The sequence below is a fragment of the Bacillus sanguinis genome, assembly GCF_018332475.1.
In the GTDB taxonomy this organism is placed as follows: Bacteria; Bacillota; Bacilli; order Bacillales; family Bacillaceae_G; genus Bacillus_A; species Bacillus_A sanguinis.
This window is the reverse complement of the sequence record NZ_BOQB01000019.1, coordinates 57,672-115,342: the sequence shown is the minus strand read 5'-3', so window position 1 is coordinate 115,342 and position 57,671 is coordinate 57,672. Positions and strand designations below refer to the sequence as shown.

At 36.8% G+C, this 57,671-nt stretch carries 55 protein-coding genes and 1 other annotated feature (2 of these 56 cut by a window edge); of the genes, 49 read left to right on the top strand and 6 right to left on the bottom strand.

What is annotated here, in order from left to right:
• The 32 genes from mraY to pyrE form a co-directional block, all read left to right on the top strand.
• On the top strand, window positions 1-833 hold the 3' portion of the coding sequence (gene mraY / locus KI369_RS03235; protein ID WP_212955028.1) for a phospho-N-acetylmuramoyl-pentapeptide-transferase. It extends 142 nt beyond the left edge of the window; the window shows 833 of its 975 coding nt (coding positions 143-975); its start codon lies beyond the left edge, outside the window; it ends in the stop codon at window positions 831-833.
• Window positions 834-2,186 (top strand): UDP-N-acetylmuramoyl-L-alanine--D-glutamate ligase, encoded by a 1,353-nt coding sequence (gene murD, locus KI369_RS03230; RefSeq protein WP_212955027.1) that lies wholly within the window; start codon window positions 834-836, stop codon window positions 2,184-2,186.
• Between the two features lie 90 nt (window positions 2,187-2,276).
• Window positions 2,277-3,368, top strand: coding sequence for a stage V sporulation protein E (spoVE, locus tag KI369_RS03225; RefSeq protein WP_144614609.1), 1,092 nt, complete (start codon window positions 2,277-2,279; stop codon window positions 3,366-3,368).
• Between the two features lie 104 nt (window positions 3,369-3,472).
• Window positions 3,473-4,567, top strand: coding sequence for an undecaprenyldiphospho-muramoylpentapeptide beta-N-acetylglucosaminyltransferase (gene murG, locus KI369_RS03220; RefSeq protein WP_212955026.1), 1,095 nt, complete (start codon window positions 3,473-3,475; stop codon window positions 4,565-4,567).
• Between the two features lie 61 nt (window positions 4,568-4,628).
• Entirely contained in the window at window positions 4,629-5,534 is a 906-nt protein-coding gene (gene murB, locus KI369_RS03215; protein WP_212955025.1) for a UDP-N-acetylmuramate dehydrogenase, read from the top strand.
• Between the two features lie 98 nt (window positions 5,535-5,632).
• Window positions 5,633-6,403: a cell division protein FtsQ/DivIB gene (divIB, locus tag KI369_RS03210; protein ID WP_212955024.1), complete on the top strand. Its 771-nt coding sequence runs from the start codon at window positions 5,633-5,635 to the stop codon at window positions 6,401-6,403.
• A gap of 400 nt (window positions 6,404-6,803) precedes the next feature.
• On the top strand, window positions 6,804-8,111 hold the full coding sequence (ftsA, locus tag KI369_RS03205) for a cell division protein FtsA (RefSeq protein ID WP_001087553.1): 1,308 nt from the start codon (window positions 6,804-6,806) through the stop codon (window positions 8,109-8,111).
• A gap of 39 nt (window positions 8,112-8,150) precedes the next feature.
• On the top strand, window positions 8,151-9,305 hold the full coding sequence (gene ftsZ, locus KI369_RS03200; RefSeq protein ID WP_000888984.1) for a cell division protein FtsZ: 1,155 nt from the start codon (window positions 8,151-8,153) through the stop codon (window positions 9,303-9,305).
• 313 nt (window positions 9,306-9,618) lie between these two features.
• Entirely contained in the window at window positions 9,619-10,536 is a 918-nt protein-coding gene (spoIIGA, locus tag KI369_RS03195; protein ID WP_212955023.1) for a sigma-E processing peptidase SpoIIGA, read from the top strand.
• A 19-nt stretch (window positions 10,537-10,555) separates the two neighbouring features.
• Window positions 10,556-11,275 carry an RNA polymerase sporulation sigma factor SigE gene (gene sigE / locus KI369_RS03190; RefSeq protein WP_000976948.1) on the top strand — a complete coding sequence of 240 codons (720 nt, stop codon included), beginning with the start codon at window positions 10,556-10,558 and terminating at the stop codon, window positions 11,273-11,275.
• Window positions 11,276-11,432: 157 nt separating this feature from the next.
• A complete protein-coding gene (gene sigG / locus KI369_RS03185; protein ID WP_000197753.1) occupies window positions 11,433-12,212 on the top strand; it encodes an RNA polymerase sporulation sigma factor SigG in 780 nt (259 codons plus the stop codon).
• Window positions 12,213-12,378: 166 nt separating this feature from the next.
• Window positions 12,379-12,663 (top strand): YlmC/YmxH family sporulation protein, encoded by a 285-nt coding sequence (locus KI369_RS03180; protein ID WP_212955022.1) that lies wholly within the window; start codon window positions 12,379-12,381, stop codon window positions 12,661-12,663.
• Window positions 12,664-12,784: 121 nt separating this feature from the next.
• The gene (gene pgeF, locus KI369_RS03175) at window positions 12,785-13,603 is read left to right on the top strand and encodes a peptidoglycan editing factor PgeF (protein WP_212955021.1); all 819 of its coding nucleotides are present in this window, start codon (window positions 12,785-12,787) and stop codon (window positions 13,601-13,603) included.
• Window positions 13,600-14,274 (top strand): YggS family pyridoxal phosphate-dependent enzyme, encoded by a 675-nt coding sequence (locus tag KI369_RS03170; RefSeq protein ID WP_212955020.1) that lies wholly within the window; start codon window positions 13,600-13,602, stop codon window positions 14,272-14,274. The genes pgeF and KI369_RS03170 overlap by 4 nt, the downstream gene beginning before the upstream one ends.
• A 19-nt stretch (window positions 14,275-14,293) precedes the next feature.
• On the top strand, window positions 14,294-14,764 hold the full coding sequence (locus KI369_RS03165; protein ID WP_000119136.1) for a cell division protein SepF: 471 nt from the start codon (window positions 14,294-14,296) through the stop codon (window positions 14,762-14,764).
• A gap of 6 nt (window positions 14,765-14,770) precedes the next feature.
• The gene (locus tag KI369_RS03160; protein WP_048530595.1) at window positions 14,771-15,034 is read left to right on the top strand and encodes a YggT family protein; all 264 of its coding nucleotides are present in this window, start codon (window positions 14,771-14,773) and stop codon (window positions 15,032-15,034) included.
• Between the two features lie 15 nt (window positions 15,035-15,049).
• On the top strand, window positions 15,050-15,817 hold the full coding sequence (locus KI369_RS03155; protein WP_212955019.1) for a YlmH family RNA-binding protein: 768 nt from the start codon (window positions 15,050-15,052) through the stop codon (window positions 15,815-15,817).
• 89 nt (window positions 15,818-15,906) lie between these two features.
• Window positions 15,907-16,413: a septum site-determining protein DivIVA gene (gene divIVA, locus KI369_RS03150; RefSeq protein WP_001131611.1), complete on the top strand. Its 507-nt coding sequence runs from the start codon at window positions 15,907-15,909 to the stop codon at window positions 16,411-16,413.
• A 51-nt stretch (window positions 16,414-16,464) separates the two neighbouring features.
• Window positions 16,465-16,689, top strand: a binding site (T-box leader).
• A 71-nt stretch (window positions 16,690-16,760) separates the two neighbouring features.
• Window positions 16,761-19,526 carry an isoleucine--tRNA ligase gene (gene ileS2, locus KI369_RS03145; RefSeq protein ID WP_212955018.1) on the top strand — a complete coding sequence of 922 codons (2,766 nt, stop codon included), beginning with the start codon at window positions 16,761-16,763 and terminating at the stop codon, window positions 19,524-19,526.
• Window positions 19,527-19,682: 156 nt separating this feature from the next.
• A complete protein-coding gene (locus KI369_RS03140) occupies window positions 19,683-20,012 on the top strand; it encodes a TraR/DksA family transcriptional regulator (RefSeq protein ID WP_212955017.1) in 330 nt (109 codons plus the stop codon).
• A 124-nt stretch (window positions 20,013-20,136) separates the two neighbouring features.
• Complete coding sequence (gene lspA / locus KI369_RS03135) at window positions 20,137-20,595, top strand: signal peptidase II (protein ID WP_212955016.1); 459 nt, start codon at window positions 20,137-20,139, stop codon at window positions 20,593-20,595.
• 4 nt (window positions 20,596-20,599) lie between these two features.
• A complete protein-coding gene (locus KI369_RS03130) occupies window positions 20,600-21,508 on the top strand; it encodes an RluA family pseudouridine synthase (RefSeq protein ID WP_212955015.1) in 909 nt (302 codons plus the stop codon).
• Between the two features lie 204 nt (window positions 21,509-21,712).
• Window positions 21,713-22,255: a bifunctional pyrimidine operon transcriptional regulator/uracil phosphoribosyltransferase gene (pyrR, locus tag KI369_RS03125; RefSeq protein ID WP_001156490.1), complete on the top strand. Its 543-nt coding sequence runs from the start codon at window positions 21,713-21,715 to the stop codon at window positions 22,253-22,255.
• 146 nt (window positions 22,256-22,401) lie between these two features.
• Window positions 22,402-23,685, top strand: coding sequence for a solute carrier family 23 protein (gene uraA, locus KI369_RS03120; protein WP_212955014.1), 1,284 nt, complete (start codon window positions 22,402-22,404; stop codon window positions 23,683-23,685).
• A gap of 148 nt (window positions 23,686-23,833) precedes the next feature.
• A complete protein-coding gene (pyrB, locus tag KI369_RS03115; RefSeq protein WP_212955013.1) occupies window positions 23,834-24,748 on the top strand; it encodes an aspartate carbamoyltransferase catalytic subunit in 915 nt (304 codons plus the stop codon).
• Window positions 24,732-26,018 (top strand): dihydroorotase, encoded by a 1,287-nt coding sequence (gene pyrC / locus KI369_RS03110; protein ID WP_212955012.1) that lies wholly within the window; start codon window positions 24,732-24,734, stop codon window positions 26,016-26,018. Before pyrB ends, pyrC begins: the two co-directional genes overlap by 17 nt.
• Complete coding sequence (locus KI369_RS03105) at window positions 26,015-27,112, top strand: carbamoyl phosphate synthase small subunit (RefSeq protein WP_000828668.1); 1,098 nt, start codon at window positions 26,015-26,017, stop codon at window positions 27,110-27,112. Before pyrC ends, KI369_RS03105 begins: the two co-directional genes overlap by 4 nt.
• Window positions 27,097-30,315: a carbamoyl-phosphate synthase large subunit gene (gene carB / locus KI369_RS03100; protein ID WP_212955011.1), complete on the top strand. Its 3,219-nt coding sequence runs from the start codon at window positions 27,097-27,099 to the stop codon at window positions 30,313-30,315. The genes KI369_RS03105 and carB overlap by 16 nt, the downstream gene beginning before the upstream one ends.
• Entirely contained in the window at window positions 30,312-31,091 is a 780-nt protein-coding gene (pyrK, locus tag KI369_RS03095; protein WP_212955010.1) for a dihydroorotate dehydrogenase electron transfer subunit, read from the top strand. The genes carB and pyrK overlap by 4 nt, the downstream gene beginning before the upstream one ends.
• A complete protein-coding gene (pyrD, locus tag KI369_RS03090) occupies window positions 31,088-32,017 on the top strand; it encodes a dihydroorotate oxidase B catalytic subunit (RefSeq protein WP_001081057.1) in 930 nt (309 codons plus the stop codon). The genes pyrK and pyrD overlap by 4 nt, the downstream gene beginning before the upstream one ends.
• Entirely contained in the window at window positions 32,002-32,718 is a 717-nt protein-coding gene (gene pyrF / locus KI369_RS03085; RefSeq protein WP_000083496.1) for an orotidine-5'-phosphate decarboxylase, read from the top strand. The genes pyrD and pyrF overlap by 16 nt, the downstream gene beginning before the upstream one ends.
• Entirely contained in the window at window positions 32,715-33,347 is a 633-nt protein-coding gene (pyrE, locus tag KI369_RS03080) for an orotate phosphoribosyltransferase (protein ID WP_000711449.1), read from the top strand. The genes pyrF and pyrE overlap by 4 nt, the downstream gene beginning before the upstream one ends.
• Before the next feature lie 38 nt (window positions 33,348-33,385).
• Here pyrE and KI369_RS03075 read toward each other — a convergent pair whose 3' ends face one another.
• The 3 genes from KI369_RS03075 to KI369_RS03065 form a co-directional block, all read right to left on the bottom strand.
• Entirely contained in the window at window positions 33,386-34,063 is a 678-nt protein-coding gene (locus KI369_RS03075; protein WP_000575799.1) for an HAD family hydrolase, read from the bottom strand.
• Between the two features lie 22 nt (window positions 34,064-34,085).
• Window positions 34,086-34,340, bottom strand: a complete 255-nt coding sequence (locus KI369_RS03070; RefSeq protein ID WP_212955009.1) for a YbeF family protein — start codon at window positions 34,338-34,340, stop codon at window positions 34,086-34,088.
• Window positions 34,341-34,507: 167 nt separating this feature from the next.
• Complete coding sequence (locus tag KI369_RS03065) at window positions 34,508-35,893, bottom strand: hypothetical protein (RefSeq protein ID WP_212955008.1); 1,386 nt, start codon at window positions 35,891-35,893, stop codon at window positions 34,508-34,510.
• Window positions 35,894-36,059: 166 nt separating this feature from the next.
• Between KI369_RS03065 and KI369_RS03060 the strand changes: the two genes are divergently transcribed.
• A complete protein-coding gene (locus KI369_RS03060; protein ID WP_212955007.1) occupies window positions 36,060-36,425 on the top strand; it encodes a YoqO family protein in 366 nt (121 codons plus the stop codon).
• A gap of 15 nt (window positions 36,426-36,440) precedes the next feature.
• Window positions 36,441-36,809 carry a YoqO family protein gene (locus tag KI369_RS03055; RefSeq protein ID WP_212955006.1) on the top strand — a complete coding sequence of 123 codons (369 nt, stop codon included), beginning with the start codon at window positions 36,441-36,443 and terminating at the stop codon, window positions 36,807-36,809.
• Window positions 36,810-36,845: 36 nt separating this feature from the next.
• Here the strand turns inward: KI369_RS03055 and KI369_RS03050 are convergent, their stop codons facing one another.
• Window positions 36,846-37,370, bottom strand: a complete 525-nt coding sequence (locus KI369_RS03050) for a DinB family protein (protein WP_212955005.1) — start codon at window positions 37,368-37,370, stop codon at window positions 36,846-36,848.
• Window positions 37,371-37,454: 84 nt separating this feature from the next.
• Window positions 37,455-38,525 (bottom strand): M24 family metallopeptidase, encoded by a 1,071-nt coding sequence (locus KI369_RS03045; protein ID WP_212955004.1) that lies wholly within the window; start codon window positions 38,523-38,525, stop codon window positions 37,455-37,457.
• A gap of 438 nt (window positions 38,526-38,963) precedes the next feature.
• Between KI369_RS03045 and KI369_RS03040 the strand changes: the two genes are divergently transcribed.
• Complete coding sequence (locus KI369_RS03040) at window positions 38,964-40,145, top strand: lysozyme inhibitor LprI family protein (protein WP_212955003.1); 1,182 nt, start codon at window positions 38,964-38,966, stop codon at window positions 40,143-40,145.
• A 51-nt stretch (window positions 40,146-40,196) separates the two neighbouring features.
• Here the strand turns inward: KI369_RS03040 and KI369_RS03035 are convergent, their stop codons facing one another.
• Window positions 40,197-41,906, bottom strand: coding sequence for an Rqc2 family fibronectin-binding protein (locus tag KI369_RS03035; RefSeq protein WP_212955002.1), 1,710 nt, complete (start codon window positions 41,904-41,906; stop codon window positions 40,197-40,199).
• Window positions 41,907-42,009: 103 nt separating this feature from the next.
• Here KI369_RS03035 and KI369_RS03030 point away from each other — a divergent pair, with 103 nt between their 5' ends.
• The 14 genes from KI369_RS03030 to rsgA all read left to right on the top strand — a co-directional run.
• A complete protein-coding gene (locus KI369_RS03030) occupies window positions 42,010-44,733 on the top strand; it encodes a calcium-translocating P-type ATPase, SERCA-type (protein ID WP_212955001.1) in 2,724 nt (907 codons plus the stop codon).
• Window positions 44,734-44,832: 99 nt separating this feature from the next.
• Entirely contained in the window at window positions 44,833-45,708 is an 876-nt protein-coding gene (locus tag KI369_RS03025; protein ID WP_212955000.1) for a YicC/YloC family endoribonuclease, read from the top strand.
• Between the two features lie 67 nt (window positions 45,709-45,775).
• Complete coding sequence (gene remA / locus KI369_RS03020; RefSeq protein ID WP_001251456.1) at window positions 45,776-46,039, top strand: extracellular matrix/biofilm regulator RemA; 264 nt, start codon at window positions 45,776-45,778, stop codon at window positions 46,037-46,039.
• Window positions 46,040-46,052: 13 nt separating this feature from the next.
• A complete protein-coding gene (gene gmk / locus KI369_RS03015; protein ID WP_001257740.1) occupies window positions 46,053-46,670 on the top strand; it encodes a guanylate kinase in 618 nt (205 codons plus the stop codon).
• A 2-nt stretch (window positions 46,671-46,672) separates the two neighbouring features.
• Window positions 46,673-46,885: a DNA-directed RNA polymerase subunit omega gene (gene rpoZ / locus KI369_RS03010; RefSeq protein WP_212954999.1), complete on the top strand. Its 213-nt coding sequence runs from the start codon at window positions 46,673-46,675 to the stop codon at window positions 46,883-46,885.
• Between the two features lie 172 nt (window positions 46,886-47,057).
• On the top strand, window positions 47,058-48,263 hold the full coding sequence (gene coaBC / locus KI369_RS03005) for a bifunctional phosphopantothenoylcysteine decarboxylase/phosphopantothenate--cysteine ligase CoaBC (protein WP_212954998.1): 1,206 nt from the start codon (window positions 47,058-47,060) through the stop codon (window positions 48,261-48,263).
• On the top strand, window positions 48,260-50,665 hold the full coding sequence (priA, locus tag KI369_RS03000; RefSeq protein ID WP_212954997.1) for a primosomal protein N': 2,406 nt from the start codon (window positions 48,260-48,262) through the stop codon (window positions 50,663-50,665). The genes coaBC and priA overlap by 4 nt, the downstream gene beginning before the upstream one ends.
• Window positions 50,666-50,676: 11 nt before the next feature.
• Window positions 50,677-51,147, top strand: a complete 471-nt coding sequence (def, locus tag KI369_RS02995; RefSeq protein ID WP_076539735.1) for a peptide deformylase — start codon at window positions 50,677-50,679, stop codon at window positions 51,145-51,147.
• Window positions 51,148-51,170: 23 nt separating this feature from the next.
• The gene (fmt, locus tag KI369_RS02990) at window positions 51,171-52,115 is read left to right on the top strand and encodes a methionyl-tRNA formyltransferase (protein ID WP_000598791.1); all 945 of its coding nucleotides are present in this window, start codon (window positions 51,171-51,173) and stop codon (window positions 52,113-52,115) included.
• Window positions 52,112-53,446 carry a 16S rRNA (cytosine(967)-C(5))-methyltransferase RsmB gene (rsmB, locus tag KI369_RS02985; protein ID WP_212954996.1) on the top strand — a complete coding sequence of 445 codons (1,335 nt, stop codon included), beginning with the start codon at window positions 52,112-52,114 and terminating at the stop codon, window positions 53,444-53,446. The genes fmt and rsmB overlap by 4 nt, the downstream gene beginning before the upstream one ends.
• 4 nt (window positions 53,447-53,450) lie before the next feature.
• Window positions 53,451-54,539: a dual-specificity RNA methyltransferase RlmN gene (rlmN, locus tag KI369_RS02980; protein ID WP_048530542.1), complete on the top strand. Its 1,089-nt coding sequence runs from the start codon at window positions 53,451-53,453 to the stop codon at window positions 54,537-54,539.
• 4 nt (window positions 54,540-54,543) lie between these two features.
• Window positions 54,544-55,296 (top strand): Stp1/IreP family PP2C-type Ser/Thr phosphatase, encoded by a 753-nt coding sequence (locus KI369_RS02975; protein WP_212954995.1) that lies wholly within the window; start codon window positions 54,544-54,546, stop codon window positions 55,294-55,296.
• 8 nt (window positions 55,297-55,304) lie between these two features.
• Window positions 55,305-57,278, top strand: coding sequence for a Stk1 family PASTA domain-containing Ser/Thr kinase (gene prkC, locus KI369_RS02970; RefSeq protein WP_212954994.1), 1,974 nt, complete (start codon window positions 55,305-55,307; stop codon window positions 57,276-57,278).
• Between the two features lie 268 nt (window positions 57,279-57,546).
• A protein-coding gene (gene rsgA / locus KI369_RS02965) for a ribosome small subunit-dependent GTPase A (RefSeq protein ID WP_212954993.1) crosses the window boundary here: on the top strand, window positions 57,547-57,671 show its 5' portion. 757 nt of this gene lie beyond the right edge of the window; only the first 125 of its 882 coding nucleotides appear in the window; its start codon is at window positions 57,547-57,549; the stop codon falls past the right edge of the window.

Sequence of the window (57,671 nt, the reverse complement as noted above, 5' to 3'; positions counted from 1 at the left end):
AATCAGGGACACCGACAATGGGTGGTATTGTCATATATGTATCTATGATGGTCACTTCACTTATTATGGCGATTAAGTTTAATCAGTTAGGTCCAGAGGTTTCGTTATTACTATTAGTAACGTTTGGTTACGGATTGATTGGATTTTTAGATGACTACATAAAGGTAGTTAAGAAGAGAAATCTTGGTTTAACATCAAAACAAAAATTAGTAGGTCAGCTTGTTATTGCTATTGCGTTCTTTTTAATTGGAAAAGGGCAAGCGTTCCACACATATATCATGATTCCGGGAACAGATGTTAAGTTTGAATTAGGTTGGGCGTATTTTGTACTTGTATTATTTATGCTTATTGGTGGATCAAATGCAGTTAACTTAACTGACGGTTTAGATGGTTTATTATCAGGAACAGCTGCTATTGCATTTGGAGCGTTTAGTATTATTGCAGTAGCGCAGGAGCAATTTGGAGTAGCGATATTCTGTATGGCAGTTGTAGGAGCTGTACTTGGATTTTTAGTATTTAATGCAAATCCAGCGAAAGTGTTTATGGGAGATACAGGTTCCTTAGCTTTAGGTGGAGCCATTGCAGCTGTAGCGATTTTATTAAAACAAGAATTGCTACTTGTAATCATTGGTGGAGTATTCGTAATGGAAACTTTATCTGTTATTATTCAGGTTATTTCGTTTAAAACAACAGGAAAACGCGTGTTTAAAATGAGTCCATTACATCATCATTATGAATTATGTGGTTGGTCAGAGTGGCGTGTTGTTGTGACGTTTTGGTCTGTAGGATTTTTATTAGCTGTGTTAGGAATTTATATCGGGGTGTGGATGTAATTGAAAACTGTAACTGAATTTCAAAATAAAAATATTCTTGTATTAGGCATTGCAAAAAGTGGTTATGCAGCAGCTACGTTGTTACAAAAATTAGGGGCAAATGTTATTGTAAATGACGGAAAACCTTTAGCAGATAATGTACTGGCTGCAGAATTACAAGCAAAAGGAATGGACGTTGTATGTGGTGGTCATCCTTTAGAATTGTTAGAGAGAAATATTTCTCTTGTAGTAAAAAATCCAGGAATCCCGTATTCTAATCCAATATTAGTTGCTGCGAAAGAAAAGCAAATTCCAATTGTTACGGAAGTTGAATTAGCATATCGTATTTCAGAAGCGCCATTTGTTGGGATTACGGGATCTAACGGTAAAACGACGACGACAATGCTTACATTTGAAATGCTAAAAGAAGGACAAAAGCATCCTGTAATTGCAGGGAACATAGGAACTGTAGCGTGTGAAGTAGCACAGGATGCAAAAGAAAATGAAGTTGTAGTTACAGAACTTTCATCGTTCCAACTGATGGGAGTAGAATTGTTCCAACCTAAAATTGCTGCGTTTTTAAATTTATTTGAGGCCCACTTAGATTATCACGGGACGAAGAAGGAATATGGTTTAGCAAAGGCAAATATTTTTAAAAACCAAACAGAAAATGATTATAGTGTAATAAATGCAGATGATGCAGATGTGATGGCTTTATCAGCTTATAGTAAAGGGCAAAAAGTACTATTCTCGACAACGAAAGAAATTGAAGATGGTGCGTGTATAAAAGATAATGCTCTTTATTTTAAAGGTGAAAAAGTTGTTGAAGTAGATGATATCGTTTTACCTGGTCAACATAATTTAGAAAATATTTTAGCAGCGATGAGTATCGCAAAATTATTGGGTGTTTCTAATGAAGCGATTACGGTGGTATTAAAACGTTTTACAGGTGTAAAACATCGTTTAGAATATGTAACAACTATTAATAATCGTAAGGTTTATAATGACTCAAAAGCAACGAATATGTTAGCGACTGAGAAAGCTTTATCTGCGTTTACACAACCGATTGTGTTATTAGCAGGTGGGCTTGATCGTGGAAATGAATTCGATGATTTAATTCCGTATTTCAAAAATGTAAAAGCAATTGTAACATTTGGACAAACAGCTCCAAAATTAGTAAGAGCTGCAGAAAAAGCGGGATTAGATACAATTGAAAGTGTCGACACTTTAGATGAAGCAGTAGTGAAAGCTTATGCTCATTCTACAGATGGCGATGTAATTCTTCTTTCTCCAGCATGTGCAAGCTGGGATCAATTTAAAACATTTGAAGAAAGAGGAGACATTTTTATACAAGCTGTGCATAAACTTATATAAAGTAAATCAAAACATCAGTAGGCTAACACCTACTGATGTTTTGTTACATAGGGCAAAAGTTTCTGCCTAAAGAGGTGGTGTTTATGGGTAATGAAGAAAACGCCTGATTTTATTCTCATCATCGTTACACTTGCGTTGTTAACAATCGGAATGATTATGGTGTATAGTGCGAGTGCGGTTTGGGCCTCTTATAAAATGGGGGATTCATTCTTTTTTGCGAAAAGGCAATTGCTATTTGCAAGTCTTGGTGTAGTGGCTATGTTTTTTATTATGAAAATTGATTATTGGGTGTGGCGTACGTATTCAAAAGTAATTTTGCTAGTTTGCTTCATTCTTCTCATTCTTGTTCTTATTCCTGGGGTAGGACTTGTTCGAGGAGGAGCGCGAAGTTGGATTGGAATTGGGGCATTTTCCATTCAACCGTCAGAATTTATGAAGTTTGCGATGATTATTTTCTTAGCAAAATTTTTAGCGGAACGACAAAAATTAATTACTTCTTTTAAACGTGGTTTATTACCAGCTCTTAGTTTTGTATTTCTTGCTTTTGGGATGATTATGTTACAGCCGGATCTTGGCACAGGAACGGTAATGGTTGGGACATGTATTATTATGATATTTATCTCAGGAGCAAGAGTCTTTCACTTTGCAATGTTTGGTTTGCTTGGTGTAGCAGGATTTGTAGGGTTAATTGCATCAGCGCCGTATCGAATGAAACGTATTACATCATATTTAGATCCGTGGTCAGATCCACTTGGAAGTGGATTTCAAATTATTCAATCGTTACTCGCAATTGGACCTGGTGGATTATTCGGGCTCGGACTTGGACAAAGTAGACAAAAGTTTCTTTATTTACCTGAACCACAAACAGACTTTATATTTGCAATCTTATCTGAGGAATTAGGTTTTATTGGTGGTTCATTTGTGTTATTATTATTTAGTCTGTTATTATGGCGTGGGATTCGTATAGCTTTAGGAGCGCCAGATTTATATGGTACGTTTTTAGCAGTAGGTATTGTGGCGATGATTGCGATTCAAGTAATGATTAATGTTGGTGTTGTAACAGGATTGATGCCTGTTACGGGTATTACTTTGCCGTTTTTAAGTTATGGTGGATCAAGTTTGACATTAATGTTAATGGCAGTAGGTGTATTATTAAATATAAGTCGCCATTCTCGCTACTAAACCCTGTTTTATAAGACAGGGTTTTTCGTATGTGCGCGAAGAAACATTATGTATATAGAAATAAATACGACTGAAATAAGAAAAGAGAAGCGGAGGAGTTAGTAGTGCGTGTATTAGTAAGTGGTGGGGGCACTGGAGGTCATATTTATCCGGCTCTTGCTTTAATAAGAGAAATAAAAAAATTAAATCCGGAAGCAAGGTTTTTATATATTGGTACGGAGAGTGGATTAGAGAGCACAATTGTTCCTAAAGCAGGTATACCGTTTCAATCTATTGTTATAAGTGGATTTAAGCGTAAAATATCGTTAGATAACGTGAAAACGGTGATGCGTTTCCTAAAGGGTGTACAAGATAGTAAACGATATATTCGTCGCTTTAATCCGGATATTGTGATTGGAACAGGTGGATATGTATGTGGACCAGTTGTATATGCTGCGGCAAAATTAGGTATTCCAACTATTGTACATGAACAAAATAGTGTACCTGGTGTAACGAATAAATTTTTAAGCCGCTATGTTGATAAAGTTGCAGTTTGTTTTGAAGCGGCTGCAGAACATTTTCCACAGTCAAAAGTGGTCATGACAGGAAATCCACGAGCATCAGAAGTAATGGATCAAAATGGAATGAAAGGAAAACGTTCCGTAGGTTTATCTCTACCTAAAAAATCCGTACTTATTTTTGGTGGAAGCCGTGGGGCTAGACCGATTAACGATGCTTTCGTAGAGGCAATTGAACAGTTTGGACATAAAAGTTACGAAATATTGTATGTAACAGGTGAAGTTCATTATGACAAAGTGATGGAAGCTGTGAAGCAAAAAGGGAATCCGAATAATGTTATTATTAAACCTTTTATTCATAATATGCCGGAGGTACTTACAGGTGTAGATCTTGTTGTTTCAAGAGCGGGGGCAACAACACTTGCAGAATTAACAGCATTAGGTAAGCCAAGTGTGTTAATTCCGAGTCCTTACGTAACGAATAACCATCAGGAAAAAAATGCACGTTCTGTTGTTGATAAAGGAGCAGCAAAAATGTTGCTTGAAAAAGATTTAACAGCAGAAACGCTTATTCGTGATATTGATGAGATTTTATTAGATGCACAAACATTACAAAATATGAAGCTTGCTGCTGGGCAATTAGGTATTCCAGATGCAGCAAATAAGCTATATGAAGTAATGAATAAGCTTGTAAAAAAATAACGTTAGGTGAACGCCCTGCATACTACTGTAATAAGGATACTTAGTATGGGGGAGATTGTTTATGGAGCAATTAGTAAATGAGCTTATAGAAGCAAATGTTGGTCGGGTATTAGTGAATGAACCATTAGCGCGTTATACCACTATGAAAATAGGTGGACCAGCTGATCTTTTAATTGTGCCAAAGCATGTTGCCGGTATTGAAAAGACATTGCAGTTAGTAAAAAAATATAAAACAAAGTGGACTGTAATTGGTCGGGGTTCGAACCTTCTTGTATCTGATCTAGGTATAGAAGGTGTCGTTATTCGTTTAGGAGAAGGATTAGACCAGTTAGAAGTCGAAAAACATAGAGTAAGAGTTGGTGGTGGGTATCCCCTTATTAAATTATCAACTTTACTTAGTCGTCAAGGGTTATCCGGCCTGGAATTTGCCAGTGGTATTCCAGGAAGTGTTGGTGGTGCAGTCTATATGAATGCAGGAGCACATAAATCGGATATATCAAACATATTATCAAAAGCTCTCATTTTGTTTGAAAACGGAACTCTTGATTGGCTAACGCATGAAGAAATGGAGTTTTCCTATCGTACTTCTGTATTGCAAACGAAACGTCCTGGTATTGTTTTGGAAGCTGAGTTTCAATTACAGGTAGGAGAGCGTGAAGAAATCGTAAGCGTCATGCAAAAGAATAAAGATTATCGCCGTGAAACGCAGCCGTGGAATCATCCTTGTGCAGGAAGTATATTTCGGAATCCAATTCCATACTTTGCAGGAGACTTAATAGAAAAGGCGGGGCTTCGTGGGTATCAAATAGGCGGAGCTCAAATTTCTGAAATGCATGGGAATTTTATTATTAATACTGGGGGAGCCAGTGCGCAAAATGTCTTATCTTTAATAGCATTAATAAAACAAACAATCAAGGATAAATTTGGCGTAGAAATGCATACAGAAGTAGAAATCATTGGAAGATAACGGTTATTCGTTCCGCTCATTATCATTTATGTTATAATAAGAAGATAAGAACGGCATGAAGAACATGCCGTTCTTTATGTTACGTAGGGGGATCGTACATGAAAAATAGTAAAGTGATTAAACTACAGGATCGTGTACCAAAGTTAAAAAATCAACAGAAGAAAAACAAGAAAAATGTTAATCATCGGTTGATTTTATACATATCAATTTTATTTTTATTAGTGCTCTTTTTAATTTACTTTCGGTCTCCGCTAAGCAATATCAAAAAGATAAGTGTGTTTGGAAATCATTATATGACAGATGAACAAGTTATGAAGGAATCAGGTGTGACGTATGATACAAGTTATTTCCGAGTGACAGCACATAAAGCAGAAGAAAACCTAACGAAAAGAAAAGAAATTAAAGCAGTAAATGTAAAAAAACGTTTTCCAAATAAAATTGATGTTCATATTGAAGAATATTTAACGATTGGTTATATAAACAAAGATGGGAAATTACAACCGTTATTAGAGAACGGGAAAACACTTGATGTACTCCCGAACGGAAAACTTCCTGTTGCAGCGCCAATTTTTGAGCCTTTTAAAGAGGAGAAAATGAAGGAGTTAATTGCTGAGCTTGAGAAATTAACACCAACTATTTTAAGGTCTATTTCTGAAATTCGTTATTCACCGACGAATGCGAATGAAGATCATCTTACTTTATATATGAACGAAGGATACGAAGTGAGCACTACGATTCAAAATTTTGCAAAGCGTATGGAAAATTATCCCCTTATCTTAAAAACAATTGAGCCGGGTAAAAAGGTATTAATTGACTTAGAAGTAGGGGCATATACGAAAGAATTAGGAGCGGAAGAGAAAAAAGAATAGAACGATAGTTTTCACTGCGTTATTGTAGAAAAAACGAAACGAACGTTCTGCTTGATGTATCTGAATTTACAAGAATGGTTCATTTGATGAAAAAGATGTAAAAATTCTTAGATTCATACTAGGATTGGTACAAGTTTCACTTTTCTATGAGTACATCTTAGTGTAGACTTATACTTGGCGGTAATCTTTACACTTGAAATAGAATTATTTCAAGATAAGCAGTTATTCATAGTTTACTGCGATATTCTTAAATGAATGTTAAATAAAAATAAGAAAAATATAGGGTTAAAAAAGGGAAACGTATAAAGACGTTGAATATTTTTCTTATAAATAGTAAAGTTGCGATTGTTGTTCCATATATTGAGTTGTATGGTATAAATAAAGAAGGAGGTGCCAAAGAATGAACAGCAATGAAATATATGTTAGTCTTGACATCGGTACATCCAATGTTAAAGTCATCATTGGTGAAATGGTTAATGACAGCTTAAACATTATTGGTGTTGGAAATGTAAAATCAAATGGTTTAAAGAAGGGATCGATAGTTGATATAGACGAGACTGTTCGATCAATTAAAAAAGCAATTGAACAAGCTGAGCGCATGGTGGGAATCCACATTGAGCAAGTTGTAGTAGGTGTCAATGCAAACCAGGTACAGCTACTTCCTTGTCATGGAGTAGTCGCTGTTTCAAATGAAGATCGTGAAATCGGGAATGAAGATGTCTTACGCGTTCTAGATGCAGCACAAGTTGTGTCAATTGCTCCAGAACGTGAGTTTATTGATGTGGTACCTCGACAGTTCATTGTAGACGGTCTTGACGAGATTAACGATCCACGCGGGATGATCGGTGTAAGATTAGAAATGGAAGGTACACTTATAACAGGCTCGAGAACTTTACTACATAACCTACTTCGTTGTGTAGAAAAAGCAGGTCTTGAAATTGTTGATATTTGTCTTCAACCTTTAGCGGCTGCAACAGTTGCTATATCTTCAGATGAAAAAAATAGAGGAGTAGCCCTTGTTGATATGGGGGGAGGATCTACAACTTTATCTATTTTTAAAGATGGAGAGTTACAAGCGACGAGCGTATTACCATTAGGTGGAGACCATATAACGAAGGATATTGCGATTGGGTTGAAAACTTCAACAGAAAATGCAGATCAAATTAAGTTGAAATATGGACATGCTTTTTATGATACAGCATCTGAAGAAGAGATGTTTACGGTTCCTATTATGGGAAGCGATCAAACAGAACAATATTCTCAGTTGGAATTATCGGATATAATCGAGGCTCGTGTAGAGGAAATTTTAATGTTTGTTCAAGATGAAGTACGTAAGTTAGGAGTAAAGCAAGTAGCTTCTGGATATGTACTAACTGGTGGAATTGCTTCTATGCCAGGTGTTCTTGATCTTGCATATGATATTTTACATGAAAATGTTCGTATAGCAACTCCTGATTATATTGGTGTGCGTGAGCCCCAATATACAAGTGGAGTGGGATTAATTAAACATTCTTATCAAAAAGCTAAATTACGTGGGAAAAATGTGCAGGAAAAGCAAGAGCATTTTGAACCAGTACCAGCACCAGCACCAACGCCGGTACAACAGCAACCTGCGAAACAAAAAACTCGTAATCAAAACAATAATAATCAAAATGATGACCGCATGATGTCAAAAGTAAAACGTGTATTCCGTTATTTATGGGATTAAAATTGGACACGAAAAATGAGGTTCTAGGGGGATTTCGACATGTTAGAGTTTGATACTACTCAAGATCAATTAGCGAATATAAAAGTTATCGGTGTCGGCGGTGGCGGAAACAATGCTGTAAACCGTATGATTGAACACGGTGTACAAGGTGTAGACTTTATCGCTGTGAATACTGATGCCCAAGCATTAAATCTATCAAAAGCTGAAACAAAAATGCAAATTGGTGGAAAATTAACACGTGGACTTGGTGCAGGTGCAAACCCTGAAGTAGGGAAAAAAGCTGCAGAAGAAAGTAAAGAACAGATCCAAGAAGCACTTCGTGGTGCAGATATGGTCTTCGTAACTGCTGGTATGGGCGGCGGAACTGGAACTGGTGCAGCTCCAGTTGTTGCTCAAGTTGCAAAAGAATTAGGTGCATTAACAGTTGGTGTTGTAACACGTCCATTTACATTTGAAGGACGCAAGCGTGCAACACAAGCAGCATCTGGTATTGCGGCATTTAAAGAAAATGTAGATACTCTTATTGTAATTCCAAACGATCGCTTATTAGAGATTGTTGATAAAAATACGCCGATGTTAGAAGCATTCCGTGAAGCAGATAACGTATTACGTCAAGGTGTTCAAGGTATTTCTGATTTAATTGCAACACCAGGTTTAATTAACTTAGACTTCGCAGACGTAAAGACAATTATGTCTAATAGAGGTTCTGCTTTAATGGGTATTGGTTCTGGTAATGGAGAAAATCGTGCTGCTGAAGCTGCGAAAAAAGCGATTTCTAGTCCATTATTAGAAACATCTATTGATGGAGCTCAAGGTGTTATCATGAACATTACTGGTGGAGCTAACTTAAGCTTATATGAAGTACAAGAAGCGGCAGACATTGTAGCTTCAGCTTCAGATCCAGAAGTAAATATGATCTTCGGTTCTGTTATTAATGAAGGATTAAAAGATGATATCGTTGTAACTGTAATTGCAACTGGTTTTGATGATAGTATTGCAACTCAACCACCAAAACCAATTATCCGTCCGAATGCAAATCACACGCAACAACAGCAACAGCCAGTAGCTCAACCTTCAAAACAACGTGAAGTAAAACGTGAAATGAAGCGTGAAGAGCCAGTTGTACACGAGCGTCATTCAGATTCAGATGATATCGATATTCCAGCGTTCTTACGTAATCGTCGTAGACGATAAAAGAAAAGGAGCTTTCATGCTCCTTTTTTGTTTTATACAGGGAAAAGATCTGCTAAGCAGGTCTTTTTTTATTTTATATATTTCAATTTATCTCGCTATTTGTTGGGTAGCCTGGTCGGTGCGGCGTGATTAAAGTTTCACTTTATGTGTAAGCAAAAAGATATAGTATTCTATGAAACATATACTTTTACTTTTTACCGACAGATTATGTCTAGAAAGCACAAAATAACAAAAAAACACCTCCGCAAATTGACACACTTTCCTATTGGATATGCATTATACTAGTCTCAACTTAAAAAAAGAGGTGAATTGTTTGGTTGTTTACGCCGACGTTGTTTGGTTGTTAAACGCCTGCATTGATTTTCTTTTACTTTTATTAACAGCTACCGTGTTAAAAAAGAAGATCAAAAGATGGAGGCTTGTGTTAGGGGCATTTATAGGTTCAACCATTGTTATTTTTGCCTTTACTCCTTTTGCTTCTATGATGACTCATCCAATTATGAAACTACTGTACTCGTTACTTATTGTGTATACAGCATTTGGATTTACAACGTTTAGAAATTATGCACAAACTGTTTTTACTTTTTACTTTGTAACTTTTATGGTTGGCGGAGGGTTAATTGGGACTCATTTCTTTTTGCAAACGAATGAAATGGTAAATGGATTGGTTCAATCTCAATCAATTTCTTACGGTGATCCAATTAGCTGGTTGTTTGTTATTTTTGGTTTTCCGGTAATTTATTATTTTTCTAAAAAGCGTATTGAAAGCGTAGAGGTTACAAAAATACACTATGATCAAATTGTGAAATTGAAAATTCAATTAGCTGAAGAGGAACTAGAACTCACAGGTTTAATTGATAGTGGGAACCAACTTTATGATCCGTTAACAAAAACACCCGTTATGATTATGCATATTTCATCATTAGAACATTGCTTGCCAGCTTGGTTAACAGAACAAATTTATTCCAAAACAGAGATTCCTCAAATACCAGAAAATGATTCTGGGTGGGCGACGAAATTACGCTTAATTCCTTTCCGAGCAGTAGGAGTAGAGAGTCAATTTTTATGGGCCGTTAAGCCAGACAGTGTACAAATTGATCATGAAGGTAGTTCGATTGTAGTCAGTAAAGTATTGATTGGATTAAATACACAACAGTTGTCAACCAATGGAGAGTATCAATGTATTGTGCATCCGAAAATGTTAATTTCGCAAAAAATGGTAATTGCTTAATAATGGGAGGCGGGATAATATGATGAAATTAAAATTTTATTTAGTATACCTTTGGTATAAAGTATTGCTGAAATTAGGAATTAAGACCGATGAAATTTATTACATTGGTGGAAGTGAAGCGTTGCCACCACCGTTAACGAAAGAAGAAGAGGAAGTTCTTTTGAATAAATTGCCAAAAGGAGATCAGGCAGCAAGATCGTTACTGATTGAACGCAACTTACGGCTAGTCGTATATATAGCAAGAAAGTTTGAAAATACAGGGATAAATATTGAAGATTTGATTAGCATTGGAACAATCGGCCTTATTAAAGCGGTGAATACATTTAATCCAGAAAAGAAAATAAAATTAGCAACATATGCCTCACGTTGTATCGAAAATGAAATTTTAATGCATTTGCGCCGGAATAATAAAAATCGTTCAGAAGTTTCTTTTGATGAACCACTTAACATCGATTGGGACGGGAATGAACTTTTATTATCAGATGTATTAGGGACAGATGATGATATTATTACAAAAGATCTAGAAGCCACTGTTGATCGTCATCTTCTAATGAAAGCATTACATCAATTAAATGATCGTGAAAAACAGATTATGGAACTTCGGTTTGGGCTTGCTGGAGGAGAGGAAAAGACGCAAAAAGATGTAGCGGATATGCTTGGGATTTCACAGTCATACATTTCGCGTTTAGAAAAAAGAATCATAAAAAGGTTACGAAAAGAATTTAATAAAATGGTGTAAAGAATAAGACCAGCCGTTATCTAGGCTGGTCTTATTCTCTTTCATTGTATGAGGAAAGACAACTTAAATGAAAAATGAAGAGAAAACCGCATGCATAAAATCCCCTTCAAAGGAAATACTTTACACTGTACAGCAACTCCCGATAGGAGGGAACACTTTGACGAGAAACAAAGTAGAAATTTGCGGTGTTGATACAGCTAAACTTCCCGTACTAAAAAATGATGAAATGCGTAAATTATTTCGTGAAATGCAAAGTGGAGAGATAAGCGCAAGAGAGAAATTAGTGAATGGAAACTTACGTCTTGTACTGAGCGTCATCCAAAGATTTAATAACAGAGGAGAATATGTTGACGATTTATTTCAAGTTGGTTGCATCGGACTTATGAAATCCATTGATAACTTTGATTTAGGCCAAAATGTAAAATTTTCAACGTATGCTGTGCCGATGATTATTGGGGAAATACGCAGATATTTGCGTGATAACAATCCGATTCGCGTATCTCGATCATTACGAGATATTGCGTATAAAGCGTTACAAGTAAGAGAGAAATTAATTGCAGAAAATTCGAAAGAACCAACAGCAATGGATATTGCAAAAGTGCTTGAAGTGACTCATGAAGAAATTGTTTTTGCATTAGATGCGATTCAAGATCCAGTTTCATTATTTGAACCGATTTATAACGATGGGGGAGATCCTATCTTTGTTATGGACCAGTTAAGTGATGAAAAACAAAAGGACGAGCAGTGGGTTGAAGAGTTAGCGCTAAAAGAAGGAATGAAGCGTTTAAATGATCGTGAGAAAATGATTATTCGAAAACGTTTCTTCCAAGGGAAAACACAAATGGAAGTTGCGGAAGAAATTGGGATTTCTCAAGCGCAAGTGTCACGTTTAGAGAAATCAGCTATTAAACAAATGAATAAGACGATTCAAGGATAAGGTTTCACCATTTATGGTGAGACCTTTTTATATGCAATATAGGTTGTCTTCGCTCATAGTAGCGCAGCTGTGTTCATATAATGAAAATCATATGGGGTTAGTCGAGGGTACTTCCTGTAAATTTGAGAAACAGTGTTTTTTCAATTCGTCATATATAAGGGAGAGGATGAAAGTGATACGAATTTCGGAGTTGCAGATGAAAGAGATAATAAATGTTTCAGATGGAAAAAGGCTTGGAAATATTGGAGATATTGAAATTGATATGAATACAGGGAAGATCGAGTCTATTATTATTTCCAAACAGGCACGTATGTTAGGGATCTTTGGGAAAGATGTAGAAATTGTAATTCCTTGGAAAGAAATTTTGAAAATTGGGGAAGATGTCATACTTGTTAGAGTAAATCCTGTTAATTCTGTAACAGAATCAATACAAACACCGACAATTTCATAAAGAATATTACAAATTCCTCTTTTTTTTCTGTTGGCATTATGAAAAAATAAAAGTATGGTAAAATAGACAGGAAGTACCATGCTTTTTTATGATATTTTAATTAAAAAGGGGTCGCTTTGTTATGAGAGAACCATTTAAATATGTGGACGGTATACTGTATTTACAAGCGTGGAAAGAAATTGGAAACATTACTGCTGGATTTACGACAAAAGATGGTGGGGTAAGTACGGGCTCCTTTCATGCGATGAATTTAGGATTACATGTGAATGATATCGTGGAGAACGTTCATGAAAATAGACGAATTTTAGCAAATAAGTTACAAAAACCATTAGAAAACTGGATTTGCTCTGAACAAGTTCATGATCATCATGTTGAAAAAGTAGGACAAGAGGAGAAAGGAAGTGGCGTCTATTCATATGAAGACGGCATTTCAAAAACAGATGGCATTTATACGACTAATAATGATGTTCTTCTAACGTCTTGTTACGCAGATTGTGTTCCACTCTATTTTTATGCGCCATCACATGGTATGATAGGACTTGCGCATGCTGGATGGAAAGGGACTGTAAAAGAGATTGCTAAGGAAATGATTCAAAAATGGAATGCAGAAGGCATTTCAAGTGATGAAATTCATGTTGCAATCGGACCAGCAATTGGATCTTGTTGTTACGTTGTTGATGATAGAGTGTTAACAGCAGCAGAGCAAGTAGTAAACGGTCCTGTCCCTTATAAAAAAATTTCTGATGGGCAGTACGCAATTAATTTAAAAGAAATTAATCGTATATTATGTGTACAAGTAGGCATAAAAGAAGAGAATATTGTCATGTCATCTCTTTGTACAAGCTGTGAAGAGCAACTATTTTTCTCTCATCGTCGTGATCAAGGTAAGACAGGGAGAATGTTGAGTTTCATAGGTTTTAAGGAGGAAGAAAGCAAGTGACAGTACAAAAAAATTTAACAACTGTAAACGAAACAATTAAACAATCTTGTGCACGAGCGGGACGTTCGGTGCAAGATATTAAACTCGTTGCGGTTACAAAAACGGTAGGAATTGAAAAAACAAACGAAGTAATTGAAGCTGGAATTATCGATTTAGGTGAAAATAGAAATGAAGGCTTCTTACAGAAGTACGAACATTTCGGTTCAAAAGTGAATTGGCACTATATTGGATCATTACAAACGAGAAAAGTAAAAGAAATCATTAATGAAATTGATTATTTACATTCGTTAGATCGTCTTTCACTTGCAAAAGAAATTCAAAAACGTGCTGATAAGAAAGTGAAATGTTTTATTCAAGTGAAAACATCATCTGAAGAATCAAAGCAAGGATTGGCAATAGAAGAAACTATTTCTTTTATTCAAAGTTTGCAAGAACTGGATAAGATTGAAGTGGTTGGACTAATGACAATGGCTCCATTTACAGAAGAAGAGGAAGAAATCAGACGCTGTTTTAAGGAGTTACGTAAGCTACAAACAGAGGTGCAGGAGCTAGACTTATTACATGCGCCATGTAAAGAGTTATCAATGGGAATGTCTAATGATTATACGATTGCAATTGAAGAAGGTGCTACATATATTCGTTTGGGGACGATTTTAGTAGGAAAAGCGTAAAAGGAAGGAGAATCTTATTATGAGTTGGTCAAAAGTAAAATACTTCTTTTTTGATACACCAGAAGAAAAAGAAGCAGCTCAATATAGTTATGAAAAGGAGCAAACAGACATGAAGAAGCAGCAAGATCCGCCAGAACAACAAGATGTTACGTTTCCAAAAGCACAACCGAAACAAAATGTTGTGAGCATTGAAACGGCAAAGCAATCTTCAAAAGTTGTTTTATTAGAACCACGCACATATTCGGAAGCGCAAGGAATTGCGGACCATTTAAAAGGTAGACGAGCTGTTGTAATTAATTTACAACGAATGTCTACTGATCAAGCTGTACGTATCGTTGACTTTTTAAGTGGTACTGTATACGCTATAGGCGGGGACATTCAAAAAATAGGACCGAAAACATTTATGTGTACGCCTGAAAATGTAGATATTGTTGGTGCAATTTCAGAGTTGTTCGGTGAAGAAGAAGACACAAATATAAAGAGGTGGTAATACGCCATGGAAACAGTTTTAAGGCTTTTAGTTTATGCTATCGAGATTTACTCGTGGGCACTTATTATTTACATTCTCCTATCATGGTTCCCAGGTGCAAAGGAATCAACTTTCGGAGATGTTCTTGCGCGTATTTGTGAACCGTATTTAGAACCATTTCGCAGATTTATTCCGCCGCTTGGTATGATTGATATCTCTCCACTCGTTGCGATTTTCACGTTAAAGCTTGCTACGAAGGGTTTAGTAAGTATATTCGCTTATTTCTTATAGTAAGAGGTTAAATACATGAGCATCTATGAACATTTCAGACCTGATGAAGAGGTCTTTGTGGATAAGGTGTTAGAGTGGAAGCGAGTAGCGGAGTACCATCAAGTGAAGTTAACAGACTTCCTTGATCCAAGACAACAACAAATTGTCACTATGGTAATAGGACAAGGGGATGTTGCTGTACAGTTTGATGGTGCAACGCCTCATGCAGAGCGTAAAAGAGCACTCATTTATCCGGACTATCTAGTAGTAAATGAAGAAGAATTTCAAGTAGAAGTATTGGAAATTGACTATCCTTCCAAGTTTTATACGCTAGAACATAGGCAAATATTAGGTACATTTATGTCTCTCGGTTTAACGAGAGAAAAGTGTGGTGATATTTTGCTTCAAGAAGATCGTGCCCAAATTGTAGTCGCAAAAGAAGTTGTTTCTTATATTGAGATGAACTTACAATCGATAGGGAAAGCGAAAGTTTCCTTATCGCCAGTGCAAGGAGAAAAAATTCTACAGATGCAAGAAACGTGGGGAGAGAAATCTGGAACGGTTTCTTCGCTTCGTTTAGATGTTATATTAGCAGAAATGTTACATATATCCAGACAAAAAGTACAACCTTTCATAAAAAATGGTTTAGTAAAAGTGAATTGGAAAACAGTGGAGCAAACCTCTTATGAATGTTATCCAGGAGATGTTTTTTCAGTGAGGGGATATGGACGAAGTAAATTGTTTTCTGTAGAAGGTAGAACAAAGCGCGACAAATGGAGAATTTTGTATGGTATACTAAAATGATTGGTTTTTTAGAAGGAAATCCTCCTATTTTGTCGAAGAAAAGATATAATTGAAAGAGGAAATTTAGATAACTACTTGGAGGTGGCGTTGTGCCGTTAACACCATTAGACATTCATAACAAAGAATTTGGTCGCGGATTCCGTGGCTATGATGAAGATCAAGTAAATGAGTTTCTTGATCAAATTATCAAAGATTATGAATTAGTCATTCGTGAGAAAAAAGCTTTAGAAGAAAAAGTTGCGCAATTAGAAGGGAAGTTAGATCATTTCTCTAATATTGAAGATACGTTAAACAAATCTATCGTCGTTGCACAAGAAGCAGCGGAAGAAGTAAAACGTAATGCGCAAAAAGAAGCAAAATTAATCGTACGTGAAGCTGAAAAGAATGCAGACCGTATTATTAACGAAGCGTTAGTAAAATCAAGAAAAGTTGCTTTTGATATTGAAGAGCTAAAGAAACAAGCGAAAGTATTCCGTACGCGTTTCCGTATGTTATTAGAAACGCAGCTTGAAATGTTAAACAACGATGATTGGGATAAACTAATTGAGTTAGAAGACGAAGTAGACGAGCTGTTGAAAAAAGAAGAAACAGTGTAAGCTTGACGTTTTTCTCATTATTACATATAATTTTAAACAACATATTTATTAAGAAAAACGAAGATAGGGATAAGTACCTTTTTCATACCTTATATAGCGAACTGAGGATGGTGTAAGCTCAGGATAAGGAGATAATGGGAATATCACCCTGGAGTTCCGCGCTGAACAAATAAAGTAAGCGTAGGCGTATATTCGCGTTAAGAATATAAAGAGGATTGTATACATACGTATAGGATCTACTAGGGTGGTACCGCGGGAGACTTTCTCGTCCCTTTTTGGGATGAGAAGGTCTCTTTTTTATTCCGTTTTTTAAGTGTTTCTTTTATACATGTAAGGAGGAATTGAGCATGGAGTACAAAAATACATTACTAATGCCAAAAACAGAGTTCCCAATGCGTGGGAATTTACCAAAACGTGAGCCTGCAATGCAAGAACAGTGGGCTGAAATGAATATTTATGAAAAGGTACAAGAACATACGAAAGGTCGTCCTTTATTTGTATTGCATGATGGACCTCCATATGCGAATGGTGACATTCATATGGGACATGCATTAAATAAAGTATTAAAAGACTTTATCGTGCGTTATAAATCAATGACTGGTTACTGTGCACCATATGTGCCAGGTTGGGATACGCACGGTTTACCAATTGAGCAAGCTTTAACAAATAAAGGTGTAAAGCGTAAAGAAATGACAGTTGCTGAGTTCCGTAAGTTATGTGCAGAGTATGCATATGAACAAGTAGAACGTCAACGTGAACAATTTAAGCGTTTAGGTGTACGTGCTGATTGGGATAACCCATACATTACTTTAGAGCCAGCTTATGAAGCACAACAAATTAAAGTGTTTGGTGATATGGCGAAAAAAGGTTATATCTATAAAGGACAAAAACCAGTTTACTGGTCTCCAACGAGTGAATCAGCTTTAGCAGAAGCTGAAATTGAATATCAAGATAAAAAATCAGCATCTATTTACGTAGCATTCCCTGTAAAAGACGGAAAGAACGTATTAGAAGGTGATGAGAAATTCATTATCTGGACAACAACACCTTGGACGTTACCTGCAAACTTAGGTATTTCTGTTCACCCAGAACTTGATTACGCTATTGTAAAAGTAAATGATGAAAAATATATTATCGCTTCTGAACTATTTGAGACAGTTGCAAAAACGTTAGAGTGGGAAAATGCTGAAGTTGTGAAAACAGTAAAAGGTAGCGAACTTGAGTATACAGTTGCAAAACACCCATTCTACGATCGTGATTCATTAGTTATGCTAGGAGATCACGTAACAACAGATGCAGGTACAGGTTGTGTTCATACAGCACCAGGACACGGGGAAGATGACTTCGTTGTTGGTAAAAAGTATGGATTAGAAGTACTTTGCCCAGTTGATGATAAAGGTGTATTAACAAATGAAGCACCTGGATTTGAAGGCCTATTCTATGATAAAGCTAACAAGCCAATTACAGAAAAATTAGAAGAAGTAGGCGCGTTACTGAAATTAACATTCATTACGCATTCATACCCACATGATTGGAGAACAAAAAAACCAATTATTTTCCGTGCGACAGCACAGTGGTTTGCATCTATTGAAGCGTTCCGTAAAGAATTATTAGAAGCTGTTGCGGAAACAAAATGGGTACCAGCATGGGGAGAGACTCGTCTTCATAATATGGTTCGTGACCGTGGTGACTGGTGTATTTCTCGTCAGCGTGCATGGGGTGTGCCAATCCCTGTATTCTATGCAGAGAATGGTGATCCAATTATTACAGATGAAACAATTAACCACGTAGCAGACTTATTCCGTGAGCACGGTTCTAACGTATGGTTCGAGCGTGAAGCGAAAGAGCTATTACCAGAAGGATTTACACATACAGGTAGCCCAAATGGTGAATTCCGTAAAGAAACAGACATCATGGATGTATGGTTCGATTCAGGTTCTTCTCACCAAGCGGTATTAGAAGAGCGCGATGATTTACAACGTCCAGCTGATTTATATTTAGAAGGATCTGACCAGTATCGTGGTTGGTTTAACTCTTCGTTATCAACAGCAGTTGCTGTAACAGGTAAAGCTCCATATAAAGGCGTACTAAGCCATGGTTTCGTATTAGATGGTGAAGGACGTAAAATGAGTAAGTCGATTGGAAACATCGTCGTACCTAAGAAAATTATGGATCAATTAGGCGGAGACATTTTACGCTTATGGGTATCTTCTGTTGACTATCAATCTGACGTACGTATTTCAGATGATATTTTAAAACAGGTAGCAGAAGTGTATCGTAAAATCCGTAACACATTCCGTTTCTTATTAGGAAACTTAGACGACTTTAAGCCAAGTGAAAATACAGTAGCTGTAGCTGAACTTCGTGAAGTAGATCGTTACATGTTAGTAAAATTAAATGACTTAATTACAAAAGTGAAAGAAGCATATGAGACATACGACTTCGCTGCTGTATATCATGCAATTCATAACTTCTGTACAATTGATTTAAGTTCATTCTACTTAGACTTTGCAAAAGACATTTTATACATTGAAGGTGCAAACCATGAAGATCGTCGTGCAATTCAAACTGTATTATATGATGTTCTTGTTGCATTGACGAAACTTGTAACACCAATCTTACCGCATACAGCTGATGAAGTATGGCCATACATTCCAGGTGTAACAGAAGAAAGTGTACAATTAACTGATATGCCAGAAGCTGTACAATTAGATGGTGCGGAAGAATTAAAAACAAAATGGGATGCATTTATGACATTACGTGATGACGTATTAAAAGCGTTAGAAGTAGCTCGTAATGAAAAAGTAATCGGTAAGTCATTAAATGCAAGCATTACGCTATATCCAACTTCAGAAATGAAAGCTATGTTAGAGTCTATTAACGAAGACTTAAAACAATTATTCATCGTTTCTGAGTACAAACTTGGTGGCATGATGGAAGAAGCGCCAGCAGAAGCACCGAAGTATGAACATACAGCGGTTGTTGTTGCTCAAGCAACTGGTGAAACATGTGAACGTTGTTGGGTAGTTTCAGAAACAATTGGTAAAGATGCTGAACATGAAACATTATGTGAGCGTTGTGCAACAGTTGTTAAAGAAAACTACGTAAAATAATAAAAAACTGACTGTGCGTAAGTGCAGTCAGTTTTTTTATTGACGATATATTAAAATAACTTTCACTCTCTTTCCTATGAAGGAAAAATGTGTGTGAGGTAAGCATAGAAATTTCGGACACACTAATCGTACATTGCAGCTGGGAGGAATGTACACGTGAATGAAATGTATATGGAAATCAAAGAAGAATTGCAATTGATGCGAAAGGAGTTACAAGAGAGGCTAGCTAAAGAGGTCATGCACAAATATGATACAGAGTTTAGCGAAGAGCTTGGATATGAAATTAAGGAAGAGATAAAGAAAAAACTTTTATTACATGATATAAAAGAGGACTTAAAAGATGTAGAACGTGCATTATTTAAAATGGAAATAGATATGTATGGTATTTGTGAAGAAACGGGGAGAGTAATTTCGGTAAAACAGATGAAGACGATGCCGACTGCACGTACCATTCATGAATTCTTCTATGAAAACGTAAATGTATGAATGCGCACAACGATATTATATTACCTTTTTTTAATTTATTTTATTCTTCTATAAAGGTTCATTGTGAAAAGGTTGCAGCTATGCTAAAATTTTGAGGTACACTGTCTTTGTGGGGGAAATGAAAATGATATATTATGTAATAGCGTTATTTGTCATTGCCATCGATCAAATATCGAAATGGCTAATTGTAAAGAACATGGAATTGGGTATGAGTATTCCGATTATCGATAATGTATTATACATAACATCACATCGAAATAGAGGAGCTGCCTGGGGGATTTTAGAAAATAAAATGTGGTTCTTCTACATTATTACAGTCGTTTTTGTAGTGTTTATCGTAATTTATATGCAAAAATATGCGAAAACAGACAAACTTCTAGGGATTTCATTAGGTCTAATATTAGGCGGAGCAATTGGTAATTTCATTGATCGTGTATTTAGACAAGAAGTAGTGGATTTCATTCACGTGTATATTTTCTCGTACAACTATCCAGTATTCAATATAGCTGATTCAGCATTATGTATTGGTGTTGTATTAATTATTATTCAAACATTATTAGAAGGCAAGAAAACGAAGGAGTAATTGAATGAGTGAAGTAGTACAAGTAACAGTTGCAGAAGAACAAAAAAGCGAGCGAATTGATAAATTCGTTGCAGAAATAAACAGTGAATGGTCACGTTCACAAGTACAGCAATGGATTAAAGATGATGTTGTAACAGTTAATGGGAAATCGGTAAAAGTAAATTATAAAGTTAAAGAAAATGATGAAATTACAGTAACGATTCCTGAGCCAGAAGCGTTAGATATTCAAGCAGAAGATATGAACTTAGAAATTTATTATGAAGATGCAGATGTGCTTGTTGTAAATAAGCCACGTGGTATGGTTGTACATCCAGCACCAGGTCATATAAGTGGTACACTTGTAAATGGTCTTATGCATCATTGTACAGATTTATCAGGCATTAACGGTGTAATGCGTCCTGGTATCGTGCATCGTATTGATAAGGATACATCTGGCCTATTAATGGTTGCTAAAAATGATATGGCACACGAATCACTTGTAAATCAACTTGTAGCAAAAACAGTAACAAGACGTTACAAAGCGATTGTACACGGTGTTATCCCGCATGATAAGGGAACGATTGATGCTCCGATTGGCCGCGATAAGAAAGAGCGTCAAAGTATGACAGTTGATGAAAACGGTAAGAACGCTGTTACTCACTTCCAAGTGTTAGAGCGTTTCAAAGATTTCACACTTGTAGAATGTCGCTTAGAAACAGGACGCACGCACCAAATTCGTGTTCATATGAAATATATTGGCTATCCACTTGCAGGAGATCCAAAGTATGGACCAAAGAAAACATTAGACATGAATGGACAAGCACTTCATGCAGGTATTTTAGGATTTGACCACCCTCGTACTGGTGAATATATTCAGTTTGAGGCACCGATTCCAGAAGTGTTTGAAGATGCATTAAATATTTTACGGAAATAGTATTGACAAATCATAAGAAAACTGAGATACTGACAACAGTTAAATAATGATCCTTTAACACAGCCCCGTGAGGTTGAGAAGGTAACGGTTTGAAATACTTAGGGTATGCTGTACCCTTTTTTCAAAAGTCCTCTCGCACACGCTGAGAGGACTTTTTTTATACCATTACTCTCACGCAAGAAAAAAAGCTTGGAGGTGTAGAGCATGCAAGAGAAAGCTGTCGTTTTAGATGACCAAATGATTCGCCGCGCTTTAACACGAATTAGTCATGAAATCGTGGAACGAAATAAAGGTGTCGATAATTGTGTTCTTGTCGGAATTAAAACTCGTGGAATTTTTATTGCACAACGTTTGGCAGAACGAATTGGTCAAATTGAAGGAAAAGAAATGGAAGTTGGAGAGTTAGATATTACGTTATACCGTGATGATCTAACGCTACAATCGAAAAATGAAGAACCACTTGTAAAAGGTTCTGATATCCCTGTAGATATTACGAAGAAAAAAGTTATCCTTGTGGATGATGTATTATATACAGGCAGAACAGTTCGAGCAGCAATGGATGCTCTTATGGATTTAGGTAGACCATCACAAATCCAACTAGCAGTTCTTGTTGATAGAGGTCATCGTGAACTACCAATTCGCGCTGATTATGTAGGAAAGAACATTCCAACATCAAGTGAAGAGCGTATCGAAGTTGATTTGCAAGAGACAGATCAACAAGATCGAGTAAGCATATACGATAAGTAAAGCCCTTTTAAATGTAGTCCTGTGAGGCTGCCAAAGGGTCTTGGCTTTCATATGTCAAATTTGGCATACGAAAGTGTAGGACTCTTTGTGCACAGGCACAAAGAGTTTTTTTATTGCAAAGAATTAAACTGAAGGAGGATGTAACAATGGAACAAAAGCCAGTGTTAGATGTTAATGAAGTACCGAAACCGGGAAAATGGTTATTTTTAAGTATACAACATTTGTTCGCGATGTTTGGATCAACAGTGCTTGTTCCGTTTTTAACAGGATTGAATCCGTCAGTAGCATTAATATCAAGTGGATTAGGAACGTTAGCGTTTCTTCTTATAACGAAAGGTCAAGTACCAGCCTACCTAGGATCATCATTCGCCTTTATCGCACCGATTATTACAGCGAAAACAGCAGGGGGACCTGGAGCAGCAATGCTCGGTGGTTTGCTAGCAGGACTTGTGTACATCTTAATCTCACTCGGAATTAAGAAATCAGGATCAGAGTGGATTATGAAATTACTTCCGCCAATCGTAGTTGGTCCAGTAGTAATGGTAATCGGTCTAGCTTTAGCACATACTGCAGTTAACATGGCGATGAACGGTGCGGATGGCAAATATAGCTTTACACACTTTTCAGTAGCGTTAGTAACGTTAGCAATTACAATTATCTGCTCTATATTCGGAAGAGGATTTTTCAGTATCATACCAGTGTTACTGGGCATTATCGGCGGATATATCTTCGCTTACTTCCAAGGGCTAGTAAACTTAAAGCCGGTAGTTGAGGCAAAATGGTTTGTTGTACCAGATTTCACAGTACCATTTGTAACATATACTCCGGAGTTTTCGTGGAAGATTGTACTCCTAATGGTACCAGTTGCACTAGTAACAATTTCAGAGCATATCGGACATCAAATTGTACTTGGAAATGTTATTAAAAGAGATTTAATTGAAAAACCAGGTTTACACCGTTCGATCTTCGGTGATGGAGTAGCAACATTAATCGCATCACTTATCGGTGGACCACCGAATACAACGTATGGTGAAAACATCGGTGTGCTAGCAATTACGAGAGCATACAGTGTATACTTATTCATCGGCTCAGCGGTGTTCGCAATCATGTTCGGATTTATCGGTAAGATTTCTGCACTGATTCATTCGATACCAACACCGGTTATGGGTGGTGTATCAATCTTACTATTCGGTGTAATTGCATCAAGCGGATTACGCATGATGGTAGATGATAAAACAGACCTAAGTGACAAACGAAACTTAATGATTGCATCAGTAATACTAGTAATCGGTATTGGTGGAGCGGTACTTCACGTAGGAGAATCGTTCCAAGTAGAAGGAATGGCACTAGCAGCAATTGTAGGTGTACTGTTAAATCTACTACTACCAGAAACGAAACAAATAAAACAGTCTAAGCAGATTGCTTCATAATAATAACCTTTTAATTCAGTCCTGTGAGACCGGAAAGGGTGGCTTCTTTCTTGCACCCTAGTCTCACATGACTAGGGTATTTTTATGCAAAGGTTGTTATAAAAATGCAAAAGTGGTAACATAAAAATCAGAAAGATGAGGGATGACGATGAGCCATTTGTTAACGATGAGTGAATTATCGGAAGTAGAAATTTCAGAAATCCTAAAAGACGCAGAAGATTTCGCGAATGGAAAAGAGAGCAAAACGACAGAGCAAACTTTTGTTGCGAACTTGTTCTTTGAGAATAGTACGAGAACGAGATTTAGCTTTGAAGTTGCTGAGAAGAGATTAGGACTTGAAGTTTTAAACTTTTCAGCTGATGCATCTAGCGTACAAAAAGGAGAAACTTTATACGATACGATAAGAACACTAGAATCAATCGGAACAAAAGCGGTAATCGTCCGCCATGAGCAAGATCGCTACTTCGATGAACTAAAAAATCAGGTAAATATCCCAATTTTAAACGCTGGAGATGGATGTGGAAACCACCCAACGCAGTGCCTACTCGATCTTCTTACAATTAAACAAGAGTTTGGAAGATTTGAAGGATTAAAGATTGCGATAGTAGGAGATGTTCGTCATAGCCGAGTAGCACGTTCTAATGCAGAAGCATTAACGAAACTAGGTGCAACAATTTACTTTGCAAGTCCAGAAGAGTGGAAAGATGAAGACAGCACATTTGGAACATACAAACCATTAGATGAACTTGTTCCAGAAGTGGATGTAATGATGTTACTTCGTGTACAACATGAGCGTCATGATCATTATGAAACAGACATTATGAAAGAGTATCATGAGAAACACGGATTAACAGTGGAAAGAGAAAAACGTATGAAAGAAGGAAGCATTATTATGCATCCAGCTCCTGTAAACAGAGATGTTGAAATTGCAAGTGAACTTGTTGAGTGTGAGCGTTCACGCATATTTAAACAAATGGAAAATGGAGTTTACGTAAGAATGGCTGTACTAAAACGCGCCTTACCAAATGTATTAGGAGGAATGAAACATGAATTATTTGTTTAAAAATGGTCGTTATATGAATGAAGAAGGAAAAATCGTAGCAACAGATCTTCTCGTACAAGACGGTAAAATCGCTAAGGTAGCAGAAAATATTACGGCAGATAATGCTGAAGTAATCGATGTGAACGGAAAGTTAATCGCACCTGGATTAGTAGATGTACACGTACATCTTCGTGAACCAGGTGGTGAACATAAAGAAACAATTGAAACAGGTACACTAGCAGCAGCAAAAGGTGGATTCACTACAATTTGTGCAATGCCGAATACACGCCCAGTACCAGATTGCAGAGAACATATGGAAGACTTGCAAAATCGTATTAAAGAGAAAGCACATGTCAATGTATTACCATACGGAGCAATTACAGTACGCCAAGCGGGTTCTGAAATGACAGATTTCGAAACATTAAAAGAACTTGGAGCATTTGCTTTCACTGATGACGGTGTAGGCGTACAAGATGCTAGCATGATGTTAGCAGCTATGAAGCGTGCAGCGAAATTAAATATGGCAGTAGTTGCACACTGTGAAGAGAATACTCTTATTAATAAAGGTTGTGTACATGAAGGGAAGTTTTCTGAGAAACACGGATTAAACGGCATCCCATCAGTATGTGAATCTGTACATATTGCAAGGGATATATTGCTTGCTGAAGCGGCAGATTGTCACTATCACGTATGTCACGTAAGTACGAAAGGCTCTGTACGCGTAATTCGTGATGCAAAGCGCGCTGGAATTAAAGTAACAGCAGAAGTAACACCTCATCACTTAGTGTTATGTGAAGATGATATCCCATCAGCTGATCCTAACTTTAAAATGAACCCACCGCTTCGTGGAAAAGAAGATCACGCAGCACTAATTGAAGGTTTACTTGATGGAACAATCGATATGATCGCAACTGATCATGCACCGCATACAGCGGAAGAGAAAGCAAAAGGAATTGAAAGAGCACCATTCGGAATTACTGGTTTTGAAACAGCATTCCCGCTTCTATACACAAACCTTGTGAAAAAAGGAATTATTACATTAGAACAATTAATTCAATTCTTAACAGAAAAGCCAGCTGATACATTCGGCTTAGAAGCAGGTCGCCTGAAAGAAGGTAGAACAGCTGATATTACAATCATTGATTTAGAACAAGAAGAAGAGATTGATCCAACAACATTCTTATCAAAAGGAAAAAATACACCATTCGCAGGTTGGAAATGCCAAGGATGGCCGGTAATGACAATCGTTGGTGGTAAGATCGCATGGCAAAAGGAGAGTGCATTAGTATGAAAAGACAACTTATCTTAGAAGATGGAACAGTATTAATTGGAAAAGGTTTCGGAGGAGAAATCGAAAAGTCAGGTGAGGTTGTATTTACAACAGGAATGACTGGATATCAAGAAACATTATCTGATCCATCATATTGCGGTCAAATCGTGACATTCACGTACCCATTAATCGGAAACTACGGCATCAACCGTGACGATTTTGAATCGATTCACCCTTCTGTAAATGGTTTAATCGTAAACGAAATTTGTGATCACCCATCAAACTTCCGTAATGAAATTTCGTTAAATGATTACTTAAAAGAAAGAAACATCCCAGGATTAGCAGGGATTGATACGAGAAAATTAACGAGAAAAATTCGTCAATACGGTACATTACGCGGACGCCTTTGTAACATGGATGCAGATGTAGAATACATCGTGAGCCAATTAAAAGCGACAGTATTTACAGATCATGTAAAACGCGTATCAACGAAAGATCCATATCCAAGCCCAGGCCGCGGACATCGCGTTGTACTTGTAGACTTCGGTATGAAACATGGTATTTTACGAGAATTAAATAAACGTGACTGTGATGTGATTGTAGTTCCTTACAACACAACAGCAGAAGAGATTTTACGACTTAGCCCAGATGGAATTATGTTAAGTAACGGACCAGGGGATCCAAAAGATGTACCAGAAGCAATAGAAATGTTAAAAGACATTATCGGTAAAGTTCCTTTATTCGGAATTTGCCTAGGACATCAATTGTTCGCGCTAGCATCTGGTGCGAATACAAGTAAATTGAAATTCGGTCACCGTGGTTTAAACCATCCAGTAAAACATCTTGCAACTGGAAAAGTAGCAATTACATCTCAAAACCATGGTTACGCAGTAGAAGAAGAGTCAGTTAAAAATACAGAACTTGAAATTACACATGTCGCTTTAAATGATGGAACAGTAGAAGGTCTTCGTCATACGAAGTTCCCAGCATTTACAGTACAATATCATCCAGAAGCTTCTGCAGGACCAGAAGATGCAAACGATTTATTCGAAGATTTCTTAGCAATGATTGAAAACTTCAAGAAAGAAGGGGAAGAGTTATGCCAAAACGCCTAGACATTAACACAATTTTAGTAATCGGATCAGGACCAATTGTAATTGGGCAAGCAGCGGAGTTTGACTACTCTGGTACACAAGCTTGTCAATCTCTTAGAGAAGAAGGTTACAAAGTAATCCTTGTTAACTCTAACCCAGCAACAATTATGACAGATACTGCAACAGCAGATAAAGTATATATAGAACCATTAACACTAGAATTCGTAAGCCGTATCATTCGTAAAGAACGTCCAGATGCAATCTTACCAACATTAGGTGGTCAAACAGGTTTAAACATGGCTGTTGAACTTGCGAAATCAGGCATACTTGAAGAGTGTGGAGTTGAAATTTTAGGAACAAAATTATCAGCAATTGAGCAAGCGGAAGATCGTGATTTATTCCGTACATTAATGCAGGAATTAAATGAACCAATTCCATCTAGTACAATTATTCATACGCTAGAAGAAGCGCATGAATTTGTAAAAGAAATTGGATATCCAGTTATTGTTCGCCCAGCATTTACAATGGGTGGAACAGGTGGCGGAATCTGTAGTAATGAAGAAGAACTAATTGAAATCGTATCAGGTGGATTAAAACATAGTCCAGTAACACAATGTTTATTAGAAAAGAGCATTGCTGGTTGTAAGGAAATTGAATATGAAGTAATGCGTGATTCAAATGATAACGCGATTGTAGTATGTAACATGGAAAATATCGATCCAGTTGGAGTTCACACAGGTGATTCTATCGTTGTAGCACCAAGCCAAACATTAAGTGACCGTGAATACCAAATGTTACGTAACACTTCATTACGAATTATTCGTGCATTAGGAATTGAAGGTGGATGTAACGTTCAGCTGGCACTTGATCCACATAGTTTCCAATACTATGTAATCGAAGTAAACCCGCGTGTAAGTCGTTCATCTGCACTAGCATCTAAAGCGACTGGATATCCGATTGCGAAGCTAGCGGCGAAAATTGCAGTTGGTTTAACGTTAGATGAAATTATAAATCCAGTAACACAAAAAACATACGCTTGTTTCGAACCAGCATTAGACTATGTTGTTTCAAAAATTCCACGCTGGCCATTTGATAAGTTTGAATCAGCAAACAGAACACTTGGTACGCAAATGAAGGCAACTGGTGAAGTTATGTCAATCGGACGTAACTTAGAGCAATCATTATTAAAAGCGGTTCGTTCTTTAGAACTTGGCATTTATCACTTAGAATTAGAGCATTTAAAAGAACTTGATAAAGAAACAATGAAAAAACGCATTATAAAAGCTGATGATGAGCGACTGTTTATTGTAGCAGAAGCAATTCGTCAAGGTGTAACGAAAGAAGAAATTAACGAATGGTGTGAAATGGACTTCTTCTTCTTACAAAAAGTTGAAAACATCGTAAATATGGAACGTGAAGTAAAAGCGAATGTAGGAAATATGGAAGTACTACAAACTGCGAAAGAGATGGGCTTCAGTGACCATTACATCGCTAATGCTTGGAACAAAACAGAGCGTGAAATTTACGATATGCGTAAAGAAAGCAATATAACTCCGGTTTATAAAATGGTAGATACTTGTGCGGCAGAGTTTGAATCTGCAACACCATACTACTACAGCACATATGGTGATGAGAATGAATCGGTTAGAACAGATCGTAAGAGTGTAGTAGTTCTAGGATCTGGTCCGATCCGTATCGGTCAAGGTGTTGAGTTTGACTATGCAACAGTTCACTCAGTATGGGCAATTAAAGAAGCTGGATATGAGGCAATCATTGTTAATAACAACCCAGAAACAGTTTCAACAGACTTCAGTATTTCTGACAAATTATACTTTGAACCATTAACGATTGAAGATGTAATGCACATTATCGATTTAGAAAAACCAGAAGGTGTTATCGTTCAGTTCGGTGGACAAACGGCAATTAACTTAGCTGCTAAATTAGAGGCTCACGGTGTGAAAATCTTAGGAACATCACTTGAAGATTTAGATCGTGCAGAAGATCGTGATAAGTTTGAAGCAGCGCTAACACAGCTTGGTATCCCGCAACCAGTTGGTAAAACAGCAACAACTGTAGAGCAAGCAGTAGCAATCGCTGACAAAATTGGTTACCCAGTATTAGTAAGACCATCTTACGTACTAGGTGGACGCGCGATGGAAATCGTATATCGTCAAGAAGAACTGTTGCACTACATGAAAAATGCAGTTAAAGTTCACGCTGATCACCCAGTATTAATCGACCGTTACATGGTTGGTAAAGAAATTGAAGTAGATGCAATTTCAGACGGTGAGAATGTGTTCATTCCAGGTATTATGGAACATATTGAACGTGCTGGAGTTCACTCTGGTGACTCAATTGGAGTATATCCACCACAAAGCTTATCTGACAAATTAAAAGAACAAATTATTGAACATACAATTGCACTTGGAAAAGGATTAAACATTGTTGGATTACTAAATATCCAGTTTGTAGTATTCGAAGATCAAGTGTACGTAATTGAAGTAAACCCACGTGCGAGCCGTACAGTACCATTCTTAAGTAAAATTACAGGTGTACCAATGGCGAACGTTGCAACGAAAGTTATTTTAGGGCAAGATCTAGTAGAGCAAGGATACGGAACTGGTTATCACCCAGAAGAGAAAGAAGTATATGTAAAAGCTCCGGTATTCTCATTCGCGAAACTACGCTCAGTTGATACAACATTAGGACCTGAAATGAAATCAACAGGGGAAGTAATGGGTAAAGACTTAACGCTTGAAAAAGCATTATACAAAGGATTAGTTGCTTCTGGAATTAACATCCCAACGCACGGATCAGTAATCATTACTGTAGCGGATAAAGATAAAGAAGAGGCAATGGAAATTGCAAAACGTTTCCACGAAATCGGTTATAACTTATTAGCAACAGCTGGAACAGCACAATCGTTAGCAGAGCAAAATATCCCAGTACAAGTTGTAAACAAAATTGATTCTGAAGACTACAACTTACTAGATATTATCCGTCAAGGAAAAGCACAGTTTGTAATCAATACGCTAACAAAAGGTAAACAACCAGCGCGTGATGGTTTCCGCATTCGCCGTGAATCAGTAGAAAATGGTGTAGCTTGCTTAACATCACTTGATACAACGAGAGCAATCTTACGAGTATTAGAATCTATGACATTCTCAGCTCATTCAATGAAAGAAATTACGCAAACAAAGCGTCACGAGGTGGTACATGCATGATGCAAAAGCAAAATATGATCGTCGTTAATCAAAAAGAAATCGCAAAAAACATTTACGAATTAGTGCTTCAAGGAACGTTAGTACAGCAAATGAACGAACCAGGGCAGTTTGTACACATTAAGGTAGCAGAGGGCATTGCGCCCCTTCTGCGCCGCCCGATTAGTATTTGTAATGTAGATCAAGAGAAGAACGAATTTACAATGCTATACCGTGCGGAAGGACAAGGGACAAAAACATTAGCAACTAGAAAACAAGGTGAAATGGTAGATGTACTAGGACCACTAGGACACGGTTTTCCTGTAGAAGAAGCAGAAGCTGGTCAAACAGCTTTACTAGTAGGTGGGGGGATTGGTGTACCACCACTTTATGAATTATCACAGCGCCTCGTTGCAAAAGGTGTACGTGTTATTCACATCCTAGGTTTTCAAACGAAAGATGTAGTTTTCTATGAAGAAAAATTTGCAGAACTTGGTGATACGTACGTTGCGACAGTAGACGGTACACACGGTACAAAAGGATTTGTCACAGATGTAATTGATAATTACGGAATTGACTTTGATATTCTTTATTCATGTGGTCCGTTAGCGATGCTTCGTGCATTAGAAGGACGTTACAGAGAGAAAAAAGCTTATATTTCTTTAGAAGAACGTATGGGCTGTGGTATTGGAGCTTGTTTCGCATGTGTATGCCACTTACAAGAAGATCCAAGTGGACATTCTTACAAGAAGGTGTGTAGCGACGGACCAGTATTTCCAATCGGGGAGGTTGTACTATGAACAGATTGCAAGTTGAATTACCGGGATTATCATTAAAAAATCCAATTATACCGGCATCTGGATGCTTTGGATTTGGTCGTGAATATGCACAGTTTTACGATTTAAGTGTACTAGGATCAATCATGATTAAAGCGACGACAGAACAACCACGTTATGGAAATCCGACGCCTCGTGTTGCTGAAACACCGGGCGGCATGTTAAATGCAATCGGACTTCAAAACCCAGGGTTAGAAAAAGTAATGAATTCTGAATTACCATGGTTAGAACAATTTGATCTTCCAATCATTGCGAACGTTGCAGGCTCACAAGCTGAGGATTACGTAGCGGTTGCAAAGGAAATTTCTAAAGCGCCTAATGTCCACGCACTAGAATTAAATATTTCTTGTCCGAACGTAAAAACAGGTGGTATCGCCTTTGGTACAAATCCTGAAATTGCTGCTGATTTAACGAAGCGAGTAAAAGAGGTTTCTGAAGTGCCTGTATACGTGAAGTTGTCACCGAACGTGGCAAACATTGTGGAAATTGCAAAAGCGATTGAAAATGCAGGTGCAGATGGTTTAACGATGATTAATACATTGCTTGGTATGCGTCTAGATTTAAAAACAGCTAAACCAATTTTAGCAAACCGTACAGGTGGATTATCAGGTCCTGCGATTAAGCCAGTAGCGATTCGTATGGTACATGAAGTAAGCCAAGCGGTTAACATTCCAATTATCGGAATGGGTGGTATTGAAACAGCGGAAGATGTAATTGAATTCTTCTATGCTGGCGCAAGCGCAGTTGCAGTAGGTACAGCGAACTTTATCGATCCGTTCGTATGTCCGACAATTATTGAAGAGTTACCAGCATTACTAGATGAATTAGGATTTGATCACATTTCGGAATGTCAAGGAAGGAGCTGGAAGCAAACATGTCACAGTCGTTAATCGTTGCATTAGATTTTCCAGGGAAACAAGATGTAGAACAATTCTTGCGCCACTTTGAAGGGGAAGAGTTATTTGTCAAAGTTGGTATGGAGTTATTTTACAAAGAAGGCCCTGCGATTATTACGTACTTAAAAGAAAAAGGACATAAGATTTTTCTAGATTTAAAACTTCATGATATTCCGAATACAGTAAAAAGCGCTATGCGTAGCCTAGCTAGTCTAGATGTTGATATGGTAAATGTTCATGCTGCTGGGGGAAGTAGTATGATGAAAGCTGCGATTGAGGGATTAGAGGAAGGTAAGCAAGAAGGAAAAGAGAGACCGATTTGTATTGCAGTTACACAACTAACAAGCACTTCGGAAGCTATGATGAAAAAAGAGATCGGCATTGAGAAAACGTTAGAAGAAGCGGTTGCTCATTATGCAAAACTAACGAAAGAAAGTGGACTTGATGGTGTTGTTTGCTCAACGCTTGAAGTTCCAAAACTACGTGAAGTATGCGGAAATGAATTTGTAACAGTAACACCGGGGATTCGTCTTGCAAGCGATGATGTAAATGACCAGGTGCGCGTAGCAACACCGAAACGTGCGAGGGAACTTGGCTCAAGCTATATCGTAGTTGGACGTAGTATTACAAAAGCAGAAAATCCGCTTGAAGCGTATAAAACAGTAAAACAACAGTGGGAAGGTGTAACAGTATGAAAAAAGAAATCGCATCGCATTTATTAGAAATTGGAGCAGTATTTTTACAACCGAATGATCCATTCACATGGTCTTCAGGTATGAAATCACCAATTTATTGTGATAACCGTTTAACTTTATCTTATCCAAAAGTACGTCAAGCAATTGCAGCTGGATTAGAAGAGTTAATTAAAGAGCACTTCCCAACTGTAGAAGTTATTGCAGGAACAGCAACAGCTGGTATTGCGCACGCTGCATGGGTAAGCGATCGTATGGATTTACCAATGTGCTACGTACGTAGTAAAGCAAAGGGTCACGGTAAAGGGAACCAAATCGAAGGAAAAGCTGAAAAAGGTCAAAAAGTAGTGGTAGTAGAAGACTTAATTTCAACTGGCGGTAGTGCAATTACATGTGTAGAAGCACTTCGCGAAGCTGGCTGTGAAGTATTAGGAATCGTATCAATCTTCACATATGAGTTAGAAGCAGGAAAAGAAAAACTAGAAGCAGCTAACGTAGCATCATACTCTTTAAGCGACTACAGTGCATTAACTGAAGTAGCAGCAGAAAAAGGTATGATCGGACAAGCTGAAACGAAAAAATTACAAGAGTGGCGTAAAAATCCAGCAAACGAAGCTTGGATCACAGCGTAACACGAAAAAAACGACCGCGGGGGAACGCGGTCGTTTTTTTATATCATTGTTATAATTTCATGTAACGAACAGATAGTAGGAACATCACATTTGAGTTGCGAGTTATCCCGATTTAACCATACCCCTTGCATTCCAGCTGCTGTACTACTAATTGCATCAGTCTCTAATCGATCGCCAATATAATAGCAATCTTTCATTTCAAGATTCAATTGTAATACGACCTTGTGAAACATTTCAGGGTCTGGTTTTGATACCCCAATTTCACTAGAAGTAAAAATATATTTGAAATACTGTAGAATGTTTAAGGCTGTTAATTTTTCGATTTGTTGTTCATATTCACCATTACTAATGATACCTAATGAGTGTCCTTTTTGCTGTAAACTTTGTAATGTATAGAGTACATCTTCAAACAGGGTCCAGCTTTTCTTATATAGTTCTATATATTGATTGAATCTATTCTGAGATTCTTCGGGTGATAGGTTTACTCCATATGTTTTAAATAAATGATACATTCGCATTACTTGTTGTTCTTGAAAAGATAATTCCCTGGATAAAAATTTGTTGAAATATTCTTCTGATAATTCATGCCAGACTTTCGTTGCCTCTAATTCATTGCCTGAAAAAATAGTATTATATATTTGAAAAAAATCTATAATACCATTTCTTTCAGCAGCCTCATAATCAAGTAAAGTTCCATCAATATCAAAGAAAATCATATGACAATCTCCTTGCTAACAACTATTTAGCGTTTTCCGCAACTTCATATCCTCTCACAAACAATAGTGTCATGTAAGAAACAATAAATGAGAAGATGCTATACATGCCAACCCAAAAGAAAAATTTTGGAGTAAGGGCGATAACACCTATTATTAAAAAACTAGCAAACGTTACAATCGGCATTACGTAATACGTTTTAGTCTTACGTGTTCCCATAACAGAAACGATAAAGATAAGTAATGGACAAATTAATAAGACGAAAATCAATTCATTCATAGGTATGTCCCCTTTTCTAATTGAAGTAATCTGTTTCTCGTAAACGTTTTGAAATAAATACTCTCCTAATATAATTTCGCTAAGTGATAACGAATCCCTTTTGAAAACGAGTAATTCATGATGAATTTTACAAGCAAAAAACGTAAGCAAGAGAACACTTGCTTACGTTATAGGATAAACATCGCAAAGATAGTGGTGACAATTAAACCGATAACAACCGGTAAAAAGTTTCGGCGTGCAAGTTCAAATGGATCTACCTTGCAAATCGCAGCAGCAGGAATAAGCGCCCAAGGGATTAACGTCCCGCCCCCGGTCCATATTGCTGCAATTTGCCCAAGTGCTGTTAATGTAGCTGTTCCATGCCCAAGTGCTGTTCCGAAAAGATTCGCAATGGAACCAGCAAGTGATATACCTGAAAAACCTGATCCATCTAAGCCGGTAATGACACCAACGATAGTTAAAGTTCCTGCCGATACATATTGATTTAAAGGAACAGTTTGAGATAAAGCGATTCCTAAGTCATTAATGATTCCGTGTGAACCTTTCGGTAAATAGTCCCCGATAATTTTCACAAAGCCGCTATCTCCTAAATAAAAGAGTGCGGCGATTGGAATAACTGGTCCGAAAATTTTAAATCCAAATTGAAGACCTTCTATAAAATAATCGGTCGTTTTATTCAGTCCCTTTCCTTTGTAGGCGATGAGAGAAATGATGATAATCATAATAATAGTCGTCCCGCCGATAAGTGCAGTGGCATCGCTTCCTTGTAGTTTAAATTGAATCATGCAAAGGATATCAATGATATATACGATAGGGATACATATGGCGAGCCATTTCTTTATGCGAGGAGATAATAAAATAGTAGTTTTAGATGATTCAGTTGATGAAGAGGTGTCTTGCAGTGATAATCCTGTATGAAATTCTTTTCGTAAGAAGAAAAAGGCGACGGAAGTTGTCACAATGCCCATAACGATAACGAGGGGAACACTGGCAGAAACAACGCTAGAAACAGGTAGACCGGCAGCGTCCGCTGTTAATTTCGGAGCGCCTTGAATAACGAAGTCACCTGATAAGGCGATGCCGTGCCCGAATAAGTTCATAGCAATGGCAACACCAATTGGCGGAAGACCGACGCGTACAGCTACCGGTAATAAAATAGCTCCCATTAAGGCGACAGCTGGAGAAGGCCAAAAGAAGAAAGAAATTGTCATCATCAAAAGACCGATCATCCAGTAGGCGAGGGTAGGGGTACGAATCATCTTTGTAAATGGTGAAATCATCGTATCATTTATGCCGGTATGAACGAGTAGATTGCTCATGGATACGATAATGGAGATGATTAATATAGTTGGTAATAGCTCAGTAATGGCGTAAATGAAACTTTGAAAAATACCGCTAATAGCAAGAGGGATAGAGCTTGTAGCGGTTAATGCTAATAAAAAGATAAAAACGATACAAATAATAGTCGTATCTTTTCGGAGAATAAAAAAGGTAATAATAGTGAGTAAACAAAGAATATAGAGAGCATGCAACAGCGTTAATTCAACTCCCATAACATTCACATCCTTTAGGCGTTCGTGTAGTTTATTGTATGAAAGCAGTGAAAGTATGTGAGTATAGGAAAAAGAAAAAAGTGAAATTTCATGTACTGTAATGGTAAGAACGATAAATGGATGTTACAATACAATTAATCCTAAAAATGGAATTTGAGGAGGACTTATGCGCAAAAAAATTGGGTTTTGGGGATTTATCATATCTTGTAGTCTATTAATCACTTTAAATTTGTTTACAAACAATGAATGGATCAGTATCATACCTGTTTTCGGATTTGTTTTTGTACTGCTATATAACTGGGATGATATGAAACAATATAGTAAGAAAAGTATCGGAATTATGATTGGTATTATTTTTGTTTGCTCATTTTTCGTAGGGTTTATTTTAATAGAAGGTCAGAAACAAATAGAGAAAATGTCTATTTTTCAAGAATGGATGTCTTCTGCGAAGGGTCTTTATCTTGTAATTGTCGTTGTTGTTTTTCTAGGAATTGTTATAAGCGTAGCAAGTTACATATTAAAGGAGAAGTAGAATGGGGGAGTACGAATGAGAGAGAAAATAGGTTATTATGGTGTGCTCGTTTGTTTACTATTATCAGTTATTTCAGGACGATTTCTTAAAAGTGAATGGATACCGATTATATTATGTATAGGAGTATTGATTTTTGCACCTATGTATCGTTGGAAAGAATGGAAAGCATATAGCCGAAAAAAGAAAATTGTTTTCAGCATTGAGTTTGTCATTATCATTAGCACAATTCCGTTTTTGTTATTGAAGGGGAATGAGATCATAGATGGAATTGCAATGTTTCAAGGGTGGTTGTTTATTGTGAAATTGCTATATTTAATATGCATTATAATATTGGTAGCGGGAGTCGCTAAAAAAGTAAACGAAAAGTTATTTGTTAATGAATAAAAGAAAATGCCACCGAATAAGGTGGCATTTTCTTACTTACTTTACTGAATGAGCTTTTTGCATCTTTTTAATTAAACGAATTTGTCCGCGATGGTTGATCTCATCTTCAAATACGTGAAACCATTTAAAATAGTTATTTGCTGGTTTGTCATACCAAAAGTCTGTCGTTTTAAATAACCATTCATCAGGTAACGATTGAAAAGTCTCGATTGTTTTGGAACGTACTTCTTGTAATGTATTTATGTAAAATTCTATAGCGTTTCCTTTTATTTTCTCACGTCCAAGATCTCCTAACTCAATAGCAGGTAACCATCTTTCTAATTCAGCTTCCGTTGGTTCACGGTCTTCAAAAGTATGAATCTGGTAGTAAAATTCAATAGCGGCCATATGGTACAAAAGCATGCCAATTGAATTTGCTTCCTCATCATATAAATAATCAAGATTTTCAATTGTTAAACCTTCCACTGCTTGCATCGTTGTGTAACGAGCGTAATTCATCATGGAAACAAGTTTTGAAAATTCAGGCTGTAAACTATCTATTTTATCAATTACAAAATTCAATTTAAATTCCCCCTCTTTAAACGATGACTCCAGAGAAAGAATTCTATGTGAAGAGAAAAACTCCTTTTAAAAAAGGTCATGATTTTAACAAGGAATAACAATTAGTTCTCGATTTGATTTTGTAATAACTTCATATCCGTCTTTTGTAATGACGATATCATCTTCAATTCTACAACCACCCCAGTTTGGTATGTAAATACCGGGTTCAACGGTAACAACCATACCTTCTTCTAATGTAGCTTTACTTTCTTGGGATAGGCGAAGAGGTTCATGTATTTCTAAGCCAAGACCGTGCCCTGTAGAGTGACCAAAATATTGACCATATCCACAATCTGTAATGTAGTTTCTTGTTACATCATCGATACTTTTTGCAGTTTCTCCAGGCTTAATTGCTTCAGTCCCGCGTTTTAATGCTTCGCGTACAACATTGTATATTTTTTTGAATTCTTCTGATGGTTCTCCAATTGCTACCGTACGAGTTATATCGGAACAATATCCATCGTAAAGTGCACCGAAATCTAATGTAACGATGTCGCCTCGTTCGATTATTTTATTTGATGCAACTCCATGAGGAAGTGAAGAACGAACGCCAGAAGCTACAATGATTTGGAATGAAGAGGACGTAGCCCCTTTTTTTCGCATGAAAAATTCTAACTCATCTCGTACATCATTTTCACTTATTCCTGGTTTTAGAAACGTAAGGATGTGGTGAAATGCTTCGTCAGCAATATTAGCTGCGATTTTCATTGTTTCTATTTCAGGCGTGTCTTTAATAATACGAATATTTTCAATGATTTCGCACACTTGAACCATTTCCGCATGTACGTATTTTTGTAAGTTTTTATATTGTTGCAATGTCATGTTGTTTTCTTCAATTCCGAGTTTTTGAATGTTTAATTTCGATACTTGATTTGCAATTTCTTTTTCTAAATTTCCTTTATGCATAATAATTTCAGCATCTTTTATTTGTGATTTTGCTTGATCTACATAGCGAAAATCAGTTATAAAAACAGCTTTATCCGCAGAGAGTAAGACGACGCCGGCACTACCTGTAAACCCAGTTGCATATTGACGATTTTCTTTTTTTGTAATCAGTAATCCGTCAATTTCATAATTTTGTAGTTGATTTTGGATTTTATTAATTTTTAAAGTCATGTTAATTCCCCCTATTCACAGTATTGAATAAAGCAAAGAGCGTGCCAAAAAAATATTTTTAGAGAAAAGATAGCAGAAATTGCATGTATTTTAGGTATGAAATTTAGCCCGCTATTTGTGGGTGGTGGGCTGCTCGTGAAATATAGATTATTTCAATTATCAGTGAAAGAATGAAAAAATATTGATACAAATTTCGCTTTCTTTACAAGGTGTAAAAAAATGTATACAAATTAGAAATAGCACTGTCAATTTTTTTGACAATATGGAAGAAAGGGATAAGAGATTTTTTAGTATATATATTTTGAAAGTATGTCCTTTGTTTTAATGTAAAATTAAATATATAAATATATAGCTGTTATTGATATAATAGGTAATTGTTGGATTTCTCTTGGGAATAGGGAAACGTAACGAATATGAAGGAATAAGGATTGTGAGTACATGAAGAAATTAAGTAAAGTAATGTCATTTTGCTTCGCTGCTAGTATGCTAGTTGTAACAGGGTGTGAAAAAGGTGAAAACAAAGTTCAAGTAAATGAAACGATTGAACAGCTTGATGAAGCGCCAGAAGTGACAGAAAAAGAAGCGAAAAAGATTGTAAGAAAGAGTGTAGATGCAATAGCAAATGCATTTAGTGAGATGGAAAAAGAAAATGGATGGAGCCGAAATAATCCTGGAGATTTAGGTACCGCTAAAAAAGGCGTTAAGGGATTAGTGTCAGATAGGTTTGTGGAGAATCAGCTTCCTAAGTCGCTTGAAACATTTAATAGATCTAGAGAGACAGATATGTTGCCATTCCCTATTGATATTGAACCAGAAATGAGATTAACGTATACACAGAAAGATAAAAATTTAACGATTGAAACGATTATACCTTCAAATGATATGGGAAATGAAGCAGAGATTTGGGAATTTATTTTCGTTTATAAAGATGGAAAATGGTTAATGGATAAATGGTCAGCGCATACACCGAGAGATTTAAAACTTACAAAGGAAGAAGCTAGCGAATTTCTTAAAATTCGTGGTTTTAAGAATGTATCTTTTGTTAAAGAGGAGAACAGTGGTGACAAAAAATATATTTTTAAAGAAAATGCTAGATTAATTGCTGTAGATGCAAAAACATCGGTTATTACATATGATTTAGATGAGCAAAAACAGGAAACGGTAGCAAGAGAAAATAATAGTCAAAATCAAGAAACGGTTAAGGAAAATAGTGCGGGTTCACAAGTTACATCTAAAGAAGAGAAGCAACCTAAAAAAGAAACTTCGTCAGCAGTAGGTAAAACTAAAGCTTTAAATGAGTTAGCAGCTCTAGAAAACCAAGAAAAACATACAAATGTTATGTCAACAAATGACATAGTAAATGAAATAGAAGGAAATTATCAACTGTGGGATAATAAACTAAATGAAATTTACAGTACATTAAAAAATACGATGTCAGCTGATGCGTTTCAGTCGTTGAAAACGAAACAAATTGCATGGGTTAAAGAAAAGGAAAGTAAGGTTAAAGCCATTGCTATGGATGAAAATAATGGAACGATGAAATATATTGAAGCTGCAGATGAAAAGTATAAGATGACAAAAGAAAGATGTTATGAATTAGTGAATGGATATATGAACTAGTGTGAACGAATATAAAAAATGCGTTGCTTATAAGCAACGCATTTTTTATATTTACGCTTTTAATTTCATTACAGTATCAGCATCTGGTGTTACATATACTGTTTGCTGATTGTCGTACGTAACAAAACCAAGTTTTGCACCACTCGGTTTTTTGACATGGCGTATTTTGGTGAAATCAACAGGTACAGAGCTAGACTCTTTTGCTTTACTGTAATAGGCAGCAATTTTGGCAGCTTCTAGTAAAGTTTCTTCAGCAGGCTCTAAAGAACGAATGACAACGTGAGAACCAGGTATGTCTTTCGTATGTAGCCAAATTTCATCGCGGCGGGCAAATTTCGTTGTTAAATAATCATTTTGTTTATTGTTTTTACCAACGAAAATCTCTGTGCCATCACTTGCTACATATTTATCTAATACTGGTTTAGTAGGCTTTTTCTTTGCGTTTTTCGTTTTACGATTGCGCATATAACCTTCTTCAGCTAATTCCTCACGAATTTCTTCAATATCTTTTGAAGAAGCAGCTTCCATTTGTTGAAGTAGGCTATCAAAGTAAAGAATTTCTTCATTTGTTTTTTCGATTTGCTCTTCTACAACAACAACTGAATTTTTTGCTTTTTGGTACTTTTGGAAATAGCGTTGCGCATTGTCAGATGGCGTTTTTAAAGGATCTAATGTAATTTTTACAGTTCCACCATTTTCATCGTAATAGTTAACGACTTCAATATCTTTATCCCCTTTTTTCAAAGCATACATATTGGCTGTAAGTAGTTCTCCAAATAGTTGATATTTATCTGCTTTTCCAGCATCTTGTAATGTTTTTTGTAGTTTAATGAGTTTTTTCTCATTTTTATTTTTTTCGTTTTGCATAAAGCGCTCTAAATCATAAGCTTGCTGTTTTACACGGTCGCGTTCTGCTTTTCCGAAAAAGAAACGGTCTAGTAATTCACTAACAGATGAGAATGTCTTGTCTTCTCCTGCTAAGTGTGCAAGAGGGAAAAGATAAAAGAATTCTTTCCCATTTGAAGTAGTCATCGTTGGTGAATATGTATGAGTTAATAATGGCTTTTGTATGGAGAAAAATGCATCCGCTAATGCTTTTTCATTTACCATGCCAGCTTTTTTCACTACTTCTTTCGCGAATAACGGCGAAATTCCCGTAAAGGTGCCGACAAGCTGTTTATCCATGTTTCCGGATAAAAAGTCTAGTGGTCTAATAAATTCTTCATTTGTTTCAATCTGAAGTGGGTTAATTTTATGTTGTGCTGGTGGCGCAACATATTCAGCTCCAGCGTATACAGTTCGATGTCGGTTTACTGCTAAAGAAATGTGTTTTAAGCTATCTAAAATATTGTTTGTTTTTGTGTCTATTAAAATGATGTTACTATGTCGTCCCATTATTTCAATTACTAATGTTTTTAGCGATTCATCACCAATTTCATTTCTGCTGCGAACTGTAATTTGAATAATACGCTCTAAATCAATTTGTTCAATTTTTTCAATGAATCCACCTTCTAGATGTTTACGGAGAAGCATACAAAACATTGGCGGAAGTGCAGGTGAATCGTAATTTTGATTTGTTAAGTGTAAACGTGCATATGTCGAATGAGCGGAAAGAATCAGTTTTTGATTTTTTCCGTTTGCTCGAATATGTAATAAAATCTCATATTTTGAAGGTTGATATATTTTGGAAATTCTCCCCGTGTAAAGAGAATTTGCAATTTCATGTGTAATTGCTCTTGTAAATAATCCATCGAATGCCATAAAAACACTCCTTTCTAACTAAAAGTTAATTATAGCATTTTTTTGGACGAGGCTGAATAAGCTTTCAATAGAGTATGTCTGGAATTAGGAGGTCGATAGCGGGATGAACTGGTATGGAATGCGCGCACATGAAGTGGAAGAAAGAACGAATACGAATGTGAAGGTTGGACTTACAGAGAAAGAAGCAGAAGGGCGAATAAAAAAATTTGGTACAAATGAATTAGATGAAGCCAAAAGGCCTTCTGCACTGATGGTGTTTTTGGCGCAATTTAAAGATTTTATGGTACTTGTTTTATTTGGTGCAACGATAGTTTCGGCTTTTTTAGGTGAATACATTGATTCTATTGCGATTGTTGCAATTGTTATTATCAATGGTATTCTTGGCTTTTTTCAAGAAAGAAAGGCTGAAAAGTCACTGGAAGCTTTAAAAGAGCTAGCCGCCCCGCAAGTTACTGTACTGCGGAATGGAAAGTGGGTAAAGGCACCGTCTAAAGCACTCGTTTTAGGTGATGTTATTAAATTTTCTAGTGGTGATCGTATTGGGGCGGACGTACGTCTTGTTGAGGCATCGAGTTTATATATTGAAGAATCAGCTTTGACAGGAGAGTCAGTACCGGTGCAGAAGAAGGTAGAAGCTCTGCAGGGGCAAGATGTTTCAATTGGTGATCAAAAAAATATGGCTTTTATGGGTACGATGATTACACGAGGAGCTGGAACAGGGGTCGTTGTAGCAACTGGTATGAATACAGCGATGGGCCAAATTGCAAATATGTTGCAAAATGCAGAGCAAATGGAAACACCACTGCAAAGAAGATTAGAGCAACTTGGAAAAATATTAATTATTGTGGCTCTTATTTTGACAGCGCTCGTTGTATTAGCTGGTGTGTATCAAGGGAATGAAGTATATCATATGTTTTTAGCTGGCGTGTCGCTAGCTGTTGCTGCTATTCCAGAAGGGTTACCAGCAATCGTTACAGTAGCTTTATCGCTTGGTGTACAGCGTATGATAAAAAAGAGAGCAATTGTAAGGAAGTTACCAGCAGTAGAAACGTTAGGCTGCGCTTCTGTCATATGCTCTGATAAAACAGGAACAATGACGCAAAACAAAATGATGGTAACACATATGTGGTCAGGTGGAGAGTTATGGAAAGTGACGGGGCAAGGATACGAACCTAATGGATCTTTTATGAAAGGTGAAAAAGAAGTTGATCCAGCTAGGACAAAATCACTTTATCAATTACTTACATTTGGTTCATTATGTAACAATGCAAATATTATTCAAAAGAAAAAGGCGTATGTATTAGATGGAGATCCAACAGAAGGAGCGCTTGTAGCTGCAGCAATGAAAGCGGGGATAACGCGTGAGGCACTGAAAGGGAAATTTGAAATTATTCGTGAGTTTCCATTCGATTCAACTCGAAAAATGATGAGTGTTATTGTGAGAGATAGAGAGGGGAAAAAGTTTCTTGTTACGAAGGGAGCGCCAGACGTCCTCCTGCAAATGAGTCAAACGATTTTATGGGGGGATAAGCAACAACCGTTAAGTGAGTTATATAGAAAAGAAGTACAGGCGGCTATTCATAGCTTAGGTAGTCAAGCACTTCGAACAATTGCAGTTGCATTTAAGCCGTTAAAAGTAACAGATTCTATTGAACATGAAAGAGATGTTGAAAAAGATTTTATGTTGGTCGGGATACAGGGAATGATTGATCCGCCAAGACCAGAGGTAGAACAGGCTGTAAAAGAGTGCAGAGAAGCTGGTATTCGAACAGTGATGATTACAGGAGATCATAAAGTGACAGCAATGGCAATTGCGGAACAATTAGGGGTTTTACCACCTGGTGGACGTGTTGTTGAAGGAGTAGAACTCGCAAATATGGATGTAGAGGAACTAGAAAGTGTTGTAGAAGATACGTATGTATTTGCTCGAGTATCACCTGAACATAAATTAAAAATTGTTAAGGCGTTGCAAAATAAAGGGCATATAGTAGCGATGACAGGTGATGGAGTAAACGATGCTCCGGCTATAAAAACAGCAGATATTGGGATAGCGATGGGAATTACAGGGACAGACGTTGCGAAAGAAGCTTCTTCTCTTGTTTTGCTAGATGATAATTTTGCTACGATTAAATCAGCAATTAAAGAAGGTAGAAATATATACGAAAATATACGTAAGTTTATTCGTTATTTATTAGCATCGAACGTAGGAGAAATTTTAGTTATGTTATTTGCAATGTTACTTGCATTACCGCTGCCGATGGTTCCCATTCAAATTTTATGGGTGAACTTAGTTACTGACGGTTTACCGGCTATGGCATTAGGATTGGATAAGGCGGAAGGAGACGTGATGAAGAGAACGCCGCGTCATCCGAAAGAAGGGGTATTTGCTAGAGGGCTTGCATGGAAAATTATAAGTCGTGGCTTTTTAATTGGAGCAGTGACGTTAGTGGCGTTTATTATTGCATATAATCAACATCCAAATGAACTGAAATATGCACAAACTATAGCGTTTGCAACGTTGGTACTTGCTCAGCTGATTCATGTATTTGATTGCCGAAGTGAGCATTCTGTTTTCCACCGCAATCCGTTTGGAAATGTGTATTTAGTAGGAGCGGTTATCATTTCATTACTACTCATGCTCGTTGTTATATATTACCCACCGCTACAACCGATCTTTAGTACAATGCCAATACAAGCAAGAGATTGGTTGTTAATTGGAGGTTTGTCATCAATTCCGACCTTCTTATTAGTAGGTTCTTTATTAACGGGCAAAAAAGGGAAGAAGGAAAAGCCAGTATTATATAAGAAGGGATTAAACTTGAAATAGTCAATGATATGAAAATGTGATATAATTTACAGAAGGTAGTAGAGCCTTGTCTCTATTACCTTTTTCATTGAGTTATTTCATGGCTTGGATGTGATAAAAATGATTTGTAGTATGACAGGATTTGGAAGGTCAAAAGTAGAAAATGATACTTTTCAAATTACAGTAGAAATGAAATCGGTGAACCACCGTTTTTTAGAGATGAGTATTCGACTTCCGAAGCAAATGATGGTATTTGAAGACAAAATTCGTAAAATAATTGCACAGCAAGTTCGGCGTGGACGCATTGAAGTGTCTATTAGTATAACGGGTGAAGGGCTTGTTGAAAGAAAATTAAGTGTGAATTGGTCGCTTCTTGAGCAGTACCAATCGATTATGGAAGATATAAAAGGAAAATTTCAATTACAAGATTCTATTACACTTCAGCAATTAATGGCAATGCCAGAAGTAACAGCGATTGAAGAAGTAGAAAATGTAAATGAACAATTTGAGAACAGTTTATATGAGGCTGTTCGCCAAGCTGCTCATATGTTAAAAACGATGAGAGACGGCGAAGGAGAACGATTACATAAAGATATAGCGTATCGTTTACAAGAGATTCATAATTGTGTAAATGCAATTATTCCGCATGCACCGATTGTTACACAAAAATATCGTGAACGATTAGAAAATCGCTTAAAAGAATTACATAATCAAGAGCTAGATGAACAAAGATTGCTAACAGAAGTAGCAATCTTTGCAGAGCGTTGTGACATTCACGAAGAGTTAGTTCGTTTGCAAAGTCATTTAGAGCAATTTAGTGAAACACTGCAGATTGAAGAGCCTGTTGGAAGAAAAATGGATTTCATCGTGCAAGAGATGCATAGAGAAATTAATACGATTGGTTCTAAGGCAAATGACTTAACAATTTCAAAATATGTTGTAGAAATGAAAAATAACCTTGAAAAAATTCGTGAACAAGTACAAAATATTGAGTAGCTTTCAAAAAATATATAAAGTTATACGTGGTGGAGAAATCGGATAGACTTACTAGGAGGCGCAAACTATGGCCATGCGGTTTTTAAATATTGGATACGGAAATATTGTATCTGCTCATCGAATTATTGCTATTGTAAGTCCGGAGTCAGCTCCTATTAAACGAACAGTACAGGAAGCACGCGAACATAATGCTTTGCTTGATGCTACGTATGGGAGAAAAACAAGGGCGGTTATTGTTATGGATGATGGGCATGTGGTATTAAGTCCAATTCAGCCAGAGACGATTGCACATCGTTTAAATAATAAAGAAGATTTAAGTGAGGAAGGGTAGGTTTTACATATTTATGAGAAGTAGAAGAGGATTGCTCATCGTTCTTTCAGGACCTTCTGGGGTTGGTAAAGGAACGGTTCGAAAAGAGCTGTTTAGTCATGAGGATACACGTTTTCAGTACTCTATTTCAGTAACGACACGTAAGCCACGTGAAGGGGAAGTAGATGGTGTGGATTATTTCTTTAAAGAGAGAGAAGAATTTGAGGAAATGATTCGTAATGAAAAATTACTTGAGTGGGCTGAGTTCGTAGGTAATTATTACGGAACACCGATTGACTATGTTGAAAAAACATTACAAGAAGGAAAAGATGTATTCTTAGAAATTGAAGTGCAAGGAGCAATTCAAGTTAAGAAAGCTTTCCCAGAAGGTGTATTTATTTTCTTAGCACCTCCAAGTTTATCTGAACTAAAGAACCGAATTGTCGGCCGTGGTACGGAAACTGAAGATGTTATTGAAAATCGTTTAACGGTAGCGAAAGAAGAAATCGAAATGATGGACGCTTACGACTATGTTGTAGAAAACGATCAAGTTGAATTAGCTTGTGAAAGAATTAAAGCAATTGTGGTTGGTGAACATTGCCGCCGCGAAAGAGTAGCAAAATATTATAAAGAAATGACGGAGGGTCTATAATTATGTTAAATCCATCAATTGATTCATTATTAACAAAAATCGATTCTAAATATACACTTGTAACAGTAGCTGCAAAACGTGCGCGTGAAATGCAACTTGCGAACAACTGTGTTATTGAGCAACCTGTTTCTCATAAATGTGTAGGTAAATCATTAGAAGAAATCGATGCAGAAGTATTAAAATATGTACCAAGCGAAGACAAAATCGTCGATTAAGACATTCTTTTCGACAAATTAAAACATAGACTTTATAATTTTCTATGTAACGGTAACAACCTATTTACAAGTAGGTTGTTATTTTTTTACGATAGGGAAGACATATTGGTACTGATGAGCTGGGAATTCTGTTTCAGTATTATAAGTTTGAAAAAGAAAGAGGACGAGCCATATGCTAAAAGGGAAAAAGATACTTCTATGTGTAACAGGAGGCATTGCGGTCTTTAAAGCGGCTGCGTTAACGAGTAAATTGACACAAGCTGGTGCTATTGTAAAAGTAATGATGAGTGAGTCGGCAATGAAATTTGTTACGCCTCTTACATTTCAAGCACTTTCTCGCCATGACGTATATACAGATACATTCGATGAGAAAGACTCAGCTGTTATTGCACATATAGATTTAGCAGATTGGGCAGATGTAGTACTTGTTGCACCTGCTACTGCCAATTGTATTGGAAAGTTAGCTGGCGGTATTGCAGACGATATGATTACAACTACTTTGTTAGCTACTACAGCCCCGGTGTGGATTGCACCTGCTATGAATGTGCATATGTATGAAAACAAAATTGTTCAAAAAAACATGATGACGTTAAAAACGTTAGGATATACATTTATTGAGCCTGGAGAAGGTTTTTTAGCGTGTGGTTATGTAGCGAAAGGAAGACTAGAGGAACCTGAAGCAATTATTGCACGGTTAGAAGAGGCTTTTTCAGAACAAAAACCATTGCAAGGAACAAAAATATTAATAACTGCTGGTCCAACTCGTGAAAAGATTGATCCTGTGCGTTTTATGACCAATTTTTCTTCTGGGAAAATGGGATATGCAATTGCGGAAGTGGCAGCGAACTTAGGTGCTGATGTCATACTTGTTTCGGGACCGACAGCACTAAACCCGCCATTACATGTAAATACGGTACAAGTGGAATCTGCACAAGATATGTTAGAAGTAGTTTTGCAACATTATCAAAACGTAGATGTTGTCATTAAAACAGCAGCAGTTGCAGATTATCGTCCGAAATATGTTCATGATAATAAAATGAAAAAGAAAAATGGTGATGCTGTAATCGAACTTGAGAGAACAGTAGATATTTTAAAAACGTTAGGTGAGATGAAGGACAAACAGTTACTTATCGGATTTGCGGCTGAAACGACAAACGTAGAGGAATACGCAACAAAAAAATTACGTGAGAAAAATGCGAATATGATTGTTGCGAACGATGTAAAGGCGCAAGGAGCTGGATTTGGTACAGATACGAACATTGTAACAATGTATAGAAAAGATGGAAAAGTTATAGAGTTGCCACTTTTAACGAAGAAAGAGGTTGCTCGTGAAATATTCAAGCAAATTGAAATGATGTTAGAAGATGATCGTCTATGAAATTTGCAAGTGTAATTGTTGATGTACCTGCACGTCAGACAGATCGACCATTTGATTATATTATCCCTAAAAAATGGGAAGATATTGTCCAGATAGGCATGCGTGTAGTAGTTCCATTTGGCCCAAGGAAATTGCAAGGCTTTATTATTGGGATCAAAGATTCGGCTGAAGTAGAAAGTAAGAAGTTAAAGACAATCCATGAAATATTAGATGTAACACCGGTTTTAAACGAGGAATTATTAAAGCTTGGATATTGGCTTACAAGCGAAACGTTATGTTATATGATTTCAGCTTTTCAAGTTATGCTTCCAACGGCGATAAAAGCAACGTATAAAAAGCGTCTACAACTTCGTAAACAAGAAGAAGTAGCACCTGAACTACTGTTATTATTTCAGGACAAAGAAGCGATAGATTGGGAAGTTATTGAGGCGCAGCCACATCTATACCGCACGATTCAACAAGAAATTAAAAATGGCACGATTGAAGTTGTGTATCAGGTAAAAGATAAAGTGCAAAAGAAGAAACAAAGAGTTGTTCAACCGGAGTTACCAGAAGATAAATTGGAATTAGCAGCATTTGAACTGAAAAGTAAAAAACAACAAGATGTACTCTATTATTTTGTGGAAAATTATAAAAGTATGCCGTTGAAAGTGATAACAGAAGAGTTGCAAATAACAGATGCTCCGATTAAAGCACTTGTTAAAAAAGGGCTACTCTCAGAAAAGTATGTGGAAGTGTACCGAAATCCGTATGACGATGATGATTTTGAACAAACGAAACCATTCCCGCTTACGGAGGAACAACAGCAAGTTATTGCACCGATCTTATCATCAATTACAAATGAAACTTACAATCCATTTTTACTATATGGTGTTACAGGAAGCGGAAAAACAGAAGTATATTTACAATCTATAGCGGCGGTGCTCGAGAAAGGGAAAGAAGCTATTGTGCTTGTTCCTGAAATTGCACTAACGCCTCAAATGGTAGATCGTTTTAAAGGTAGATTTGGCTCGCAAGTTGCGGTTCTTCATAGTGCGCTGTCTGTTGGAGAAAAATATGATGAATGGCGTAAGATTTTAAGAAAAGAAGTGAAAGTTGTAGTTGGTGCACGTTCAGCTGTATTTGCTCCTTTTGAAAATTTAGGGATTATTATTATTGATGAGGAGCATGAATCGAGCTATAAGCAAGAAGATAATCCGAGGTATCATGCAAGGGATGTAGCTGTGTGGAGGGGACAGTATCATAAATGTCCTATCGTTCTTGGTAGTGCAACACCGACACTTGAATCGTTTGCAAGAGCGAAAAAAGGTGTGTATGAATTACTAACGATGGAAAAACGTATGAATGAACAAGCTTTACCGACAGTAGAGATTGTTGATATGCGTGAGGAACTTCGTGATGGGAATCGTTCTATGTTTTCGAAGGCACTGCATGAAAAAATAGCAGATCGATTAGAAAAGAAAGAACAGATGGTACTCTTTTTAAATAGAAGAGGTCATTCTACATTTGTTATGTGCCGTGATTGCGGGTATGTTGTACAATGTCCGCATTGTGATATCTCACTGACATATCATAAAATGAACCATCGTTTAAAATGTCATTATTGCAGTCACGAAGAGAATATGCCGACTGCGTGTCCTGCTTGTCAAAGTACATATATTCGTTTCTTTGGTACAGGGACACAAAAGGTAGAAGAAGAAATTACAAAACTATTTCCAGAGGCACGAGTCATTCGAATGGATGTAGATACGACAAGTCGCAAAGGAATGCATGAAAAATTATTAAAGGCATTCGGGGAAGAAAAAGCAGATATATTACTTGGAACACAAATGATTGCGAAAGGATTAGATTTTCCTAAAGTAACGCTTGTCGGGGTTTTAACAGCAGATACGATGCTTCACTTACCTGATTTTCGAGCGAGTGAAAAGACTTATCAGTTATTGACACAAGTAAGTGGACGAGCAGGCAGACATGAATTACCAGGGGAAGTTATAATTCAAACGTATACGCCAGAACATTACAGTATAGAGTTAGCAAAGAACCAACAATATGATGTGTTTTTTGATGAAGAAATGCAAATGAGACGAACAAGACAATATCCACCTTATTACTATGTTGTACTTGTAACGGTATCTCATCCAGAATTATTAAAGGCAGTGCAAGTGACGGAAAAAATTGTCGGTCATTTACGAGCGCACTGCACGCAGCAAACGATGGTGTTAGGACCAGTTGCTTCAGCAATTCCAAGGATAAAAGATAGATATCGTTATCAATGCATGATAAAATACAAACGGGAACCAAACTTAAAGAACGTGCTCAAAATGGTAAATGAACATTATCAAGCAGAAATGCAAAAAGAGCTACAAATCTCAATTGATTTTAATCCAACAATGTTAATGTAGCGGAGGGAAATATGGCAGTTTTAGAAATAGTAAAGCATCCAAATGAAGTGTTAGAAACACCATGTGAAAGAGTAATTAACTTTGATAAAAAGTTAGTGAAATTGTTGAAAGATATGCATGAAACAATGTTAATTGCGGACGGAGTCGGTTTAGCTGCACCTCAAGTAGGTGTAAGCTTGCAAGTGGCGGTAGTTGATATCGATGATGATACGGGGAAAATCGAGTTAATCAATCCATCGATACTAGAAAAACGTGGTGAACAAGTAGGTCCCGAAGGCTGTCTAAGCTTCCCGGGACTTTATGGTGAAGTGGAACGTGCGGAGTATATTAAAGTACGTGCACAAAATCGCCGAGGTAAAGTATTTTTACTAGAAGCAGAAGGATTTTTAGCGCGTGCAATTCAACATGAAATCGATCATTTACACGGTGTGTTATTTACATCGAAAGTGACAAGATATTATGAGGAAAACGAATTAGAATAGGTATTAAAAGGAGCGGTTTTTAAATGATAAAAGTAGTATTTATGGGAACACCGGACTTTTCAGTGCCGGTGCTTCGTCGTCTTATCGAAGATGGCTATGATGTAATTGGTGTAGTGACGCAACCCGATCGTCCGGTAGGTAGAAAAAAAGTATTAACACCTACACCTGTTAAAGTTGAAGCAGAAAAACATGGTATTCCGGTGTTACAGCCGTTAAGAATTCGTGAAAAAGACGAATATGAAAAAGTATTGGCATTAGAGCCAGATTTAATTGTAACAGCTGCGTTCGGTCAGATCGTACCAAATGAAATTTTAGAAGCACCGAAGTATGGATGTATAAACGTCCACGCTTCTTTACTTCCTGAACTTCGTGGTGGCGCACCAATCCATTATGCAATTATGGAAGGTAAAGAAAAAACGGGTATTACAATTATGTATATGGTAGAGAAATTGGATGCTGGTGATATCTTAACGCAAGTAGAAGTGGAAATTGAAGAGCGTGAAACGACAGGCTCTTTATTCGATAAGTTAAGCGAAGCAGGGGCGCACCTTCTATCTAAAACAGTACCTTTATTAATTCAAGGTAAGTTAGAACCAATTAAACAAAACGAAGAAGAAGTAACGTTTGCATATAATATAAAACGTGAGCAAGAGAAAATTGATTGGACAAAAACAGGTGAAGAAGTATACAATCACATTCGCGGATTGAATCCATGGCCAGTCGCTTATACAACTTTAGCAGGACAAGTTGTTAAAGTATGGTGGGGAGAAAAAGTACCTGTAACGAAATCAGCTGAAGCAGGTACGATTGTTGCGATCGAAGAAGATGGTTTTGTTGTAGCAACTGGTAATGAAACAGGTGTTAAAGTTACTGAATTACAACCTTCTGGTAAAAAGCGTATGAGTTGTTCTCAATTTTTACGTGGCACAAAACCTGAAATTGGAACGAAGTTAGGAGAAAATGCATGAGAAAAAATGTTCGTGAATTAGCTCTTGATGGTTTAATTCAAGTAGAAAAAAGTGGTGCATACAGTAACTTACTTTTAAATAATCTAATTGAAAAAAATGCAATTGATAGAAAAGATATTGGTTTATTAACTGAAATTGTATATGGAACGATTCAACGTCGTGACACTTTAGATTATTATTTACAGCCTTTTTTAAAAAAGAAAGTTGAGGCGTGGGTAAGAGTATTGCTTCGCTTATCTTTATATCAAATGATTTATTTAGACCGAGTGCCAGAAAGAGCGGCCATTCACGAAGCGGTCGAGATTGCAAAGCGTCGCGGGCATAAAGGGATTGCTGGGATGGTAAACGGTGTATTACGTTCGATTCAGAGAGAGGGGATACCTTCTTTAGATGAAATCAAGGATCCAGTAGAACGTTTGGCAATCACAACAAGTCATCCAATGTGGCTTGTTCAAGATTGGGCTTCTGAATATGGTTTAGAGACAGCAGAGAAAATGTGCGAAGTGAACATGTTACCACCTGTACCAACAGCGCGTGTAAATGTTGACAAAATAACAGTAGAAGAAGCAATTGAATTGTTGGCTAGTGAAGGGATAGAAGCAAAGCGCGGCGATTTATCAGAGGATGCAATTCAAATTGAAAGAGGGAATGTAGCGCATACAGATGCGTTCAAAAAAGGTTTTCTTTCTATTCAAGATGAAAGCTCTATGCTTGTAGCACGTGCTTTAGAACCGAATGAGGGAGATCTAGTTCTTGATAGTTGTGCTGCTCCGGGCGGAAAAACAACGCATATCGCAGAGCGACTAAAAGGAACTGGTCAAGTGATGTCTCTTGATTTGCATGCACACAAAGTACGTTTAATTAAACAACAAGCAGAGCGACTTGGTCTAGGAAATGTCGAAACAAAAGCACTAGATGCTAGAAAAGTACAAGAACAATTTGCGAATGAAACGTTTGATAAAATATTAGTAGATGCACCATGTTCTGGATTTGGTGTAATTAGACGCAAACCTGATATTAAGTTAGGTAAAGATAAAGGCGATAGTGAAAGATTATCGACGATTCAATTTGCGATACTAGAAAAAATAGCACCGTTATTAAAACAAGGTGGTCGCCTTGTTTATAGTACGTGCACAATTGAGAAAATAGAAAATGAACAAGTAATACAACGTTTTTTACAAGAGCATCCTGAATTTGAGTGGGATACTACGATAAAAGAGCGTATGCCAGAAAAACTAAATCCGTATATTGATGAAGGTCAAGTACAAATTTTACCGCATTATTTTGCAACAGATGGCTTTTATATTGCTTGTTTAAGGAAGAAGGTGTAGCATCGTGGAAACGACTGTGAGAAAACAAAAGAAAAATTTAGAAACGAAAAAACCATCAATTTACTCTTTACAACTTCATGAAATGCAAGAGTGGTTAAAGGAACAAGGAGAACCAAAGTTCCGTGCTGGACAAATTTTTGACTGGCTATATAAAAAACGTGTAAAAAATTATGAGGATATGTCAAACCTTTCTAAAGGATTGCGTGATAAATTGTCGAATTCCTTTGATATTACTACTTTAAACACGTTAGTAAAACAAACGTCTTCAGATGGAACAATTAAATTCTTATTCCAGTTATACGATGGATACTCTATTGAAACGGTATTAATGCGACATGAATATGGAAATTCCATTTGTGTAACAACACAAGTTGGTTGTCGAATTGGCTGTACGTTCTGTGCTTCGACACTTGGTGGTTTAAAACGAAACCTAGAAGCTGGAGAAATTGTAGCGCAAGTAGTAGAAGTTCAGCGTGCGCTTGATGAATCAGAAGAGCGTGTAAGTTCTCTTGTTGTTATGGGAATCGGAGAACCATTTGATAACTACGATAATTTAATGGGATTCTTACGCATCATTAACCATGAAAAAGGCCTTCATATTGGTGCGAGACATATGACAGTTTCAACGAGTGGAATTATCCCGAAAATTTATAAGTTCGCTGAAGAAGATCTACAAATTAATTTTGCGATTTCATTGCATGCTCCGAACTCAGAGTTACGTTCAAAATTAATGCCGATTAACCGTGCGTATAAGCTGCCTGATTTAATGGAAGCTATAAAATACTATGTAAATAGAACAGGGCGTCGTATTACTTTTGAATATGGATTGTTTGGAGGGGAAAATGACCAAGTTGAGCACGCTGAAGAGCTTGCTGCGCTCTTAAAAGGTGTAAAATGTCATGTGAACTTAATTCCGGTAAACTACGTACCTGAACGTGATTATGTACGTACACCACGTGAACAAATTTTCTTATTTGAAAAAACGTTAAAAGATCGTGGAGTGAATGTAACAATTCGCCGTGAACAAGGTCATGATATTGATGCAGCCTGCGGTCAGTTGCGTGCGAAGGAGCGTAAAGAAGAGACGAGGTGACGAGATGAAAGCCGTGTTTCTATCAGATAAAGGAAAAGTTCGTCAACATAATGAAGATAGTGCAGGAGTTTTTCACAATTTAGATGGAAATATTTTAGCGGTAGTAGCAGATGGAATGGGAGGTCATCGAGCTGGTGATGTAGCTAGCTCGATGACCATTCAATTATTCCATGATTATTGGAAGCAAACGCATAATATGAATGAGCCAAAAAAAGTAGAAGAGTGGTTACATACTAGTGTTGGGATTATTAATGAGCGTATATATGAGTACTCTAAGCAACATATAGAATGTAATGGCATGGGAACAACACTTATAATAGCGATCTGTACGCCAAACTTTGTGACAATAGGTCATATAGGAGATAGTCGTTGTTATATGGTATCAGAAGGGAAAATCTCACTTGTAACGGAAGATCACTCACTTGTAAATGAACTTGTGAGACATGGTGAAATTTCAAAAGAAGACGCAGAATATCACCCAAAAAAGAATGTTTTGTTAAGGGCATTAGGAACAGAAGAAAAAGTCGGATTAGATGTTAAAACATTGGTGCTTGAGGAAGATGATCAGTTACTTCTTTGCTCTGATGGATTATCTAACAAAGTTTCTATTGATGATATGCAACAAATTTTACAGTTAAATGAACAGCTTGAAACTAAGGGACAACGTCTCATTCAATTGGCGAATGATCGCGGTGGGGAAGATAATATCACCCTTGTTCTTATTGATTATGCGGGTTCGACAAACGAAAGTAGGTGAAGTGCAACGTGCTGATTGGAAAACGCTTAAATGACCGTTATAAGCTGCTGAAAATGATTGGTGGTGGTGGAATGGCCAATGTGTATTTAGCTCATGATGATATACTTGGCCGAGATGTAGCGGTAAAAATATTAAGACTCGACTATTCAAATAACGAAGAGTTTATTAAACGTTTCCATCGAGAAGCGCAGTCTGTTACAACGTTGTCGCATCCAAATATTGTGAATATGTATGATGTCGGAGAAGAAGATGGTATATATTATCTTGTAATGGAGTATGTACCAGGACAAACATTGAAGCAATACATAATTGAGCGAGGGATGTTACCTATAGGAGAAGCTCTTGATATTATGGAGCAGTTGACCTCCGCCATGGCACACGCCCATCATTTTGAAATTGTGCACCGTGATATTAAACCGCACAATATTTTAATTCGAGCAGATGGAGTAATAAAAGTAACAGATTTTGGAATTGCGACAGCTACAAGTGCAACAACAATTACACATACAAATTCGGTACTCGGTTCGGTACATTACTTATCACCAGAACAAGCACGCGGCGGGATAGCGAATAAACAATCAGATATTTATTCCCTAGGGATTGTTATGTTTGAGTTGTTAACAGGAAGACAACCGTTTTCTGGCGAATCTGCTGTTGCTATAGCTTTAAAACATTTACAAAGTGAAATTCCGTCTCCAAAAAGATGGAATGAAAATATTCCGCAAAGTGTCGAAAATATTATATTAAAGGCAACTGCGAAAGATCCGTTTCACCGATATCAATCTGCCAATGCGATGAAACGAGATATTGAAACGGCTCTATATCCAGAGAGGATAAATGAGCAACCATTTTACATACCAGAAGATATGGAAGCGACAAAAGCGATTCCCATTATTCAACAAGAGCAATTATTCGAAAGTGTAACTGATGAAACAATTGTTTTAAAAGGAAGTAAAGTGGATGACCAGACAAGAAAAGAAGAAACTAAATTAAATAAGAAGAAAAAACGAAGTAATAAATGGCTCAAAGTTTTAATTACGACATTTTTACTTTTAGCAATTGGAATAACGTTAGCGCTTACTGTTGTTCCGGGATTCTTTATTCCAAAAGATGTAAAGGTCCCTGATGTGGCTGGTATGAAGTATACGACAGCGGTAAATAAATTAGTTGAAAAGGGTTTTGAGGTTACGGAACCTAATATTGTATATACAGATGATGTTGAAGCTGGTGCTGTGATAAAAACAGACCCAGTGGCAGGAAGAGTCGTGAAAGAAAACTCTAAAATTACTATCTATCAATCAGGTGGGAAAAAGAAAAGTAAGATGAGTGATCTCACAGGAAAAGATTTTGAGAGTATAAGGAATGAATTAGAAGAAAAATATAAGCAAGTTACAATAAATTATATTGAAAATGATAGACCAAAAGGTGAAATCGTAGAACAAATTCCGACGCCGGATCAAATGGTAGTAGAGGCGGAACAAGAACTGAAAATTTGGGTAAGTAAAGGTCCTTATCAAATTAGACCAGGTGATTTTTCAGGATGGACTGAAAATAGCGTAAATGGTTATTTGAATGAGAGGAAACTAACTCCAGATATAAAACGAGAGTATTCCGATACTGTTGATAAAGGGCTTGTAATTTCGCAATCTCCAAAACCAGGAACGCCGTTAAAAGAAGGAGATAAAGTGACGATTATCATCTCAGAGGGTCCGAAGCCGAAAGTAACAAAAACAGTGAAAGTGGATAATATTTCTATTCCGTATGAGTCTTCTATAATAGGTGAGAAAAAACCGCAAACAATAGAGGTTTATAAAGAAGACATGCAACAAAAAATGGATAGACCAATTGAAACTAGAACAATTTCAGAGTCGGCAACTATTTCTTTAGAATTTGTAATTCAAGAAGGTACAAAAGGACACTATAAAATTGTACGAGATGGTGTAACCATTATCGACAAAGAAGTACCATACCCAACTCAATAATAGTGAATTCCGTTTTCTCTCTAGAGAGGATGGAATGTATTACTCTTGCCTGTTATGCTGTCTACATATAGTGGACTGTATAACAGGCAAAAATATATGATTCAAAAAGCTATAAAAGTGATACTGTTATAAATAATATGTTGAATTTGATGGTAGATTAAATATATTAACTTGTGTATATGAAGGGTTTTGAAATAAGTATTTAAAGGGTTCTAATCCATTCAATATGAATTACAGCTTCACTTTATACAAAATAAAGGAGAATTATATGCCAGAAGGAAAAATTGTAAAAGCTCTAAGTGGGTTTTATTATGTGCAGCATGAAGAAGGGATTACACAATGTCGCGGGCGTGGTGTGTTTAGAAAAAATAAAATTACACCACTGGTAGGAGA

Bases quoted from the DNA above. Each gene is read 5' to 3' on its own strand.
- spoVE (WP_144614609.1), top strand. From the start codon at position 2,277: ATGAAGAAAACGCCTGATTTTATTCTCATCATCGTTACACTTGCGTTG.
- murB (WP_212955025.1), top strand. From the start codon at position 4,629: ATGGAGCAATTAGTAAATGAGCTTATAGAAGCAAATGTTGGTCGGGTA.
- divIB (WP_212955024.1), top strand. From the start codon at position 5,633: ATGAAAAATAGTAAAGTGATTAAACTACAGGATCGTGTACCAAAGTTA.
- ftsA (WP_001087553.1), top strand. From the start codon at position 6,804: ATGAACAGCAATGAAATATATGTTAGTCTTGACATCGGTACATCCAAT.
- ftsZ (WP_000888984.1), top strand. From the start codon at position 8,151: ATGTTAGAGTTTGATACTACTCAAGATCAATTAGCGAATATAAAAGTT.
- sigE (WP_000976948.1), top strand. From the start codon at position 10,556: ATGATGAAATTAAAATTTTATTTAGTATACCTTTGGTATAAAGTATTG.
- KI369_RS03180 (WP_212955022.1), top strand. From the start codon at position 12,379: ATGAAAGTGATACGAATTTCGGAGTTGCAGATGAAAGAGATAATAAAT.
- pgeF (WP_212955021.1), top strand. From the start codon at position 12,785: ATGAGAGAACCATTTAAATATGTGGACGGTATACTGTATTTACAAGCG.
- KI369_RS03165 (WP_000119136.1), top strand. From the start codon at position 14,294: ATGAGTTGGTCAAAAGTAAAATACTTCTTTTTTGATACACCAGAAGAA.
- KI369_RS03160 (WP_048530595.1), top strand. From the start codon at position 14,771: ATGGAAACAGTTTTAAGGCTTTTAGTTTATGCTATCGAGATTTACTCG.
- KI369_RS03155 (WP_212955019.1), top strand. From the start codon at position 15,050: ATGAGCATCTATGAACATTTCAGACCTGATGAAGAGGTCTTTGTGGAT.
- ileS2 (WP_212955018.1), top strand. From the start codon at position 16,761: ATGGAGTACAAAAATACATTACTAATGCCAAAAACAGAGTTCCCAATG.
- lspA (WP_212955016.1), top strand. From the start codon at position 20,137: ATGATATATTATGTAATAGCGTTATTTGTCATTGCCATCGATCAAATA.
- KI369_RS03130 (WP_212955015.1), top strand. From the start codon at position 20,600: ATGAGTGAAGTAGTACAAGTAACAGTTGCAGAAGAACAAAAAAGCGAG.
- pyrR (WP_001156490.1), top strand. From the start codon at position 21,713: ATGCAAGAGAAAGCTGTCGTTTTAGATGACCAAATGATTCGCCGCGCT.
- uraA (WP_212955014.1), top strand. From the start codon at position 22,402: ATGGAACAAAAGCCAGTGTTAGATGTTAATGAAGTACCGAAACCGGGA.
- pyrB (WP_212955013.1), top strand. From the start codon at position 23,834: ATGAGCCATTTGTTAACGATGAGTGAATTATCGGAAGTAGAAATTTCA.
- pyrC (WP_212955012.1), top strand. From the start codon at position 24,732: ATGAATTATTTGTTTAAAAATGGTCGTTATATGAATGAAGAAGGAAAA.
- KI369_RS03105 (WP_000828668.1), top strand. From the start codon at position 26,015: ATGAAAAGACAACTTATCTTAGAAGATGGAACAGTATTAATTGGAAAA.
- carB (WP_212955011.1), top strand. From the start codon at position 27,097: ATGCCAAAACGCCTAGACATTAACACAATTTTAGTAATCGGATCAGGA.
- pyrK (WP_212955010.1), top strand. From the start codon at position 30,312: ATGATGCAAAAGCAAAATATGATCGTCGTTAATCAAAAAGAAATCGCA.
- pyrD (WP_001081057.1), top strand. From the start codon at position 31,088: ATGAACAGATTGCAAGTTGAATTACCGGGATTATCATTAAAAAATCCA.
- pyrF (WP_000083496.1), top strand. From the start codon at position 32,002: ATGTCACAGTCGTTAATCGTTGCATTAGATTTTCCAGGGAAACAAGAT.
- pyrE (WP_000711449.1), top strand. From the start codon at position 32,715: ATGAAAAAAGAAATCGCATCGCATTTATTAGAAATTGGAGCAGTATTT.
- KI369_RS03075 (WP_000575799.1), bottom strand. From the start codon at position 34,063: ATGATTTTCTTTGATATTGATGGAACTTTACTTGATTATGAGGCTGCT.
- KI369_RS03070 (WP_212955009.1), bottom strand. From the start codon at position 34,340: ATGAATGAATTGATTTTCGTCTTATTAATTTGTCCATTACTTATCTTT.
- KI369_RS03065 (WP_212955008.1), bottom strand. From the start codon at position 35,893: ATGGGAGTTGAATTAACGCTGTTGCATGCTCTCTATATTCTTTGTTTA.
- KI369_RS03060 (WP_212955007.1), top strand. From the start codon at position 36,060: ATGCGCAAAAAAATTGGGTTTTGGGGATTTATCATATCTTGTAGTCTA.
- KI369_RS03055 (WP_212955006.1), top strand. From the start codon at position 36,441: ATGAGAGAGAAAATAGGTTATTATGGTGTGCTCGTTTGTTTACTATTA.
- KI369_RS03045 (WP_212955004.1), bottom strand. From the start codon at position 38,525: ATGACTTTAAAAATTAATAAAATCCAAAATCAACTACAAAATTATGAA.
- KI369_RS03040 (WP_212955003.1), top strand. From the start codon at position 38,964: ATGAAGAAATTAAGTAAAGTAATGTCATTTTGCTTCGCTGCTAGTATG.
- KI369_RS03035 (WP_212955002.1), bottom strand. From the start codon at position 41,906: ATGGCATTCGATGGATTATTTACAAGAGCAATTACACATGAAATTGCA.
- KI369_RS03030 (WP_212955001.1), top strand. From the start codon at position 42,010: ATGAACTGGTATGGAATGCGCGCACATGAAGTGGAAGAAAGAACGAAT.
- KI369_RS03025 (WP_212955000.1), top strand. From the start codon at position 44,833: ATGATTTGTAGTATGACAGGATTTGGAAGGTCAAAAGTAGAAAATGAT.
- remA (WP_001251456.1), top strand. From the start codon at position 45,776: ATGGCCATGCGGTTTTTAAATATTGGATACGGAAATATTGTATCTGCT.
- gmk (WP_001257740.1), top strand. From the start codon at position 46,053: ATGAGAAGTAGAAGAGGATTGCTCATCGTTCTTTCAGGACCTTCTGGG.
- rpoZ (WP_212954999.1), top strand. From the start codon at position 46,673: ATGTTAAATCCATCAATTGATTCATTATTAACAAAAATCGATTCTAAA.
- coaBC (WP_212954998.1), top strand. From the start codon at position 47,058: ATGCTAAAAGGGAAAAAGATACTTCTATGTGTAACAGGAGGCATTGCG.
- priA (WP_212954997.1), top strand. From the start codon at position 48,260: ATGAAATTTGCAAGTGTAATTGTTGATGTACCTGCACGTCAGACAGAT.
- def (WP_076539735.1), top strand. From the start codon at position 50,677: ATGGCAGTTTTAGAAATAGTAAAGCATCCAAATGAAGTGTTAGAAACA.
- fmt (WP_000598791.1), top strand. From the start codon at position 51,171: ATGATAAAAGTAGTATTTATGGGAACACCGGACTTTTCAGTGCCGGTG.
- rsmB (WP_212954996.1), top strand. From the start codon at position 52,112: ATGAGAAAAAATGTTCGTGAATTAGCTCTTGATGGTTTAATTCAAGTA.
- KI369_RS02975 (WP_212954995.1), top strand. From the start codon at position 54,544: ATGAAAGCCGTGTTTCTATCAGATAAAGGAAAAGTTCGTCAACATAAT.